The 46,197-nt window shown below is 68.8% G+C and carries 45 protein-coding genes, 1 tRNA gene and 1 riboswitch; of the genes, 25 read left to right on the forward strand and 21 right to left on the reverse strand.

All coding sequences use genetic code 11. From position 1 onward, the window contains the following. Positions 1–357 precede the first annotated feature (357 nt). From H0B54_RS14400 to H0B54_RS14410, 3 genes are all read right to left on the reverse strand, one after another. The gene (locus tag H0B54_RS14400) at positions 358–1,107 is read right to left on the reverse strand and encodes a substrate-binding periplasmic protein (protein ID WP_188260901.1); all 750 of its coding nucleotides are present in this window, start codon (positions 1,105–1,107) and stop codon (positions 358–360) included. Positions 1,108–1,352: 245 nt separating this feature from the next. After that, positions 1,353–2,039, reverse strand: coding sequence for a 3,4-dihydroxy-2-butanone-4-phosphate synthase (ribB, locus tag H0B54_RS14405; protein ID WP_188260902.1), 687 nt, complete (start codon positions 2,037–2,039; stop codon positions 1,353–1,355). Between the two features lie 150 nt (positions 2,040–2,189). Then, positions 2,190–2,342, reverse strand: a riboswitch (FMN riboswitch). Between the two features lie 63 nt (positions 2,343–2,405). Beyond that, a complete protein-coding gene (locus H0B54_RS14410) occupies positions 2,406–4,094 on the reverse strand; it encodes an alpha-amylase family protein (protein ID WP_188260903.1) in 1,689 nt (562 codons plus the stop codon). Positions 4,095–4,290: 196 nt separating this feature from the next. Between H0B54_RS14410 and H0B54_RS30230 the strand changes: the two genes are divergently transcribed. Continuing rightward, positions 4,291–5,481 (forward strand): calcium-binding protein, encoded by a 1,191-nt coding sequence (locus H0B54_RS30230; protein ID WP_188260904.1) that lies wholly within the window; start codon positions 4,291–4,293, stop codon positions 5,479–5,481. Here the strand turns inward: H0B54_RS30230 and rsmD are convergent. From rsmD to H0B54_RS14430, 3 genes are read right to left on the reverse strand one after another with little or no spacing between them, the layout of a single operon-like run. Then, positions 5,472–6,065: a 16S rRNA (guanine(966)-N(2))-methyltransferase RsmD gene (gene rsmD / locus H0B54_RS14420; RefSeq protein WP_343068943.1), complete on the reverse strand. Its 594-nt coding sequence runs from the start codon at positions 6,063–6,065 to the stop codon at positions 5,472–5,474. The two genes, H0B54_RS30230 and rsmD, sit on opposite strands and share 10 nt — an antisense overlap. Then, a complete protein-coding gene (locus H0B54_RS14425) occupies positions 6,046–7,233 on the reverse strand; it encodes a pseudouridine synthase (protein ID WP_246472526.1) in 1,188 nt (395 codons plus the stop codon). Before H0B54_RS14425 ends, rsmD begins: the two co-directional genes overlap by 20 nt. Positions 7,234–7,293: 60 nt before the next feature. Further along, positions 7,294–7,503: a dodecin gene (locus H0B54_RS14430; RefSeq protein WP_014239544.1), complete on the reverse strand. Its 210-nt coding sequence runs from the start codon at positions 7,501–7,503 to the stop codon at positions 7,294–7,296. Positions 7,504–7,616: 113 nt separating this feature from the next. Between H0B54_RS14430 and H0B54_RS14435 the strand changes: the two genes are divergently transcribed. Continuing rightward, entirely contained in the window at positions 7,617–8,051 is a 435-nt protein-coding gene (locus H0B54_RS14435; RefSeq protein ID WP_188260937.1) for a nucleoside deaminase, read from the forward strand. Here H0B54_RS14435 and H0B54_RS14440 read toward each other — a convergent pair. From H0B54_RS14440 to purD, 3 genes are read right to left on the reverse strand one after another with little or no spacing between them, the layout of a single operon-like run. Then, positions 8,035–8,391, reverse strand: a complete 357-nt coding sequence (locus H0B54_RS14440; RefSeq protein WP_188260906.1) for a HepT-like ribonuclease domain-containing protein — start codon at positions 8,389–8,391, stop codon at positions 8,035–8,037. The genes H0B54_RS14435 and H0B54_RS14440 overlap by 17 nt on opposite strands. Further along, a complete protein-coding gene (locus H0B54_RS14445) occupies positions 8,388–8,684 on the reverse strand; it encodes a nucleotidyltransferase family protein (protein WP_188260907.1) in 297 nt (98 codons plus the stop codon). The genes H0B54_RS14440 and H0B54_RS14445 overlap by 4 nt, the downstream gene beginning before the upstream one ends. Before the next feature lie 31 nt (positions 8,685–8,715). Next, positions 8,716–10,002 (reverse strand): phosphoribosylamine--glycine ligase, encoded by a 1,287-nt coding sequence (purD, locus tag H0B54_RS14450; protein ID WP_188260908.1) that lies wholly within the window; start codon positions 10,000–10,002, stop codon positions 8,716–8,718. Between the two features lie 57 nt (positions 10,003–10,059). On the opposite strand from purD, the gene xseA reads away from it, so the two are divergent. Continuing rightward, complete coding sequence (gene xseA, locus H0B54_RS14455) at positions 10,060–11,691, forward strand: exodeoxyribonuclease VII large subunit (RefSeq protein WP_246472527.1); 1,632 nt, start codon at positions 10,060–10,062, stop codon at positions 11,689–11,691. 204 nt (positions 11,692–11,895) lie between these two features. Here xseA and pyrC read toward each other — a convergent pair whose 3' ends face one another. After that, positions 11,896–12,951: a dihydroorotase gene (gene pyrC, locus H0B54_RS14460; protein WP_188260910.1), complete on the reverse strand. Its 1,056-nt coding sequence runs from the start codon at positions 12,949–12,951 to the stop codon at positions 11,896–11,898. Positions 12,952–13,120: 169 nt separating this feature from the next. Here pyrC and hisS point away from each other — a divergent pair, with 169 nt between their 5' ends. The 3 genes from hisS (at position 13,121) to H0B54_RS14475 (ending at position 19,664) form a co-directional block, all read left to right on the forward strand. Then, positions 13,121–14,470 carry a histidine--tRNA ligase gene (gene hisS, locus H0B54_RS14465; protein WP_188260911.1) on the forward strand — a complete coding sequence of 450 codons (1,350 nt, stop codon included), beginning with the start codon at positions 13,121–13,123 and terminating at the stop codon, positions 14,468–14,470. A gap of 24 nt (positions 14,471–14,494) precedes the next feature. Beyond that, on the forward strand, positions 14,495–16,420 hold the full coding sequence (locus tag H0B54_RS30235; RefSeq protein ID WP_188260912.1) for a tetratricopeptide repeat protein: 1,926 nt from the start codon (positions 14,495–14,497) through the stop codon (positions 16,418–16,420). Between the two features lie 217 nt (positions 16,421–16,637). Then, the gene (locus tag H0B54_RS14475) at positions 16,638–19,664 is read left to right on the forward strand and encodes a transglycosylase domain-containing protein (protein WP_188260913.1); all 3,027 of its coding nucleotides are present in this window, start codon (positions 16,638–16,640) and stop codon (positions 19,662–19,664) included. A 99-nt stretch (positions 19,665–19,763) separates the two neighbouring features. Here the strand turns inward: H0B54_RS14475 and H0B54_RS14480 are convergent, their stop codons facing one another. From H0B54_RS14480 to H0B54_RS14495, 4 genes are all read right to left on the reverse strand, one after another. Continuing rightward, a complete protein-coding gene (locus H0B54_RS14480; protein WP_188260914.1) occupies positions 19,764–20,021 on the reverse strand; it encodes a hypothetical protein in 258 nt (85 codons plus the stop codon). Positions 20,022–20,185: 164 nt separating this feature from the next. After that, the gene (bfr, locus tag H0B54_RS14485; RefSeq protein WP_038529301.1) at positions 20,186–20,662 is read right to left on the reverse strand and encodes a bacterioferritin; all 477 of its coding nucleotides are present in this window, start codon (positions 20,660–20,662) and stop codon (positions 20,186–20,188) included. Between the two features lie 490 nt (positions 20,663–21,152). After that, on the reverse strand, positions 21,153–21,773 hold the full coding sequence (locus H0B54_RS14490) for a hypothetical protein (protein ID WP_188260915.1): 621 nt from the start codon (positions 21,771–21,773) through the stop codon (positions 21,153–21,155). 156 nt (positions 21,774–21,929) lie between these two features. Continuing rightward, a tRNA-Leu gene (locus H0B54_RS14495) sits at positions 21,930–22,013 on the reverse strand. A gap of 187 nt (positions 22,014–22,200) precedes the next feature. On the opposite strand from H0B54_RS14495, the gene H0B54_RS14500 reads away from it, so the two are divergent. Beyond that, positions 22,201–22,368 carry a hypothetical protein gene (locus tag H0B54_RS14500; RefSeq protein ID WP_188260916.1) on the forward strand — a complete coding sequence of 56 codons (168 nt, stop codon included), beginning with the start codon at positions 22,201–22,203 and terminating at the stop codon, positions 22,366–22,368. A gap of 52 nt (positions 22,369–22,420) precedes the next feature. Here the strand turns inward: H0B54_RS14500 and H0B54_RS14505 are convergent, their stop codons facing one another. Continuing rightward, positions 22,421–22,666 (reverse strand): hypothetical protein, encoded by a 246-nt coding sequence (locus H0B54_RS14505; protein ID WP_094303180.1) that lies wholly within the window; start codon positions 22,664–22,666, stop codon positions 22,421–22,423. A 100-nt stretch (positions 22,667–22,766) separates the two neighbouring features. Continuing rightward, positions 22,767–23,543, reverse strand: coding sequence for a competence/damage-inducible protein A (locus H0B54_RS14510; RefSeq protein WP_188260917.1), 777 nt, complete (start codon positions 23,541–23,543; stop codon positions 22,767–22,769). Positions 23,544–23,634: 91 nt separating this feature from the next. On the opposite strand from H0B54_RS14510, the gene sfsA reads away from it, so the two are divergent. From sfsA to H0B54_RS14530, 4 genes are all read left to right on the forward strand, one after another. Further along, positions 23,635–24,363, forward strand: a complete 729-nt coding sequence (sfsA, locus tag H0B54_RS14515; RefSeq protein WP_188260918.1) for a DNA/RNA nuclease SfsA — start codon at positions 23,635–23,637, stop codon at positions 24,361–24,363. A 71-nt stretch (positions 24,364–24,434) separates the two neighbouring features. Beyond that, positions 24,435–25,268, forward strand: coding sequence for a type I methionyl aminopeptidase (map, locus tag H0B54_RS14520; RefSeq protein WP_188260919.1), 834 nt, complete (start codon positions 24,435–24,437; stop codon positions 25,266–25,268). Positions 25,269–25,340: 72 nt separating this feature from the next. Beyond that, the gene (gene radC, locus H0B54_RS14525) at positions 25,341–26,135 is read left to right on the forward strand and encodes a RadC family protein (RefSeq protein ID WP_188260920.1); all 795 of its coding nucleotides are present in this window, start codon (positions 25,341–25,343) and stop codon (positions 26,133–26,135) included. 84 nt (positions 26,136–26,219) lie between these two features. Beyond that, positions 26,220–26,645: a tellurite resistance TerB family protein gene (locus tag H0B54_RS14530; protein WP_188260921.1), complete on the forward strand. Its 426-nt coding sequence runs from the start codon at positions 26,220–26,222 to the stop codon at positions 26,643–26,645. 25 nt (positions 26,646–26,670) lie between these two features. Here the strand turns inward: H0B54_RS14530 and H0B54_RS14535 are convergent, their stop codons facing one another. Continuing rightward, positions 26,671–29,925, reverse strand: a complete 3,255-nt coding sequence (locus H0B54_RS14535; protein WP_188260922.1) for a bifunctional diguanylate cyclase/phosphodiesterase — start codon at positions 29,923–29,925, stop codon at positions 26,671–26,673. 336 nt (positions 29,926–30,261) lie between these two features. Here H0B54_RS14535 and purB point away from each other — a divergent pair, with 336 nt between their 5' ends. Beyond that, positions 30,262–31,557 carry an adenylosuccinate lyase gene (purB, locus tag H0B54_RS14540; protein WP_188260923.1) on the forward strand — a complete coding sequence of 432 codons (1,296 nt, stop codon included), beginning with the start codon at positions 30,262–30,264 and terminating at the stop codon, positions 31,555–31,557. Positions 31,558–31,662: 105 nt separating this feature from the next. On the opposite strand, the gene H0B54_RS14545 is transcribed toward purB, so the two are convergent. After that, complete coding sequence (locus tag H0B54_RS14545; RefSeq protein WP_188260924.1) at positions 31,663–31,983, reverse strand: DUF1476 domain-containing protein; 321 nt, start codon at positions 31,981–31,983, stop codon at positions 31,663–31,665. 152 nt (positions 31,984–32,135) lie between these two features. Between H0B54_RS14545 and H0B54_RS14550 the strand changes: the two genes are divergently transcribed. The 5 genes from H0B54_RS14550 (at position 32,136) to H0B54_RS14570 (ending at position 35,513) form a co-directional block, all read left to right on the forward strand. Continuing rightward, on the forward strand, positions 32,136–32,912 hold the full coding sequence (locus H0B54_RS14550) for an NRDE family protein (protein ID WP_188260925.1): 777 nt from the start codon (positions 32,136–32,138) through the stop codon (positions 32,910–32,912). Between the two features lie 116 nt (positions 32,913–33,028). After that, positions 33,029–33,793 carry a phosphoribosylaminoimidazolesuccinocarboxamide synthase gene (purC, locus tag H0B54_RS14555; protein ID WP_014239519.1) on the forward strand — a complete coding sequence of 255 codons (765 nt, stop codon included), beginning with the start codon at positions 33,029–33,031 and terminating at the stop codon, positions 33,791–33,793. Between the two features lie 45 nt (positions 33,794–33,838). Beyond that, on the forward strand, positions 33,839–34,081 hold the full coding sequence (purS, locus tag H0B54_RS14560) for a phosphoribosylformylglycinamidine synthase subunit PurS (RefSeq protein WP_188260926.1): 243 nt from the start codon (positions 33,839–33,841) through the stop codon (positions 34,079–34,081). A 77-nt stretch (positions 34,082–34,158) separates the two neighbouring features. Continuing rightward, positions 34,159–34,827 carry a DNA-3-methyladenine glycosylase family protein gene (locus H0B54_RS14565; RefSeq protein ID WP_188260927.1) on the forward strand — a complete coding sequence of 223 codons (669 nt, stop codon included), beginning with the start codon at positions 34,159–34,161 and terminating at the stop codon, positions 34,825–34,827. Further along, a complete protein-coding gene (locus tag H0B54_RS14570) occupies positions 34,824–35,513 on the forward strand; it encodes an MOSC domain-containing protein (RefSeq protein ID WP_188260928.1) in 690 nt (229 codons plus the stop codon). Before H0B54_RS14565 ends, H0B54_RS14570 begins: the two co-directional genes overlap by 4 nt. Positions 35,514–35,517: 4 nt before the next feature. On the opposite strand, the gene H0B54_RS14575 is transcribed toward H0B54_RS14570, so the two are convergent. Beyond that, positions 35,518–36,690: an MFS transporter gene (locus H0B54_RS14575; RefSeq protein WP_188260929.1), complete on the reverse strand. Its 1,173-nt coding sequence runs from the start codon at positions 36,688–36,690 to the stop codon at positions 35,518–35,520. A gap of 101 nt (positions 36,691–36,791) precedes the next feature. On the opposite strand from H0B54_RS14575, the gene H0B54_RS14580 reads away from it, so the two are divergent. The 7 genes from H0B54_RS14580 (at position 36,792) to rarD (ending at position 43,381) form a co-directional block, all read left to right on the forward strand. Next, on the forward strand, positions 36,792–37,688 hold the full coding sequence (locus tag H0B54_RS14580) for a LysR substrate-binding domain-containing protein (RefSeq protein WP_188260930.1): 897 nt from the start codon (positions 36,792–36,794) through the stop codon (positions 37,686–37,688). 99 nt (positions 37,689–37,787) lie between these two features. After that, the gene (gene purQ / locus H0B54_RS14585; protein ID WP_014239512.1) at positions 37,788–38,492 is read left to right on the forward strand and encodes a phosphoribosylformylglycinamidine synthase subunit PurQ; all 705 of its coding nucleotides are present in this window, start codon (positions 37,788–37,790) and stop codon (positions 38,490–38,492) included. A 32-nt stretch (positions 38,493–38,524) separates the two neighbouring features. Further along, a complete protein-coding gene (purL, locus tag H0B54_RS14590) occupies positions 38,525–40,705 on the forward strand; it encodes a phosphoribosylformylglycinamidine synthase subunit PurL (RefSeq protein ID WP_188260938.1) in 2,181 nt (726 codons plus the stop codon). 330 nt (positions 40,706–41,035) lie between these two features. After that, positions 41,036–41,275 (forward strand): BolA family protein, encoded by a 240-nt coding sequence (locus H0B54_RS14595; protein ID WP_188260931.1) that lies wholly within the window; start codon positions 41,036–41,038, stop codon positions 41,273–41,275. A 59-nt stretch (positions 41,276–41,334) separates the two neighbouring features. Then, positions 41,335–41,676 (forward strand): Grx4 family monothiol glutaredoxin, encoded by a 342-nt coding sequence (gene grxD / locus H0B54_RS14600; protein ID WP_014239508.1) that lies wholly within the window; start codon positions 41,335–41,337, stop codon positions 41,674–41,676. Between the two features lie 180 nt (positions 41,677–41,856). Next, positions 41,857–42,291 (forward strand): hypothetical protein, encoded by a 435-nt coding sequence (locus H0B54_RS14605; protein WP_188260932.1) that lies wholly within the window; start codon positions 41,857–41,859, stop codon positions 42,289–42,291. A 100-nt stretch (positions 42,292–42,391) separates the two neighbouring features. Beyond that, positions 42,392–43,381, forward strand: coding sequence for an EamA family transporter RarD (rarD, locus tag H0B54_RS14610; RefSeq protein WP_188260933.1), 990 nt, complete (start codon positions 42,392–42,394; stop codon positions 43,379–43,381). A gap of 17 nt (positions 43,382–43,398) precedes the next feature. On the opposite strand, the gene H0B54_RS14615 is transcribed toward rarD, so the two are convergent. Continuing rightward, positions 43,399–44,097, reverse strand: a complete 699-nt coding sequence (locus H0B54_RS14615) for a TetR/AcrR family transcriptional regulator (RefSeq protein WP_211109381.1) — start codon at positions 44,095–44,097, stop codon at positions 43,399–43,401. 190 nt (positions 44,098–44,287) lie between these two features. Between H0B54_RS14615 and H0B54_RS14620 the strand changes: the two genes are divergently transcribed. Continuing rightward, positions 44,288–45,391 (forward strand): alkene reductase, encoded by a 1,104-nt coding sequence (locus tag H0B54_RS14620; RefSeq protein ID WP_188260935.1) that lies wholly within the window; start codon positions 44,288–44,290, stop codon positions 45,389–45,391. 418 nt (positions 45,392–45,809) lie between these two features. Here the strand turns inward: H0B54_RS14620 and H0B54_RS29785 are convergent. Next, a partial coding sequence (locus tag H0B54_RS29785; protein WP_246472529.1) for an AbrB/MazE/SpoVT family DNA-binding domain-containing protein occupies positions 45,810–46,197 on the reverse strand: 388 nt, incomplete at its 5' end.

Here is a 46,197-nt window from a genome sequence, read left to right on the forward strand (position 1 = left end):
GCTCGCAGGGCACCGGCGCGCTGTCCCTGTGGGCCATGAACGGAACCTCCGTCCAGTCCGCTCAGACGCTGACGGTCTCCCCGCAAACCGATTGGAAGCTCCTGTGAAGCCTGAGGCTTTGCATGCAGCCTCGAACCGAGCGGGAGTCATACAGGCGAGCGCCGAATGGCGGACCTGCTCGGCCTTGAGCCTGCTCGGTCTTGAGCCTGCTCGGTCTTGAGGATGTGAGACCAGTTTCCGGTCGAGGCATTGTTCCAGCAGTCGCTTAGCGCTTCCGCCATGTCCATGCGGCGCTGTTCCGTTCCCGCGATGGACGCGAACTCAGGGCGGAGGGGTTTCAGGGGAGCCGGTCACTCCTTACCGCTCCCAGGCGCGGACGATGGCGTCGATGGTGCCGTCCCGCTTGAGCTTTTCGTAGGCTGCCTGCAATCGCTCGGCCTTCTCCGCCCGCAACCTGGGAACGGACATGTAGCGCGGCACCATGGCCAGCGGCTTGGGCAGGATCTTGACGGAACTCGACCGGCCCTCGCTCTCGGCAAGGTATTTGAGCACCTGCAGGTCGCCGGCGATGGCATCGACGCGGCCCAGAAGCAGGCGCCGGAAGGACACGACGTTGCTGCTGCTGCGAACCTTCTCAAAAAGGGGCGATTTGTCGAACTCGGGCGTGTACTCGAAGCCTTCGACGACGCCGATCCGCAGACCCTGCAAGTCGTCGATGCGCGTGTAGGCGATCTCCGAGTTGCTGCGGACCATGAGCACGGTCGCTCCGACACGATAGGGACCAATCAGATGGCCACGCTCCAATCGGCGGGCTGACGTGAAGAACTGGAAGGCGACATCCACTTCATTCTCGTCGTGCGCACGCACCACCTCGGGCCATGCCATGGGGCGATGAACCGGATAGACGCCGATTTCCTTCATCATGGCATCGACGATCTCCGTGTCCATTCCCGTTCGCTTGCCGCGCTCGGTGAAGTTGTACGGCGGGAAATAGTCTTCGGAAGCAACGGTCCAGTTCTCCGCGCGCACCGGGGCCGAGGCCAGAATCAAGGCGGCGACCAGCAATCGCGCCACAATCGCCAAACACACGCGCAGCCTCGTCCTCATCAACCGTCTCCGCTCAAATCCTGAATTTGCGTGCACGACCATCCACGCAGCGGCGCGGCAGGGATGGCCGCCGCGCATCGCCGGGCACCGCGTACAGGGCAATCCGATTGTCCTCAATGGGAAAAGAGCGGGCGGGTGTGATAACGCTCCGGCGGCGGATGTCGATGTCGGCCGTTCCAGCGGACCGATGGGACCGGCCCCGCCCGCGAACGGGAGAGCCGGTCCCACTCATTCACCCAGGCCGGTCACGCCGCGGAGCGCAAACGCATCGCCCCGACCAGATCCTCGATGCTCACCATCGGCATGCCGTTGCGCTCGGCGAAGGCCACCAGTTCGGGCAGGCGGGCCATGGTGCCGTCCGGGTTCATCACCTCGCACAGCACCCCCGCCGGACGGCGCCCGGCCAGCGTGGTCAGCTCGATGGTCGCCTCGGTGTGGCCGCGCCGGGCCGCCAAGCCCCCGGCGTGCGCGCGGATCGGGAAGACATGGCCGGGCCGGGCGAGGTCCTCCGGCCGGCAGCCGTCGGCGATGGCGGTGCGGATGGTGGTCACCCGGTCCGCCGCCGACACCCCCGTCGTCACGCCCTCCCGCGCCTCGATGGAGACGGTGAAGGCGGTGCCGAAGCGCGCCGTGTTGCTGCCGACCATGGGCGGCAGGTCGAGGCGGCGCGTGTCCGCGTCGGTCAGGATCAGGCAGACGATCCCCGACCCTTCGCGGATCAGCAGGGCCATCTGTTCGGCGGTGATGGTTTCGGCGGCGTAGATCACGTCGCCTTCGTTCTCGCGGTCTTCGTCATCCACAACGACGACCCCGCCCCCTTGACGGATGGCGTCCACGGCGCGGATCACCCGCTCCTCGGCGGTGCCAAAGCGGTCGAGAAGGCCGGTGGAGGACGTGGTGGAAAGCTGGTTGCTGGCAAAGGTCTGATTCACGGTTCTCACTCCGGTTGGGGCGAGCCTGAATCAGGGCGCAAAGAGACATTCGGCGGCGCGCGGGATGCCCCACGCGGACCACCGTCGCAGGCCACCGCACGCGCCCCACGCCCAACGCCATGCGCTGCGGGCGGACCACGGCGATGACCGGCTCGTCCTCTTCCATCCGGACTGTCACCGTCGGCTCCGGCCTTGAACCGGATCTGCTGACCTCCCGGCCTGACGGCCGGGAGCGCTCGCGGGCTCCCCCTCGTGCGAGGGGCTACCGCCGGTCGGGATTTTCACCCTGCCCTGAGAACAAGCGTCTGATGCGCCGCCCCCGGCTGGGGACGACGCAACCAGCGTCCCCCAGCGGGCCGGACAAAGTCAAGACCGCTTTGCCCCGCCGACCGGCCCCTCCGTCCGGCGCAGCAGGTAGTCCAGCCCGCCCAGCCGGTACCAGCGGTAGCCGTAGGGCTCCAGCACCAGGCGGTGCCGCCCGTCCTCCTCGGGGTCGTTGTGGTCCTCGGCCAGCAGATTGACCAGGCGCGGCGATTTTCCCTCGCCATCGACCGCCAGCGCGACCTCGTGGGGACGGTCGTCGAGGTTGTGAACGACGAGCACCGAGTTGTTCCGCCAGTCGTAGCGGATCGCCAGCACCGCGTTCGATCCGGTGGGAAGCACCTGATAATCGCCCCAGCCGATCTCCGGGCATTCCTTGCGCATGCGGATGATGCGTTCGGTCCAGTTCAGCAGGGCGGTCGGTTCGCGGCGCTGGTGGGCGGCGTTGATCCTTTCATAGCCGTAGGCGCCGCCGCTGATGACCGGCAGCACGGGATTGTCCGCCTTGGTGAAGCCGCCCTGCGGCTCGTCCGACCACTGCATGGGGGTGCGGGCGCAGTCGCGCTCCGGCAGGGACAGGTCATCGCCCATGCCGATCTCGTCGCCGTATCGCAGCACCGGCGTGCCCGGCAGCGTGAACAGCAGGCTGTAGGCCAGCTCCAGCCACCGGCGGTCGCCGCGCAGCATCGGGGCCAGCCGCCGCCGGATGCCGCGGTCATAGAGCTGCATGTTCTTGTCCGGCCCGAAGGCATCGAACACGCGCTTGCGCTGCGCCTCGGTCAGGCGCCCGAGGTCCAGCTCGTCGTGGTTGCGCAGGAACAGTCCCCATTGGTTGGTGCTGGGCCGCGGCACCCGGGTGACATCCAGGGCCTTGGCCAGCGGCCGCGTGTCCGCCGTGGCCAGGGCGTAAAACAGGGTCTGGTTGACCTGGAAATTGAAAACCATCTGCATGCGGTCGCCGTCGTCGCCGAAATACTCCTGGTCGACGGTCGGCAGCACGTTGGCTTCAGCCAGCAGAACGGCGTCGCCGCACCGCCACTGCACGAACTCCCGAAAGGTGCGGAGCATGTCGAACTGCTGCTTGGACTTCTTCACCTCCGGCCCCTTGGTCGCGATGACGAAGGGCACGGCGTCCATGCGGAAACCCGACACGCCCAGCTCGATCCAGAAGCCCATCACCTTCAGCAGTTCGGCCTGCACCTCCGGGTTGGCGGTGTTCAGGTCCGGCTGGAACTCGTAGAAGCGGTGGAAGTAATAGGCGCGGGCCTCCTTGTCCCAACTCCAGGTCGTCTTCTGCACGCCGGGAAAGACGACGCCCTCGTCGGCGTCGGACGGCTTCTCGTCCGACCAGACGTACCAGTTCCGGTAGGGGGACTCCGGGTCCTTGCGCGCCGCCTGGAACCAGGGGTGCTGGTCCGAGGTGTGGTTGACCACGAGGTCGATGATGACGCGGATGCCGCGTTGCTTGCAGGCGTGGCTGAACTCCACGAAGTCGCCCAGCGTGCCGTAGCGCGGATCGACGTTGTAGTAGTCGGCCACGTCATAGCCGTGGTCCCGCATCGGCGACGGCTGGAACGGCCCCAGCCAGAGGCAGGTCACGCCCAGCCCCTGCAGATAGTCCAGCCGACGCTGCAAGCCCTGGAAATCACCGGTCCCGTCTCCGTTGGCGTCCATGAAGGTGCCGACCGACAGGTTGTAGATGACCGCGTTCTTGTACCAGAGATCCTTGATCATGGCCCGCCCCCGCATAAAACTGCCTAGGCCATAACAGGACCGACCGGCCGAGGTCCCTCCGCCCCGCCGATCCAACCGTAAGGGGGTGTCCTACGCCCCTAGGAAAATGGTTAATGTATAGTTAAGGTCACAAGAAAGCCTGCAATCCTGCCCGCATGATGTCCCCCAAGACGCACAGAACCAGGGGAACCGTGCCATGAAGCGTGCCATGCGCCAGACCGCCGCCCAGAACAACGCCAGCCAGAGCGGCGGCGCCCAGACCACCACGACGCAGGCCGTCAGCTACACCTACGGGAACAACGCCGGCACCCTGGCGGCGGCTCCCGCGGCGCCGGCTCCCACCAGCTTCGCCCCGGTGACCGTCAACTACGCGGAAACGCGGGCGGACGGCGGGTTCGGCTGGGATGTGAAGTACGATCTCTCCTTCGACGGCACGGCCTTCACCGTGCAGACGCGCATCCACCTGACCGGCGACGACGCCGGATCCCTGAAGCAGGTCTGGGAGCAGGGGATCGAGGGGATCTGGAGCGACAAGTACAGCCTGTCGGACGGCACCAGCAGTTACGCCATCCGCTTCGACGTGCAGTTCGTGGGGGCCGGCAGCCAGCATTACAACGTGAACGTCAGCAACAGCTACGGGCGCTGCGACATGCTGAACTGGTGCACCCAGACCGACTGGGGTCCCGACTACCAGGACGAGCTGGCGGCCCACGAGTTCGGGCACATGATCGGCGCCTTCGATGAGTATGCGGGCGGGGCCACCTACGGCAACTTCGCCGCCACCGGCACCATCATGTCGGACCTGACCCCGACGCTGCGGCCCAACTACATGAACTCCATCGACTATTACGCCGAACAGTTCACCGGCAAGAGCTTCCAGATCGCAGAGGTCCCGAAGAACCTGACGCTGACCGGCAACAGCTGGGCCGACAGCCTCTATGGCGGGGCGGGCAACGACACGCTGAGCGGGCTGAGCGCCAACGACCAACTGTTCGGTGGTGCGGGCAACGACCTGCTGTGGGGCGATGCCGGAAACGACACGCTGCGCGGGCAGGCCGGGAACGACGCGTTGCACGGCGGTTCGGGCGCCGACCTGCTGATGGGGGACGAGGGGAACGACACGTTGTGGGGCGATGCCGGCAATGACACGCTGTGGGGCGGCGCCGGGACGGACCTGTACGTCTTCACGCGCGGCGGCGGGCAGGACCGCATCGCCGACTTCGGCCCCACGCAGAACGACCGCATCCAGATTGCATCCAACATGACCTACCGCCTGGGATCGGACGGCAACGGCGGCGCTCTGCTCGACTTCGGCGGGGGCGACCGGCTGATCCTGGCCGGGGTCACCCCGATCCAGGTCACCTCGTCCTTCTTCACCTACGGCTGAGGCGGTTTTACCTCCGGAGGCGGCCCGTAGCGCAGGAACTGGACACGGGTGTCGCCGTAGCGGCGCTCGTCCAGGTCCGCGAAGCCGGGCGGCAGGGGCAGCGGGTCGCGTCCGGCGACCTCCACCACCAGGACGGCGCCGGGAGCCAGCCAGCCGGCCTTGACCAGCCCGGCCAGCGCCCGCGGCGCCAGATCCTGGCCGTAGGGGGGGTCGAGGAAGGCCAGCGTGCAGGGACGGAGCGGTGGCGGCGGGCGGGTGGCGTCGGCGCGCAGGACCGCGGCGTTCGCCCCCTCCCCCAGCGCCGCGACGTTCGCCCGCACGGCGTCCAGGGCGGCGCGGCCCAGGTCGAGGAAGCTGGCGTGGGCGGCCCCGCGGGACAGCGCCTCCAGCCCCAGGGCGCCGGTTCCGCAGAAGGCGTCCACGACGACGGCGCCCTCCAGCAGGTCGGCGCCGTCCGGCCCCCAGTCGGCGTGGGACAGGATGTTGAACAGGGATTCGCGGGTGCGGTCGGTGGTCGGCCGCGTGTCGCTCCCCCCCGGGGCGGCCAGCCGCCGCCCGCGGTGCTTACCGCCGACGATCCGCACGGGTCCGCTCCGGCCCGCGGCCACCCTCGGAGGCGCCTCCGCCACCGCGCGGCTTCGGCCCCGGCTTCCCACCGCCGCCGGGCTTGCCGCCCTTCAGCGTCAGCGTGCCGGGCTTGCCCGCCGGCTTGCCATCCGTCCTGGCGGAGGCCGGCTTGCCGGACGCGAAACCGCCCGCTGCCGGCTTGGCCGGGCCACGCCGGTCGGACGCGGCCTTCGGCTCCGCCTTGGCCCAGCCGGCCTTGGCGTCGCGCGGCTTGGACGCCTTCGCCGGAGCGGCGGAACGGCCCTTGGCGCCTTCGGCACCGGCGCTCTCACTCTTGACAGCCTTGGTGGAAGAGGTCTTGCCCTTGGCCTTGCCCTCCTCCGCCGGATCGGCGCCGGTGAAGAATCGGGACACCTGCTCGCGCACCACGCGCTTCGGCACCTCCTCGACGGCGCTCTCCTCCAGCTTGCCGAGCTGGAAGGGGCCGTAGGCGACGCGGATCAGCCGGTTCACCTGGAGGTCCAGCGCCTCCATCACCTTGCGGATCTCGCGGTTCTTGCCTTCCTTCAGGCTGACGGTCAGCCAGGCGTTGCGGCCCTGGATGCGGTCCAGAACGGCTTCGATGGGACCGTACTTCACCCCGTCGATGGTCGGTCCCTTCGCCAGCTCGGCCAGCTTCACCTCGTTCACTTCGCCGAAGACGCGCACGCGGTAGCGGCGGGTCCAGCCGGTGGCCGGCAGTTCCAGGAAGCGGGCCAGCTCGCCGTCGTTGGTCAGCAGCAGCAACCCTTCGGTCGTCAGGTCGAGCCGACCGACCGAGATGACACGCGGCATGTCCGGCGGCAGCCGTTCGAAGACGGTGGTGCGGCCCTTCTCGTCGCGGGCGGTGGTGACCAGCCCGGACGGCTTGTAATAGCGCCACAGCCGCGCCGGTTCCGGCTCGGGGATGACCTTGCCGTCCACCTGCACGACGTCGCCGGACCGCACGACGCAGGCCGGGCTGTCCAGGGTCGTGCCGTTGACGGCCACGCGGCCGTCGGTGATCCAGCGCTCGGCGTCGCGGCGCGAGCACAGGCCCGCGCGCGCCAGCCGCTTGGCGATGCGCTCGCCGGCATCGGGCTCGCCCGCGTCCGCATCGGCGGCGCCGGGCATGGCTTTGGAATGGTCGAAATCGGGGGTGTCCATGGGCACGGACCATAGGGCTTGCAAGCCCCGCCCGCAACCCACGGCACGGGGTCCCCGCCGTTATTCTTCGAGGCGGAAGCCGACCTTCATCACCACTTGGAAGTGGGCGACCTTTCCACCGCTGACGTGGCCGCGGATTTCGCCCACCTCGAACCAGTCGACGTTCTTCAGCGTCTTGGACGCCCGCTCGATGCCGTTGCGGATGGCGTCGTCGATGGTGGTCTCGGCGGTGCCGACGATTTCCACCTTCTTGTAGACATGGTTGCTCATGACTGTCCTCCCTGTTTCGTCCGATGCTTAACAACGCCGAAGGGCGTTCCGCGGCTTGACGAAAACAGGGACCGCCGGGCAGGGTGCCCCGCATGAGCCGCCCCCCCTCCCCCATGGACATCGCCTTCGACGAGGCCGAAGCCGCCGCATCCCGCGGGGAGGTGCCGGTGGGTGCCGTGGTGGTCGATCCGGCGACCGGCGCCGTGCTCGCCCGCGCCGGCAACCGGACCGAGGAGTTGAACGACCCCACCGCCCACGCCGAGGTGCTGGCGATCCGCGCCGCCTGCACAGCGCTCGGCGAGCCGCGCCTGCCCGGTCTGGACCTCTATGTGACGCTGGAGCCCTGCGCGCTCTGCGCCGCGGCGATCAGCTTCGCCCGGCTGCGGCGGGTCTATTTCGGCGCCTACGACCCCAAGGGCGGCGGGGTGGAGCATGGCCCCCGCTTCTACCACCAACCCACCTGCCACCACGCCCCGGACGTCTACGGCGGCATCGACGAGACGCGGGCGGGGGACATGCTGAGGGAGTTCTTCAGGGGGCGGCGCTAGGGTCTTCCATACTCTCGTTCAGGATGGCTGCGATCCGGTGATCCACATCGGGAAGCCGGTGCACGACCACGTCCCATACGATGGCCAGATCGACGCCCAGGTAATTGTGGATCAGCACGTCGCGAAGCGCCGCCATGTTCTTCCATGGAAGGTCGGAATGTTGTGATCGCAGCTCCGGCGAAAGCTTCTTCGTTGCTTCGCCGATAATCTCCAGATTGCGGATGACGCCGTCCTGAAGGAGCGTGCGGGTGAAAAAGTCGTCGCGCCCGGTGGCCGTATACTCCATCACACGGCGGATGGCCTCGCGGATGTGTTCCAGATAAGCACGGTCAGCGGTCACAGGGATCGCGCCGACCGAAGAATTCCGTCGCGCATGTAAGGCGACAGGCCACGCTCTGTCACCACATCAACGGCAGCGCCGGTTCGTTCCTCCAAAGCGTGCTTCAATTCGATCAGGTCGAACAAATCCCGCCCTGGCTCCAACTCCACGAGAAGGTCCAGGTCGCTGTCGGGCCGTGCCCTCCCCGTGGCACGGGAGCCGAAGACGCGCAGGTTGCTGGCTCCGTAACGGGAAGCCAGAGCCTTGATGTCTTCGGCTGACACGCCAGCCGGCAGTTGGAGCGCCGTCGCCATGCCCCTATTATAGCGTCAAAGCGGGGCGCCGTCAGCGCCCCACCGCCCGCCAGCCAATGTCGCGGCGGCAGAAGCCGTCCGGCCAGTCCAGCGCGTCGACGCCCTGATAGGCACGCTTCTGCGCCTCGGCCACGGTCGGGGCCTTGGCGGTCACGCCCAGGACGCGCCCGCCGGTGGACAGCACCCGCCCATCGACCCGCTTCGTGCCGGCGTGGAAGACGGTGACGCCCTCCACCGCGTTGGCGGCGTCGAAGCCCTTGATCTCCGTGTTCTTCACGTAATCGCCAGGGTAGCCGTTCGCCGCCATGACGACGCACAGCGCCGTCTCGTCGTGCCAGCGCAGGTCGATGTTCTTCAACTGGCCGTCCGCCGCCGCGATCAGGGCGGCCAGCGCGTCGGACTTCAGGCGCATCATCAGCGTCTGGCATTCCGGGTCGCCGAAGCGGACGTTGAACTCCAGCGTCTTCGGCACCGGGTTGCCGTCGGCGTCCTTGCCGATCATCAGGCCGGCGAACAGCACGCCCTTGAAGGGGCGCCCCTCCGCCGCCATGCCCTTGACGGTCGGCTCGACGATCTCGCGCATCACGCGGGCCTGGAGGTCCGGGGTCAGCGCCGGGGCCGGGGAGTAGGCGCCCATGCCGCCGGTGTTCGGGCCGGTGTCGCCGTCGCCCACCGCCTTGTGGTCCTGGGCCGAGGCCAGCGGCAGGGCCGATTCACCGTCGCACAGCGCGAAGAAGCTGACCTCCTCGCCGTCCAGGAACTCCTCGACCACCACCTCGGCCCCGGCGGCGCCGAAGCGGCCCTCGACCAGGGCCTCGTCGATGGCGGCGAAGGCCTCCTCCTCGGTGCGGGCGACGGTCACGCCCTTGCCGGCGGCCAGACCGTCGGCCTTGACCACGATGGGGGCGCCGTTCTTGCGCACGAAGTCCTTGGCGGCCTCGACGTCCTTGAAGCGGCCATAGGCGGCGGTCGGCACGCCGTACTTGGCCAGGATGTCCTTCATGAAACCCTTGGAGCCCTCAAGCTCCGCCGCCGCGGCGCTGGGGCCGAAGGCCTTGATGCCGATGGCGGTCAGCTTGTCGACGAGGCCCAGCACCAGCGGCCCTTCCGGCCCGACGACCACGAAGTCGACGGCCTTGTCCTGGGCGAAGCGGACCAGGGCGTCCACGTCCTCGGCGCCGATGGCGACGCATTCGGCCACGTCCGCGATGCCGGCGTTGCCCGGCGCGCAGTAGAGCGTGTCGCACAGCGGCGAGTTCTGAATGGCCCAGCACAGCGCATGCTCGCGCCCACCCGACCCGACCACCAGGACTTTCATGGCACCTCGTCCTTCCACGCTTGTTGCCGACACCGCGCCTTGTATCATGGTGCCGCCATGACTCAAGACCTTGATATGACCTCTCCGCTGATCGCCCCCGAGCCGCGCCCCGGCTCGAACCTGCCGGAATTCTCGGTGGGCGACCTCGCCCGGCGCCTGAAGCGCAGCATCGAGGAGGAGTTCGGCTTCGTCCGCGTGCGCGGCGAGATCTCCCAGCCCAAGCGGCACAGCTCCGGCCACTGCTACCTCCGCCTGAAGGACGACACGGCGGTGATCGAGGCGGTGTGCTGGCGCGGCACCGCGTCGAAGCTGGCCGTCCAGCCGGCGGAGGGGCTGGAGGTCATCGTCACCGGGCGCATGACGACCTACCCCGGACGCTCGCAATACCAGCTCATCATCGAGTCGATGGAGCTGGCCGGCGAGGGCGCTCTTCTGAAGATGCTGGAGGAGCGCAAGAAGCGCCTCGCGGCGGAGGGGCTGTTCGACGCCGGGCGCAAGAAGCCCATCCCCTTCCTGCCCGACGTGATCGGCGTCGTCACCTCCCCCACCGGGGCGGTCATCCGCGACATCCTGCACCGGCTGCACGACCGTTTCCCGCGCCGGGTCCTGCTCTGGCCGGTCGCCGTCCAGGGCGAGCGGGCGGCGGCGGAGGTCACCGCGGCGATCGAGGGCTTCAACCGCATCGTCCCCGGCGGGCCGGTGCCGCGCCCGGACCTGCTGATCGTGGCGCGCGGCGGCGGCTCGCTGGAGGACCTGATGGCCTTCAACGAGGAGAACGTCGTCCGCGCGGCGGCGGCCAGCCGCATCCCGCTGATCTCCGCGGTCGGGCACGAGACGGACACCACCCTGATCGACTTCGCGTCCGACCGCCGCGCCCCCACCCCCACGGCGGCGGCGGAGATGGCCGTTCCGGTGCGGGCGGAGCTGCTCGCCCAGGTGCTGGACGACGAGCGGCGCATGGTCGGGGCCGCCACCCGGATGCTGGCCGAGCGGCGGACGCGGGTGGAGGGGCTGGCCCGCGGCCTCGGCGACCCGCGCGCCCTGCTGGAAAGCCACGCCCAGCGGCTGGACGACCGGGCGGAGCGGCTGGCGCTGGCCGCCGCCGCCCTGCTCGACCGCCGCCGCACCCGCCTGAACGAGCTGGGTGCGGCGCTGCGCCACCCGCGCGAGAAGCTGGCCGAGGCCGGGCAGCGGCTGGCGTCGGAATCCCGCGCGCTCGATGGCGCGCTGCGCCACGCCGTCGTCGCGGCGCGCGGCCAGTATGAGCGGGTGAGCGGACGGCTGACGCTCGGCCCGATCCGCGTGAAGTTCGGCGACGGCAGCCGGCGGATGTCCGACCTGACGCCCCGGCTGGACCGCAGCTACGGCAAGGCGGTGGAGGAGCGCGCGGCGAAGCTGGCGGCGGTGGGGCAGCTTCTGGAAAGCTATTCCTACAAGGGCGTCCTGGAGCGCGGCTTCGCTCTGGTGCAATCCGGCGACGGCAAGCCGCTGACCAGGGCCGCCCAGGCCACGCCGGGTCTGGCGGTGTCGCTGGTCTTCGCCGATGGCCAAGCCGCCGCGACGGTGGACGGTGGGCCGCGGGTGGATGTTCCGCCCGCCGCTGCGCCAGAGCCGAAGCCCAAGGCGGCCAAGGCCAAGCCAGAGCCAAAGAAGCCGCAGCGCCCGCCGGTTCAGGGGAGTCTTTTCTGAGGGTGACCCTGCCCCCACCCTAACCCTCCCCCGCTATCGCAGGGGAGGGAACTGCCGCCGCTTCGCAGAAGGCACCCTCCCCTGCACAGCTCTCGCGCAAACCAAAGGTTTGCGCTGACGCGGCAGGCGGACCGAAGGTCCGCCGAGAGCGGGGGAGGGTCGGGGTGGGGGCAACCGCAGCAGCAACGCCCGCCCCGCAGCCCCTCAAGCCGCGCCGACGAAGCTCCAGCGCGTCGTCTCGCCGCTGCGGAAGGGCAGCACGGCCTCGCCGTCGGCGGTCAGCACGATGTCCGGCGTCGTGGACGGCGTGCGCTCCAGCACCACCTTGTCCTCGTTGACCGGCAGGCCGTAGAAGCGCGGGCCGTTCAGGCTGGCGAAGGCCTCCAGCTTGTCCAGCGCGCCCGCCTCGTCGAAGGCTTCGGCGTAAAGTTCCAGGGCGTTGGCCGCGGTGAAGCAGCCGGCGCAGCCGCAGGCGCTCTCCTTCGCGGTCACCGTGTGCGGGGCGGTGTCGGTGCCCAGGAAGAACGGCCCCTCGCCCGAGGTCGCCGCCTCGACCAGCGCCACGCGGTGCGTCTCGCGCTTGGCGATGGGCAGGCAGTAGAGGTGCGGGCGGATGCCGCCGGCGAACAGGTGGCTGCGGTTGATCAGCAGGTGGTGCGCCGTGATCGTCGCCCCCACCCGGCCCGAGGCGGCGTGCTCGCGCACGAAGGCCACGGCCTCCGCGGTGGTCGCGTGCTCCAGCACCACGCGCAGCGCCGTGTAACGCTCCAGCAGCGGGCCGAGGGTGCGCTCCAGGAACACCGCCTCGCGGTCGAAGATGTCGACATGGGCGTCGGTCACCTCGCCATGGATCAACAGCGGCATGCCGATCTCCGCCATGCGCTCCAGCACCGGCGCGATCTTGCCGAGGTCGGTCACGCCGTGGGCGCTGTTGGTGGTGGCGTTGGCCGGGTAGAGCTTGGCGGCGGCGAACACGCCGTCTTCGAAGCCCTGGGCCAGATCCTCGGCGTCGGTGCCGTCGGTCAGATAGGCGGTCATCAGCGGCGTGAAGGACTGGTCCGCCGGCAGGGCCGCCAGGATGCGCTCCCGATAGGCGACGGCGTCGGCGGCCTTGGTCACCGGCGGCTTCAGGTTCGGCATGATGATGGCGCGGCCGAACTGGCGGGCGGTGAAGGGCAGCACCGCCTTCAGCATGGCGCCGTCGCGCAGGTGCACATGCCAGTCGTCGGGACGGCGGAGGACGAGACGGTCGGTGGGCATGGCGGCTCCGGCACGGATGTGTGGGGGTTTGCCGGAGTTCTAGCCCCTTACGGCCCCCCGCTCAACGGTATCGGGGCGGTATCCGGCCACTGCGCTGGTGACGGGACCGGCGAAAGCCGCTAGAACCCTAGCCGAATCCCTAGGGACATTCGAAGCCGGACCCGCGCCGATGAGCCTGATCACCCCCCGCACCCCGCCCGGAACGATGGAGCTGCTGCCGCGCCAGCAAGTGGCCTTCCAGCGTCTTCTCGACACCATCCGCCGCGGCTACGAGCGGTTCGGCTTCGTGCCGGTGGAAACCCCGGTGTTCGAGACGGTGGACACCCTGCTGACCAAGTCCGGCGGCGAGACCGAGAAGCAGGTCTATTTCGTTCAGTCCACCGGCGCCCTCCAGCAGGGGAACAAGCCGGACATCGCGCTGCGCTTCGACCTGACGGTGCCGCTCGCCCGCTACGTGGCGGAGCATGAGCGCGACCTCGCCTTCCCCTTCCGCCGCTACCAGATCCAGCGCGTCTACCGCGGGGAACGGGCGCAGCGCGGGCGCTTCCGCGAATTCTACCAGTGCGACATCGACGTGATCGGCAAGGACAGCCTGTCCGCCCATTACGACGCGGAGATCCCGGCGGTCATCTACCACGTCTTCAGCGAACTGGACTTCGGCGGCTTCACCATCAACGTGAACAACCGCAAGGTCCTGCTCGGCCTGCTCGACGGGCTGGGCGTGGACGACGCGGAGAAGCGCGTCCTGGTCCTGCGTGAGATCGACAAGCTGGACAAGATCGGCCGCGACAAGGTGCGCGACAGCCTGACCGGCCTCGGCATGACCGCCGACGCGGCGGAAACGATCCTGTCCCTGATCGACGCCAAGGGCACGAACGAGGAGACGCTCGCCGCGCTGGGCGCGCTGGGCATCGAGAACGAGACCTTCCGCCAGGGCGTTTCGGAGCTGACCACCGTCGTCCAGGGGCTGAAGGCCCTCCAGGTGCCGGACGGCGTGGTGCGCATCAACCTCGCCATCGCGCGCGGGCTCGACTACTACACCGGCACCGTCTACGAGACCTTCCTGAACGACCATCCGGGGATCGGCAGCGTGTGCTCCGGCGGGCGCTACGACAACCTCGCCAGCCACTACACCAAGTCGAAGCTGCCGGGTGTCGGCATCTCCATCGGCGCGACGCGGCTGTTCTACCAGCTCATGGAGGCCGGCATCATCAAGGACGGCGGCGCCACCGCCCAGGTCCTGGTGACGCAGATGGACCCGGCCCTGTCCGCCGACTATTACAGCCTCGCGACGGCGCTGCGTGCGGCGGGCATCAACACGGAAATCCAGCTCGACGGCGGCAAGCTCGCCAAGCAGATGAAATATGCCGACAAGGCGGGCATCCCGCTGGTCGTCCTGATGGGCTCCGACGAGAAGGCCCGCGGCACGGCGACGCTGAAGCATCTGGTGAAGGGCGAGCAGGTTGAAGTCCCGCTGGCCGACCTCGCCGCCAAGGCGAAGGAACTGCTGGGGGCATAGTCCCCACCACAGAAGGCCCCGCCCATGGCCACCGTCGCCGAAGCCCTGAACCTTGCGCTCGACCATCATCTGTCCGGGCGGCTGGAGGAGGCGCGGCTGCTCTACGGCCGCATCCTGGCGGTGGACCCGGACAACCCCCACGCCCTGCATTTCGCCGGGCTGCTGGCGGCCCAGACCGGCGCGGTGACGGACGGGGTGGCGATGATCCGCAAGGCGGCGGCGCGGCTGCCGCTCGCCGCCGACATCCACGGCAACCTCGGCAAGGCGCTGATGGCGCTGGGAACGCCGGACGGAGCGGCGCAGGCCGCGAGCGCCTTCCGCAGCGTCCTCGCTCTGCAACCCGACGGCGCCGGTGACTGGTTCGCCCTGGGCGGCGCCCTGATCGAGGCCGGCGACGGACTCGCCGCCCAGCGTGCCCTGACCCGCGCCCTGACGGCCAGCGCCGCCACCGACAGCGAGCCTCTGGCCGAAGCGTTCGAGCGGGCCGGTATGCTGCTCTACGCCGCCGCCGATTGGGCGGGCGCCGCCGACGCCTTCCGCAAGGCGCGCAGCCTCGCCCCGCAGCGGGCCGAGGCGCACCGCAAGCTCGGCGCCGCGCTGGCCCAGACGGGCGACCCGGAGGGCGCCGTGGAGGCGCTGGACGCGGCGCTGCGGCTCGATCCCACCTTGGCCGAGGCGCAGACCAACCTCGTCCATCTCCTGGTCACGCTGGGCCGTTTCGACGAGGCGGAACGGGCCGGCCGCCGGGCGGTGGCGCTGGACCCCGGCAACGCCGACGCCTACGGCAACATGGTGCCGCTGCTGGAACAGACCGTCCGCGTCGCTGAGGCGCTGCGCCAGTGCCGGCGCGCGGCGCGCATCGCCCCGGAGCGGGCCGCCTTCCACCGCAACCGCCTGTCCCTTCTGCTGCACGAGGGCCGCCGCGACGAGGCCGTCGCCGCCGGGCGGGAGGCCATCCGCCTCGCCCCCGCCGACGCCGACGCCCATTTGGCGCTCGCCGTCGCCCTGCTCGCTTCCGGGCAAATGCGCGAGGGTTGGGAGGAGTTCGAGTGGCGCTGGGAGACCCGGCAGCTCAACCCCGTGCACCGCGGCTTCCCCCAGCCGCAATGGACGGGGGCGGAGGATGTGGCGGGCCGGACCATCCTGCTCTACGCCGAACAGGGACTCGGCGACACCCTGCAGTTCGTCCGCTACGCGCCGCGGCTGGCCGAGCGGGGGGCGCGGGTGATCGTCGGCTGCTCCCCCGCCCTGGTCCGGCTGATGGAGCGGGTGGACGGCGTGTCGGCCGCCGTCGCCTGGGGCGGGGAGCTTCCCGCCTTCGACCTGCACATCCCGATGATGAGCCTGCCCCGCGCCTTCGGGACGGATCTGGACAGCATCCCGGCCGCGGTGCCCTATCTTCGCGCCGACCCCGCCGACGTCGCGGTCTGGCGTGAGCGCGTGCCGGCGGACGGGCGTCCGCGAGTCGGGCTGGTCTGGGCCGGCTCGCCGCGCACGGTGCGTGGGGTGGCGAGCCCGATCGACCGGCGGCGCAGCCTGCCGCTGGCCGCCCTGGCTCCCCTGGCCGATGTGGCGGGGGTGCGCTTCGTCAGCCTTCAGATGGGGCCGGGCGCGGCGCAGCTGGCCGAGCCTCCAGCGGGAATGGACATCGTCGACCCAATGGGCAGCGTCCGCGACTTCGCCGACACGGCGGCGCTGGCCGAGACGCTGGACCTCGTCATCACGGTGGACACCTCCGTCTGCCACCTCGCGGGCGGGCTGGGACGGCCGACCTGGACGCTCTCGCGCGCCGACGCCTGCTGGCGCTGGCTGGGCAACCGGGAGGTCAACCCCTGGTACCCGACCATGCGGGTGTTCGGCCAGGACCGCTCCGGCGACTGGTCGGGCGTGGTCACCCGCCTGCGCGCGGCGTTAACGGATTTCGTGGCAACACACAGTCACACTTCTTAACCACACAACCAATGGGCGCATTCGTGGCGCCGACGCAACGGTCCGCTACGAATTTGAGTTACACCGATTTCGAGGCGGACTCGCACTCTCGAAGGGCGAGGGATTACACCGGTTGTTAACCAAGGCGCCTCTACATTCCGGCCATATCGCTCGGCCAATTTGCCGAGCATTTTAACCAATTCGCGGGCGTCGCTCGCGGTCATGGCTGGAGCCGGACATGACACGGTTGTGGGTGCGGCGTGCGATCTGGGGTGTGACGCTGGCGGCGACGCTGGGCGGCGGCGCCCTCCTGGCGCAGGAGGAGATGCGCACGTCGCGATTGCAGGCCCGCCTGCTCGCCGGCTACGCCAAGGACATGACCTACACGCTGCGCGAGGGGCCGAACCCCGCCGCGCGCCACCCCACCCAGGGTCCCTACAACGAGCGGATGGGCTATGTCGGTCTGCCCGGCTATCTGCGCTCGCTGACCACGGACATGTACGCGGTGGAGATGCAGGCGCATTTGTCGCCGACGCTCGACCAGTTCATGGCCGCCGGCGGCTTCCCGATCTACCACGAGAAGACGCGCGCCGGCCTGACCCTGCTCGACCGCAACGGCACCGCGCTGTTCTCCGCCCGCTACCCGGAGCGGGTCTTCGCCAAGTTCGATGACGTGCCGCCGCTGGTCGCCGCAACGCTGCTGTTCATCGAGAACCGCGAGCTGCTGAACACCGACGAGCCGCGCCGCAACCCCGCCGTGGAGTGGGACCGCTTCGCCGGCGCCGTGGCGATGCTGCCGGTGCAGTGGGTCAAGCCCGGCCAGCGCTCCCCCGGCGGCTCGACCCTGGCGACCCAGATCGAGAAGTACCGCCACTCCCCCGACGGCCAGACGAACGGCGCCATGGAGAAGCTGCGCCAGATGATCTCGGCCAGCACCCGCGCCTATCTGGACGGCGAGGACACCGGCGCCCACCGCCGGCGCATCCTGATCGACTATCTGAACTCCACCCCGCTGACCGGGCGTCCCGGCTTCGGCGAGGTGAACGGGCTGGGCGACGGGTTGTGGGCCTGGTTCGGCACCGACCTCGCCATCGCCGAGAAGGTGCTGTCGGAGGAACCCGCCGACGCCCGCGCCCTGCAGGTGAAGGCGCTGGCCTACAAGCAGGTGCTGAGCCTCCTGCTCGCCCAGCGCCGCCCCTCCTATTACCTGATCCAGGACCGTCCGGCGCTGGAGCGGCTGGCCGACAGCCACCTGCGCGTGCTGCACAGCGCGGGTGTGATCGACACCGCGCTGCGCGACGCGGCGCTCGGCCTGACGCTGAAGTTCCGCGAGGACCCGCCGCAGGCCCAGACCGCCAATTTCGTGGAGCAGAAAGCCCCCAACGCCATCCGCGCACGGCTTCTCTCCATGCTCGGCGTGTCCAGCCTCTACCAGCTCGACCGCATCGACCTGACCGCCGAATCGACGCTGGACGCCCCGGCGCAGCAGCGCGTGGTGGAGGTGCTGGCGAAGCTGGGCGACCCGGCCTTCGCCGCGCAGATGGGGCTGACCGGCGAACGACTGCTCGACACCAAGGGCAGCGACCTGTCCAAGATCATCTATTCGGTCACGCTCTACGAACGGGGATCGGACGCCAACTACCTGCGCGTCCAGGCCGACAATCTCGACCAGCCGCTGGACATCAACGAGGGCGCCAAGCTCGACCTCGGCTCCACGGCGAAGCTGCGCACGCTGGCGACCTACCTGGAGATCGTGGCGGAGCTGCACACCCGCTACGCCCATCTGCCCAAGGACTTCCTCGCCGACGTTGAGGAGGAGGCGTCCGACAACCTGACGCGCTGGGCCGCCAACTGGCTGGCGACCTCCGGCAACCGCGGGCTGAGCGCCATGCTCGACGCCGCCATGGAGCGCCGCTATTCGGCGAACCCCGGCGAGGCCTTCTTCACCGGCGGCGGGCTGCACAGCTTCGTGAACTTCAACGCCAAGGACAACGGCAGCATCCTGACCGTGACCGAGTCGCTGCGCAATTCGGTCAACCTGCCCTTCATCCGCATGATGCGCGACATCGTGCAGTTCTATCTGTCCGAAGGCGGCGACGACAGCACCGACATCCTGCACAACCCCGACCACCCCGCCCGCCAAGCCTATCTCGCCCGCTTCGCCGACAAGGAAGGCAGCGACTTCCTGAACCGCTTCTACAACAGCTACCGGAAGCACACGCCGGACGCGATGCTGAACATGCTGGCCAGCCGGTCGCGCCCGATGCCGCACCGCCTGTCGGTCATCTTCCGCACCGTGCGCCCGCAGGCCGGGGTCAAGGAGTTCGGCGCCTTCCTGCGCGCCCGCCTGCCTGACGCCAAGCTGGACGACGGCGACATCGCGTCGCTCTACGGCAAGTACGGGCCGGACAAGTTCCCGCTGAACGACCTCGGCTATCTGGCGCGCGTCCATCCGCTGGAGCTGTGGCTGGTCTCCTACCTGCAGAAGCGCCCCGACGCCAAGCGGCAGGAGGTGCTGGAGGCCAGCGTCCAGGAGCGCCAGGAAAGCTACCGCTGGCTGTTCAAGAAGGGCCAGTCGGCCCAGAACACCCGCATCCGCATCGGGCTGGAGGAGGAAGCCTTCCAGCGCATCACCGAGCAGTGGCGCAAGCTGGGCTACCCTTTCGAAACGCTCGTCCCGTCCTTCGCCACGGCCATCGGCAGTTCCGCCGACCGCCCGGCGGCCCTGGCCGAGCTGGTGGGCATCATCCAGAACGATGGGGTGCGCCAGCCGACCGTGCGCGTGCGCAAGCTGCATTTCGCCGCCGGCACGCCCTACGAGGCCGTTGTCGGCCTGGGCGAGCTGCGCGGCCAGCGCGTGATGAAGGCGGAGGTCGCGGCCACCCTGCGCAAGGCGCTGATGGACGTGGCGCAGAACGGCACGGCCAAGCGCGTCTGGGGCTCCTTCAAGGACTCGGCGGGGGCGGTCATTCCGATCGGCGGCAAGACCGGCACGGGCGACCACCGGCTGGACCGCTACGGCCCCGGCGGGCACCTGATCGAATCGCGGGCGGTGAACCGGACGGCGACCTTCGCCTTCTACATCGGCGACCGCTTCTTCGGCACCATGACCGCCTTCGTCCATGGGCCGGAGGCCGACAACTACCGCTTCACCAGCGCCCTGCCCGCCCAGCTTCTGAAGAGCATCGCCCCGGCGCTGCAGCCCCTCATCGATCCCGGCGTGACCAAGACGGCCGACACCGGCAAGCCGCAGACGGGGCTATGATGTCGGGGCTGTGACCCACACTCGGAACTGGAAAGGCCCGCTCCGGGAAACCGGAGGGGGCCTTTTTCGTGAACCGAGGAGAAGACGGCCGGGCGCGCCTTACGCCAGGGCGGGCTCCTGCGCGGTGGAGACGGCAGCCGGCAGGGAGACCAGCAGCAGTTCCAGCTCCGCCGCGGCGACGTTCAGCGGCAGGCCGGGACGGTAACCGCGCAGGGTCTCCAGCGCCCGGTCGAAGGCGCTCTCATGATCGCCCTGATCCAGGTCGCTTTCATCCAGCGCCGCCAGATAGGCGTGCGCGACGGCGGCGGTCTCCTCCGGCGTCAGGTCGTCAACCTGCAAGGACGTGATGGGGAGCATGATGGCGGTTCCCGTACAAACTGAAGCGGAAACCCGCAAGCTACGACAACATGGTTAACAAGGCGTTGCTCACTCCACCTTGCCGCTCCGCGCAAAAGGGGGGGCGACGGGGGGCGCAGTCGCGGCCGCGCCCGTCCGAACAGCCTTGGGCGGCTCCGAGCGGATCAGCTCTCGCCGTAGATCTGCTCCTGTTGGTAGGCGACGATGCCCACACGCTGGATCAGGTCGAGCTGCGTCTCGATCCAGTCGATGTGCTCTTCGGTGTCGTCCAACAGTTCGGTGAGCTGCGCGCGGGTCTCGTAATCGCGGACCTGCTCGCACAGGGTGATGGCGTCGATCAGGTCGGTGCGGGCCTTATGCTCCACCTTCAGATCGTTGCCGAGCATTTCCGGTACGTCCTCACCGATCATCAGCTTGCCCAGATCCTGGAGGTTGGGAAGACCTTCCAGGAACAGGATGCGCTCGATCATCTTGTCGGCGTGCTTCATCTCGTCGATGGATTCTACGTAGATCTTGTGCGCAATGCGCTTCAGACCCCAATTCTTCAGCATGCGGGCATGCAGGAAGTACTGGTTGATCGCCGTCAGCTCGTTGGTCAGGATCTTGTTCAAATGGGTGATGACCTGCGGATCGCCCTTCACGTCCTGCCTCCTGCGGTTCGTTTGTCGGTTTGTCGGGTTTCGGAAAAGACCATGCCCGAATTATGGACCCCTGGCAACCGCTTGAACACCGAAATTTGGAGAAATCGCGGCCTATCGCATCACGCGATGCCCTGTTGTTGCGAGTGAATATCAGACGCAACCGCCGGATGACCGCGACAGCATCGGCCGGCATTGGCTTGGAGCATTACTTTTCAAACGTTTTTCTTATAAGCAACATTGGGGACCGAAGCCGTCACTTGCGCCTCCGGAGTGGCAGCCTGATCCCTGGCCGCCGATACAAGTCCGGACGGCGTAGAAACTTCCCTGCGGAGAATTTGTTGGCGATTGACTCGGCTCACGTTCCCCCCTGACACGACCGCGATCGAGGGGCCGTGCCATCCGCCCGCGCGAAACGGGTTGATGCTGACCGCCCGCGTGGTCTGGGGGGGGCGGTGACGGGCGGCTTGGCCGCCGCCCTGATGAGGAACGCTCAGTTCCGCTTCGCCGGCGTCGGGGGAATCGGTTTCACCGGAGCGTTTTCCGCACGGGCGACATCATAGCTGAAGGACGGCAAAAGCCGCTCCACCAGCTCCCGGTCCAGCCGGTTGGCGCAGGCGTAGCCGTAGGTTGCGCTTCGGTAGCCGGGCAGGGTGGCCGCCGGGGCGGCCCTGACGCGAAAGGCCATGCAGGACTTGCCGCTCAGGAGGAACGTCTGCGTTTCGTACTCCTGGCCGCCCATGGTCTCGTTCCGCGGCTCCCCCCAGTCCGTGCCGTTCGCCGCCACGTTGTTGTAGGTGCGGACGGCGCTTCGCAGATCGCCCTGGGTGATGAAGGTGTTGTGCCCGGCCACATGATGGACGACGTCGGCGTGCCCGCCGGGAATCTGGAAATGACGATGATGAACCGTGCTCATAACCTCCGCCCGCTCGGACGTCACGCGGTAGCATTTCCCCCAGGTCGGCGTGTAGACGTTGCTCCAACTGGATTGGATCGGCGAACGGTCGCAGTCGATCTGCACCCGCTCCCCTGTGTTGTATCCCGCCGTCTGGCAGGACGCCGACAGCAGCACCAGCCCCGCAAGCACCGTCCCACGAACCACGCCCCGACTCATAACCCCTCTCCCCTGATGAGTGTGCAAGCGTCACCGCTTGCGACCTCGGCGAGCGTACAGGATGGTCGGGGCCGGACGAACAGGGGGGTTGGTTCCGGGACAATCTGTCTCACGCCCCAGGCGAGGGCGGCGGCCTGCGCTCCGTCCTTGGAGGCATGGTGCGGGCGGCGGGACTCGAACCCGCATGCCGTTGGCGAAGGATTTTAAGTCCTTTGCGTCTACCGATTCCGCCACGCCCGCGCACCGTCGCGGATCGGCTCGGAGAACAGGTTGCCCCCGCCCGCCGGAGTTGCATATCACTGTATGCAGCCCACCGTTCCGCTGGATTGACTTAGACAATCAGCGGGCGTTTGGTCAAGGATTGAGCGCGTTTCGGACGCCGGACACGCAAAAATCCCCGCAACCCTGGCGTTCAAGGGAGGTGAGTTTGGAGTCGATCAACTGGCTGGGCGTGGTGAGCGTGCTGATGGTCGCCGTGCTGGTCGTGCCGGCGACCTTGCGGCGCAACCGCAACACCTGGCTGCCCTACGCGGCGGTCTGGGTCGCCGCCATCGTGGCGCTGGTCTGGGCGTACGACAGCTTCGGGCCGTTCTGAGCGGCCCAGGTCCGGCCGGGTTTCATCCGGGCGGGTGTCCGTCCGGCGCCGGTCAGGGCCGCGTGTCCTCGTTCAGGGTCATGATGCCGATGCCCATCGCCACGCTGCCGAAGGTGAGGATGAGGCTGGCATACAGCATGATCGCGGCAATGATACCGTGATCGCTGCTTCCCATCAGCGTCGCCAGATTGGCGACGTCGAGAACCAAAAGCCCCGTCGCCAAGACAACAGCCCCGGCCACGCCGGATGCCAGATGCTTCAGCAAGAACAGGATCGCCGCTTTTTCGAAGGGTTTCATGGCACGACTTTTCATAACCGTCACTTCCCAGTCCTCAACATAGAATTACCTATGGCGGCGACAATATGACCAAGGATGGCTTGGCGTCGTAGGGACCGTTCTAGCCTTTGGTCCCCACCGTGACGTTCGGCGTACCGCCCAAGCGCAGGACGATGCCCGCCAGTTCCTCCGTGGCCGCCACCAAGCGGGCCTCGTCCGTGCCGCGCAGCACGAGGCTGACGCCGAAGAAGCCGTTGCGGAAATAGGGATAGCTGCCGATTTCCAAATCCTGATAGCGATCCTGCAGGGCGCCGAGATCCGCGGCGATCTGCCCCTCGGCCAGTTCGCAGGCGACGGTGCGGGCGTGCAGGTCCGGCCCGCCCTCCAGCTGCGGCAGGACGCCGTCCAGCATCGCCTGCATGATGTTGGGCACGCCCGCCATGACGAAGACGTTGCCGATGCGGAAGCCCGGCGCGGCGCTGATCGGGTTGTCGATCAACGACGCCCCCGCCGGGATGTTGGCCATGCGCAGCCGCGCCTCGTTCAGCTTCGACGGATCGCCGTAATGGCGCTCCAGCCGGGCCACGGCCTCGGCGTTGCGTTCCAGCGGCACGCCGAAGGCCTTGGCGACGCAGGCCGACGTGATGTCGTCGTGGGTCGGTCCGATGCCGCCCGTGGTGAAGACGTAACCGTAGCGGCCGCGCAGGGCGTCCAGCGCCGCGATGATCTCCTCCTCCACATCCGGGACGACGCGCGCCTCGCGCAGGCGGACGCCGATGCCCACCAGCTTCTCCGCGATGTGCGGCAGGTTGGCGTCCTTGGTGCGGCCCGACAGGATCTCGTTGCCGATGACCAGGACGGCGGCGGTCGGGTTGGGCGTGGCGGAGGAAGAGGACATGCGGAGTCGGCTCCGTTCTCGGTTGAGGCGGGGATGACGGGACCGGCGGGCTTGCCGGACGGCGGGGGCGCGCTTTAACCTAGGGCCCAAGATGCGCTTCCCCACCCCCCTCCTGCAAGGCCGCCTCGTCCGCCGCTACAAGCGGTTCCTCGCCGACGTGGACCTCGACGGCGCGCTGGTCACCGCCCATGTGCCGAATTCGGGCAGCATGATCGGGCTGGACGCCCCCGGCTCCGCCGTCTGGCTGTCGCGGTCGGACAACCCCAAGCGCAAACTCGCCCACACGCTGGAGCTGGTCGAGGCGCTGGACGATCCGGACGCGCCCTGCCTCGTCGGCGTCAACACCTCGCATCCCAACGGGCTGGTCGCCGCCGCCATCGCCGCCGGCACCGTCCCGGAGCTGGCCGGCTACGCCCGGCTGCGCCGCGAGGTGAAGTACGGGCGCAACTCCCGCATCGACATCCTGCTGGAGGACGAGGCCCGGCCGCCGGCCTATGTCGAGGTCAAGAACGTCCATCTGCGCCGTCCCGCCCAGGGCGACGGGCGGGCTGCGGAGTTCCCGGACTGCGTGACCGCCCGCGGGGCCAAGCATCTGGTGGAGATGGCGGAGATGGTCCGCCAGGGCGCGCGGGCTGTCATGGTCTACCTTGTGCAGCGCGCCGACTGCGCTTACTTCCGAGTCGCCGCCGACATCGACCCCGCCTACGCCGCCGGATTGCGCCTCGCGCTCGAATCGGGGGTGGAAGCCGTGTGCTGGTCCTGTAGGATCACCCCGCAGGCGATCGAGCTGGAACGGCCGCTGCCGATCCGCACGGATTGACCGCAATCTCTGTTCGCCGCCGGGCCTGCCGGCGCGTTTTCTTGGGACCTGATCTGTAAGGGACGACTCTCTTGGACCACGACGACCTCGATTCCCATCGCATCCGGATTCATGGGCCGGAGGATTTCGAGGGCATGCGCAAGGCCGGACGGCTGGCCGCGGCCACGCTCGATTTCATCACGCCTTACGTCCAGCCCGGCGTCACCACCGGCGAGCTGGACCGGTTGCTGGAACAGCACATCCGCGACCATGGCGGCGTCCCGGCCCCGCTCGGCTACCGCGGCTTTCCGAAGGCCAACTGCATCTCCGTCAACCATGTGGTCTGCCACGGCATTCCCGGCGACAAGCGGCTGCAGAACGGCGACATCCTGAACATCGACGTCACCCCCATCCTGGACGGCTGGTACGGCGACAGCAGTCGCATGTATCTGTGCGGCGACGTCGGCGTGAAGGCGAAGAAGCTGGTGGACGTCACCTACGACGCGCTGATGATCGGCATCGCTCAGGTGAAGCCGGGCGCCACGCTGGGCGACATCGGCCACGCCATCCAGACCTTCGCGGAAAGCCAGCGCTATTCGGTGGTCCGCGACTTCTGCGGCCACGGGCTGGGCCGCGTCTTCCACGAGCCGCCGTCGGTCCTGCATTTCGGCAACCCCGGCACCGGCGCCGTTCTGCGCGAAGGCATGATCTTCACCATCGAGCCGATGATCAACGCCGGACGCTACGACGTGAAGATCCTCGGCGACGGCTGGACCGCCGTGACCAAGGACAAGTCGCTGTCCGCCCAGTTCGAGCATTCCATCGGCGTGACCAAGGACGGCTGCGAGATCTTCACCCTGTCCCCTGCCGGCTTCCACAAGCCCCCCTACGCCGTCCCGGCCGAGGAAGCGACCGCAGCCGTATGATATTCCCGCGGATGTGATTTTCGCGCGGAAGAGGTATAGTCCCGACGCACACATTCGTATGGTGGCGTCGGGATGGCGGGACGGAAGAGCGCGAAGCGAGCGGGGGATGCGGAGGAGGCTCAGGAGCTTCCCGGGCTGGAGCCGTCCGCAACCTCCCCCCTGGCCGTTCCCGACCTGGAGGAACCCCATCACAAGGGTCACCGTCAGCGGCTCTACACCCGCTTTCTCGACGGCGGGCCGGACGCGCTCCAGGATTATGAGCTGCTGGAGATGATCCTCTTCGCGGTCAACCCGCGCCGCGATGTGAAGCCGCTGGCCAAGGCGCTGATCCGCGATTTCGGCGACATCTGGAGCGTCGTCAACGCCCCGCCGCCCCGCCTGCGCGGCTATTGCGTGGGGGAGGTCTCGCTGGCCTCCGACAAGGCCGTCGCGACGCTGCGGGCGGTCGGGGCGGCGGCGCTGCGCGGAATGCGGCAACAGGTGATGGACCGGCCCGTGCTGGCCAACTGGCAGTCGCTGCTGGACTACTGCACCGCCGCCATGGCGCACCAGCCGATGGAGCAGTTCCGCCTGCTTTTCCTCGACCGCAAGAACAAGCTGATCGCCGACGAGGTGCAGCAGACCGGCACGGTGGACCACACCCCGGTCTACCCGCGCGAGGTGGTCAGGCGCGCGCTGGAGCTGTCGGCCAGCGCCATCATCCTGGTGCACAACCACCCCTCCGGCGACCCCACCCCCAGCCGCGCCGATGTGGAGATGACCAAGGAGATCCTGCGCGCCGCCCACAGCCTGGGCATCGCGGTCCACGACCATGTCATCGTCGGCAGGGGCAAGCACGTCAGCTTCAAAGCCCAAGGGTTGATGTAGCCGCAACCCTGTTCTGCGGGTCCATCTTGTCGCCCGGACCAGCGCCCCCATATGTGCGGCGTTCGTCACCATAGAGGTAGCACCATGGGCCTTTTCGACATGTTCAAGGGATCGGCGCCGCTGGATCTCACCCCCCGCCGGTCGCTGGTCGTTTCGCTGATCTACTGCATGGGCTCGGACGGGGAGCTGGACCCGGAGGAGGTCGGCCACCTGCTGTCCGTGATGGGACGCAGCGCCACGCGGGAGGAACTGGACCGCTGCTTCAAATACGCGCGCAGCACCCCGCCCGACGCCTTCCTGGCCGCCGCCACGCCGAACCTGAACGAGCAGCAGCGGCTGTGCATCCTGCTGAACATGATCGACAGCGCCATGGCCGATGGCCAGGCCGAACAGGGCGAGCGTGACCTGATCGCGCGCTTCCAGCAGGCCTTCGGCCTCGACGACGCCAAGCTCGGCCCCTATTTCCAGGCGCTGGTCGCCAAGAACGACCGCAGCGTGCTGGGGGCGTAAGGCCGCCCTCGCGGCACATCGCCCGTCAGCCAACCGCCTCCCCGACCGCTTCAGGGGCGGCGGCGTGACGGGCGATGAAGGCCACGAACTCGTCGTAGGGCATGGGGCGGCCCAGCAGATAGCCCTGGATCTGGTCGCAGCCCAGCCGGGCGAGCCCGCCGAACTGCTCCTCCGTCTCCACCCCTTCGGCCAGGGTCTGCATGCGCAGCGAGCGCGCCATGCCGATGATCGCCTCGGCGATGGCCCCGCCGTCGGAGCCGTCGGTCAGGCTGGTCACGAAGGAGCGGTCGATCTTCAGCTTGTCGACGCGGAAGCGCTTCAGATAGCTGAGGCTGGAATAGCCGGTGCCGAAATCGTCGATGGCCAGCGCCACCCCCATCTCCCGCAGCCGGGCGAAGGTCCCGGTGACCATGTCGGACTCGTCCATCAGGACGCTTTCCGTCACCTCCAGCTCCAGGCAGCGGGCCGGCACCTTGTAGGCGTCCAGCCAGAAGGCCACGCGGTCGGCCAGACCGGGACGGCGCAGTTGCACCGCCGACAGGTTGATGGCGATGAGCAGCGGATGGCCGTGGGCGAGCAGGTCGGCGGCGCGGCGGCAGGCCTCGCCCAGCACCCAGTCGCCGATCGGCTGGATCAGGCCGGTGTCCTCGGCCACGGGAATGAACTGGTCGGGCGGGATCATCGTGCCGTCGCGGCGGCGCCAGCGCAGCAGGCCCTCCGCCCCGACGAGGCGGCGGCCGTCCACCGCGAACTGCGGCTGGAAATGCAGTTCCAGCTCGTTGTCGGCCAGGGCGTGGCGCAGGTTGCTTTCCAGCCACATCCGCTCCGACGCCCGCTTGTTCAGCTCCGGCGTGAAGAACTGGTGGTTGGCGCGCCCCGCCTCCTTGGCGGCGTACATCGCCATGTCCGCGCATTTCAGAAGCGCGTCGATGGACGGCGCGTCGTCGGGATAGAGCGCGATGCCGATGGACGGGGAGATTTGCAGCTCGTGCCCGTCCACTGGGAAAGATTCCGTCATCACGCGCAGCACCTTGCGGGCCACCGAGCAGGCCGCGTCCGGACCGTCCAGGTCGTTGAGGAGGATGACGAACTCGTCGCCGCCCTGGCGGCTGACGGTGTCGCTGGCCCGCACCGTCTCCAGGAGCCGCGCCCCCACCGCGCGCAGCAGCCGGTCGCCGACGCCGTGCCCCAGGCTGTCGTTGATGGTCTTGAAGCGGTCGAGATCGACGAACAGCAGGCCCACCTTGGTGCCGTGCCGGTCGGCGGCGAGCATCGCGCGCTCCAGCCGGTCGCGCAGCAGGAAGCGGTTGGGCAGGTCGGTCAGGAAGTCGTACTGCGCCAGATGCCGGATGCGCTCCTCCTGGGCGCGCTTCTCGGTGATGTCGGAGAAGGCGGCGATGTAGTTGACGGCCTCCCCCGCCTCGTTGCGCACCATCTGGATGCTGAGCCACTCCGGATAGACCTCTCCGGATTTGCGCTTGTTCCAGATCTCGCCGGACCAGTGGCCCTCCCCCTTCAACTTCACCCACATCTCAGCGTAGAAGGCGCCGTCCTGCCGGCCCGAGGCGAGCATGGCCGGATCGCCGCCGATCACCTCCTCGCGGCTGTAGCCGGTGATGCGGCAGAAGGCGTCGTTCACCGCGACGATGCGGTTCCTCTCGTTGGTGACGACCATGCCTTCGGCGGCGTTGTCGAACACCTTGGCGGACAACCGAAGCTCCCACTCCGCGCGCTTGCGCTCCGAGATGTCGCGGGCGATGGCGCAGTAATAGGCGTCGCCGTCGTAGGTGACGCGACTGGCCGTCACCTCCAGCTCCAGCGCGCGCCCGTCGCGCGTGTGGTAGAGAGTCTCGTAATGGGCCGACGCCTCGGCCGCCTCGTCGCGGAAGCGCTCCAGCAGGTCGGCGTGGCTGCCGGCCAGCCCGGCCAGCGGGGCGCCCAGCGCGGCGCAGCCGAAGGGGTTGACGTAGGCGATGCGCAGCTCCGCATCCGCCAGCACGACGATCTCGGACACATGGTCCACGAAGAAATTGGCGAGGTAGAGCTGCCGCGCCCGCTCGCGCAGCATGCTGTCGCTCTCCCGCATGTTGGACTGGTAGCCGCGGACGATGCGGCGGACCCAGCCGGTGACCAGCCAGGACACCCAGGCCGACGCGCCCAGCGCCAGCGCCAGCACCGCCACTGTGGTCAGGATCCGCTTCTTCATGCCGGCGCTGATCTCGGCCCGCCGCTGCGCCAGCACGGCGTCGATGTCGTCGGTGTAGAATCCGGCGACCAGCACCCACCCCCAGACGTCCGGTGCCGTGGCGTAGGACAGTTTCGGCGCCGGGCGCCCCGTCACCGGATGCACCCAGTCGAAGCGCAGCTCCCCGCCGCCCTGCCGGCCGGCCTCCAGCAGACGGGTGACCAGATCCCGCTCCGTCTCCCAGGGCAGGTCGCGGGCGTTTTTGCCCTCCGCCGCCGGGGAAGTCGGGGAGAGCAGCACCTCGCCATCCTCCCGCAGAACGGCGATGAAACCGGAATCCCCGAAACGCCGGGCGCGCAGCCGCTCCAGGGTCTCGCGCTGGAGCTTCTCCTCCACCGCACCGATGTAATCGCCGGTGCCGATCAGCCAGTTGAACGGCTCGAACCGGCGGACATAGGCGAACTTGTCGGACATGCTGTGCGGGTTGCCCGGCGCGTACCAGCGGTAGCGGGTGAAGCCCTGCATCTCCGGATCGTCCACGGCGCGGATCAGGTTGCGCATGATCGGGCGCCCCTGGTCGTCGCGGTTGTCGAGCAGCGAGCTGCCCTCCCGCTGCGGGTCGGTGGGCAGAAGCACGCAGGTGCCCTGCAGGTCGTCGATGAAGTAGTAGCCGCGCCCGGCGAAGAAACGCAGGGGCCGCAGGGTCTCCTTGATCGACTGCCGGATCGACTCCTCGGGCAGATACTCCTTCTCGCGCTCGTAGATGGTCCAGGCGATGCCGTAGGCCTCGTCGACCTTGGCGCGCAGCTCGGCGCGCAGCAGCGGTTCGGTGCGCGACCGCATGTAGGCGAGGTAGGAACGCGCGTTCTCCAGCTCCTCCTGCAGGGTCTGGCGCTGCACTTCCAGGTAGCGCGCTTCGGTCTGCTTCAGGTCGGCTTCGAAGTCCAACCGGTGCTGCCAGATGAAATAGGCGCCCAAGCCCACCACCACCGCCGCAACCAGAAACAGGGAGGTCAGGAACTGCAGACGGTAAAGGCGCCTTTCGTCCGAAGTCCGGGACGGCTCGCGCATCAACTCGGCGATCGGATCGGACAACGAAAGCCCTCCTGGAACCACGCCCGGCGTTGCCCGTCCGCGGCGCATATGCCACATCATTAGTGCGCGTGGGCGGGACTCGGCAAGGTCAAGGTGAGGAAGTCGGCGCGACGAATTGCCAGTCTTTGCGATTTTTCCGGGAAGACAAGCCTGTCCTTGGAAACCTTATGACGCGTACATCGCGCCCAAAGGGGCTGCGAAGGGGCTTTGCAGCGCCGTCCGGCGCGGTTATGGTCCCGCGCGCGAGCAACAGGGGGCGGTTTCCGCCGCTGCAAAGTCCCGATGCGCCCCCCGCCCGCCCCCGAGCGTTCAGGTCCGCCATCCCCGGAGAGTCCGATGATCCCCCGCTACACCCGCCCCGAAATGGCCCGCATCTGGGAGCCGGAGAACCGGTTCCGCATCTGGTTCGAGATCGAGGCGCACGCCTGCGACGCGCAGGCGGAGCTGGGGGTCATCCCGAAGGAGGCCGCCGCCGCCGTGTGGGAGCGCGGCAAGTGGGAGATCGATCGCATCGACGAGATCGAGCGGGAGACCCGCCACGACGTCATCGCCTTCCTGACCAACCTCGCCGAACATGTCGGGCCGGAGGCGCGCTTCGTTCACCAGGGCATGACCTCGTCGGACGTGCTGGACACCTGCCTCGCCGTGCAGATGACCCAGGCCGCCGACCTGCTGCTCGATGACCTGGACAAGCTGCTGGCCGTTCTGAAGCGCCGCGCCTACGAGCACAAGGACACCGTCACCATCGGGCGCAGCCACGGCATCCACGCCGAGCCGACGACCTTCGGCCTGAAGCTGGCCGGCCATTACGCCGCCTTCGCCCGCGGGCGCGAGCGTCTGGTCCAGGCGCGCGCCGACATCGCCACCTGCGCCATCTCCGGCGCGGTCGGCACCTTCGCCAACATCGACCCGCGGGTGGAACAGCACGTCGCCGCCAAGATGGGGCTGACGCCGGAACCGGTGTCCACCCAGGTCATCCCGCGCGACCGCCACGCCTTCTACTTCTCGGTTCTGGGCGTCATCGCCTCGTCGATCGAGAATCTGGCCGTGGAGATCCGCCACCTGCAGCGCACCGAGGTGCGCGAGGCGGAGGAGTATTTCCATCCGGGCCAGAAGGGCTCCTCGGCGATGCCGCACAAGCGCAACCCGGTGCTGTCGGAGAACCTGACGGGTCTGGCGCGCATCGTGCGCGCCGCCGTCGTCCCGGCGCTGGAGAACGTCGCCCTGTGGCACGAGCGCGACATCTCCCACAGCTCGGTCGAGCGCATGTTCGGCCCCGACGCCACGGTGACGCTGGACTTCGCGCTGGCCCGCCTGACCGGCATGATGGACAAGCTGGTGGTCTATCCGGAGCGCATGCAGAAGAACCTGGACGACCTGGGCGGCCTGGTCTTCTCGCAGCGCGTCCTGCTGGCCCTGACCCAGGCCGGGATGAGCCGCGAGGACAGCTACAAGGCGGTGCAGCGCAACGCCATGCAGGTGTGGGAGAAGGGCGGCAACTTCCTGGACCTGCTGTCGTCGGACGCGGACGTCGCGAAGCACATCTCCCGCGAGACGCTGGCCCCGATGTTCGACATGACCTACCACACGAAGAACGTCGACATGGTGTTCAAGCGCGTGTTCGGCGAGTGATCGGTCGGGGGCTTCGCTGATCCTCGGAGCCCCCACCCTTCCCGCTTCGCGGGCCCCTTCCCTCCCCTGCGAGAGCGGGGGAGGGTCAGGGAGGGGGCAAGACCCTTACTCCGCGTGCACCTGCTGGCGGGCGACGTCCAGCAGACGGGCCAGTTCCTTCTCCACGCGGTGGTCGGAGATGTCGACGCCCCTGGCGTGCAGGTCGGCCGCCAGACGGTCACGGACGTCGTGCGGGCCGGTGGCCGAAATGTCGGCGTCGATGATCTGGCGGACGTAGGCGTCGGCCTCGCCACCCGTCAGGCCCAGCAGGCTCGCGGCCCACAGCCCCGCCAGCCGGTCGCGGCGCGCGCGAATCCTGAAGAGCAGGTCCTGGTCGTGCTGGAACTTGTTCTCGAAGGCCCTCTCGCGCTCGTCGAAGATCGTCATGGGACCCGGCTCCTTGGATTGGTTTTGCGCTCCCAGATACAAGACTATATAGCCGGTGGATCGGGCGTCGTCATCGCCCCCACCCACCGGCCAATCGGCGAATCCGGCGTGCGGCGACATACCCAAGAGGGAAGCGGAAGGCAAGATTCCCCATGTGCAGCGTGATCCTCCTGCGACGACCGGACGCAACATGGCCCCTGATCCTGGGCGCCAACCGCGACGAGATGGCCGGACGGCCCTGGAAGGCGCCCGGCCGCCACTGGCCCGACCGTCCCAACGTCGTCGCCGGACTGGACGAGCTGGCCGGCGGCTCCTGGCTGGGCCTGAACGACGAAGGGGTCGTCGCCGCCGTGCTGAACCGCATGGGCACGCTGGGGCCGGAGGCCGGCAAGCGGTCGCGCGGGGAACTGGTGCTCGACGCGCTGGATTTCGCCGACGCGGCGGAGGCGGCGCTGGCCATGGCGCAGCTCGACACGCGGGCCTACCGCCCCTTCAACCTGCTGATCGCCGACAACCGGGACGCCCGTCTGCTGGTGCATCGTGGCCCCTCCCCGCGCAACCGCCCGGAGGTGATCGAGATCCCCGAAGGCGCGCACATGATCACCGCCAGCGATCTGGACGACGTGGCGGAGGACCCGCGGCAGGCCCAGTATCTGCCCCTCTTCCAGCACGCAGCACCGCCCGACCCGGAGCGGGGCGAGGACGGGAACCTGTGGGGTGGCTGGCCGGAACTGCTGGCGAGCCGCATCTGGGACGGCGAGCGGGGCGAGCGCGGGGCGATGAACTTCCTGCTGCCGACCGGCTTCGGCACGGTGTCGAGCGCGCTGATCGCCCTGCCCGCCGTGGAGCGCCCGGACCTGGACCCCGTTTGGCACTTCGCCGCCGGCCGCCCTCACGAGGCGCCGTGGCAGCCCGTCTCGTTGGGGTAGGGGCCGCCGCGGACCCCGCGCATTGTGTTCCCTGGGCCAGCTTGCTATATCACTCGTGCATATCCCCTGGACCGGTCACCCGCCGGTCCAGGCTACACGTTTTTGGACGATCTCTCATGACACGACGTCGGCGCATCTACGAAGGCAAGGCGAAGGTCCTGTTCGAAGGTCCGGAGCCGGGCACGCTGGTGCAGTACTTCAAGGACGACGCGACCGCCTTCAACAACCAGAAGAAGGGCATCATCACCGGCAAGGGGGTGCTGAACAACCGCATCTCCGAATACCTGATGAGCCGTTTGTCGGAAATCGGCGTACCGACGCACTTCGTGCGCCGTCTGAACATGCGCGAGCAGCTGGTTCGCGAGGTCGAGATCATCCCCATCGAGCTGGTCGTGCGCAACACCGCCGCCGGCTCGCTGTCCAAGCGCTTCGGCATCCCCGAGGGGACCCCGCTGCCGCGCTCGATCATCGAGTATTATTACAAGTCCGACGAGCTGAACAATCCCATGGTCACCGAGGAGCACATCACGGCCTTCGGCTGGGCGGCTCCGCAGGACCTCGACGACATGGTGGCGCTGTCGCTCCGCGTGAACGATTATCTGTCGGGCCTCTTCCTCGGCATCGGCCTGCGGCTGGTGGACTTCAAGCTGGAGTTCGGCCGGCTGTGGGAGAACGAGGAGATGCGCATCGTCCTGGCCGACGAGATCAGCCCCGACAACTGCCGCCTGTGGGACATCAAGACCAACGAGAAGCTGGACAAGGACCGTTTCCGCCAGGATCTCGGTCAGGTCGAGGAAGCCTACCAGGAGGTCGCCCGGCGCCTCGGCATTCTGCCCGAAGGCGGCCCGGTGGACGTCAAGGGTCCCAAGACCGTTCAGTAATCAGTTTTCCCAACCCATCAGCACCATCAAGCGAGCGGACATCCGATGAAGGCGAAGGTTCACGTCACCCTCAAGCGCGGCGTTCTCGACCCCCAGGGCAAGGCCATCGCGCACGCGCTGCACACGCTGGGCTTCGACGGCGTCGAGGACGTCCGCGCCGGCAAGGTCATCGAGCTTCAGCTGAAGAGCACCGACGAGGCCACCGCCCGCAAGGAGGTCGAGGCCATGTGCACCAAGCTGCTGGCCAACACCGTGATCGAGGACTACGCGATCGAGCTGGTGGCCTGAGGCGGCCTCCGCTCAATCCTGCCTGTCGGAAAATGGGGGATGCGCAACCGCCGCGCATCCCCCATTTTCGTTCGATCATGTCCATCGACCATCTCTCCGCGCTCGATCCCATCTTCGCCGAGTCCCTGCGCGTCGGCGGTCCGACGGTGCGCGACTTCCGCCGCCCGGACGGCTTCTCCGGCCTGCTCTGCCTGATCATCGAGCAGCAGTTGTCCACCACGGTCGCCGCGGCGCTGTGGGCCAAGCTCCAGGCCATGGTCGGGGTGGTGACCCCCGACGCCATCCTGGCCCTGCCCGACGAGGATCTGCGGGCCTGCGGCCTGTCGCGCCAGAAGATCGGCTACGCCCGCGGGCTGGCCCAGACCGTCGCGGACGGCCGGCTCGACTTCGACGCCATTCACCAAATGGACGACGAGGAGGCCATTGCCGCCCTGATCGCGCTGAAGGGCATCGGGCGCTGGACCGCCGAGATCTACCTGATGATGGCACTCGGCCGGCCGGATATCTGGCCGGTCGGCGACCTCGCCATCCAGCTCGGCGTGCAGCGGCTGAAGGGCTGGGCGGAGAAGCCGACCCAGGCGCAGCTCCTCGCCGTCGCCGAGCCCTGGCGCCCGCACCGCAGCCTCGCCGCCCAGCTCGTCTGGCACCATTATGTGGCCCTGCAGGAGCAGGCCAGAGCCATGAAGGCGACCAGACCGAAACCGGCCAAAGACAAGAAGACGCCCAAAGGAAAGACGACACCGTGACCGAGACCACCATCACCGCCGTCCTCGTCGGCAAGGCCGCTCCCTTCGGCCCGCCGGGACGGACCAGCGCCATCGCCAAGTTCCCGGTGGACGGCCCGCGCGCCGTCGGCCCCGAAGGCTTCCTGGACGACGAGCAGGCCGACCGCCGCGTCCATGGCGGGCCGGACAAGGCCATCCATCATTACCCGCTGGACCACCACCCGGCGTGGCGGGACGAGCTGGGCGCAGAGGTGCCGCTGCTCGGCCAGCCCGGCGCCTTCGGCGAGAACATCGCGACGCTGGGCCTGACCGAGGCCGACGTCTGCGTCGGCGACCGCTTCCGCGCCGGCACCGCGCTGCTGGAAGTCGCCCAGGCCCGCCAGCCCTGCTGGAAGCTGAACCACCGCTTCACCGTGCCCGACATGGCCAAGCGCGTCCAGACCACCGGGCGCACCGGCTGGTACTATCGCGTGCCGGAACCCGGCGCGATCGGCCCCGGCGACCGGCTGACCCTGGTCGAGCGCCCCTACCCGCAATGGACGCTCGCCCGGTTGCTGCACGTCCTCTATGTGGACACGCAGAATCGTGACGCCCTGGCGGAGATGGCCTCCCTGCCCGTCTTGGCCCAGACGTGGCGGACGCTGGCCGAACGCCGGCTGACCCAGGGCGTCGAGGATTGGAGCAAACGCCTGAACGGCGGAGACTGATTTCTCAGCGGCGGGCGGCCGCCCACAGCACCCCCGCCGCCCCCACCGCCACCAGCGCCAGGACGGCGGAGAGCAGAAGCGCCGCCGTCTCCCCCGCCCGCTCGATGATGACCGCGTAGCCCATCGGCGCCAGGGCGGCGGCGTAGAAGCTGGGCACCAGCAGCCGCCCGACCGTCCGGCCGTAGCTCTGCGGGTCGAACAGCACCAGCGGCAGCGTGCCGCGCACGATGGTCGCCAGCCCGGCCCCCGCCCCGAACAGCAGGGAGAAGGCGACGCCGGCCGCCAGCACCTCGCCGCTCCACAAGCCGATCAGGAAGCCGGGCAGCAGCAGGCCGCAGGCGAGCAGCGCCAGGGCGGTGGGGTGCAGGCGGGACCCGGACAGCACCTCGCACAGCCGGGCCGAGGACTGGCCGACGCCGCGCACCGTGGAGATCCACACCGCCGCCGCGGGCGCCGCCCCCAGCCCGACCAGGATGCCGATCATGTGCGCCGACATCGCCGAGGTCAGCACCCCCACCGCCGTGGTCATCACCATGTAGAACAGCGGCGCCACCCAGCTCCGCCGCGGGCCAACGGGTCCGGCGGGTTCCGTCCCGGCGGGCGGCGCCGGGCGCACGTAGCGGTCGGACGGGATGGCCGCGTGCAGCGGGATCGTCAGAAGCGCGATCACGGCGTAGGCGACCAGGGCGCCGCGCCAGCCCCAGGCGTCGGCCATCGCCTGCCCCACCGGCCAGAGCACGGTGGAGGCCAGCCCGCCCAGCAGCGTGATCTGCGAGATCGGCACCCGCGCCAGCGGGCCGCCCAGCCGGGCCAGGGCGGCGAAGGCCGCCTCGTACAGGCTCGCCCGCATCGCCAGACCCAGCACCAGCCAGGAGGCGTAATAGCTCACCAGCCCGGTGGAGGTGGCCAGCCCCAGGCACCCCGCCGCCGTCAGCAGCGAGCCGATGACCATCACCGGGCGCCCGCCCCAACGGTCGATGGCCCGCCCGACGCTGCCCGACACCACCCCCATGACCAGAAGCGCCGCCGTGAAGCCGCCGAAGGCCACCGGCAGGCTCAGGCCCAGGTCCGCAGCCATGGGGTTTCCGAAAATGGCGATCAGGTAATAGGAGATCCCCCAGCACAGCAGCTGCGAGACGCCGAGGAACCAGACCAGCCGGCGGGTGATGTGAGACATGACGGACCAGGGGACGACGGAAAGCGGCAGGCACCCTAGCCAGCCGGTAGGAAACCGACAAACGACTTGTCTTCCGCCGACCGGTGAGAAAAGCTCAACGGATGTCCTCCCGCTTCCCACCGCTGAACGCCCTGCGCGCCTTCGTCGCCGCCGCCCGCCATTCCAGCTTCCGCCTCGCCGCGGAGGAGCTGAACGTCACCCCCGGCGCGGTCAGCCGCCAGATCCGCAGCCTGGAACTCTTTCTCGGCGTTCCCCTGTTCGATCGCAGCCAGCGGCAGGTCCGGCTGACCGAGGCCGGGGCGCGCTACTTCACCCGCATCGCCGACCTGTTCACCGAGATCCAGCAGGCGACCGACACGCTGCTCGACGGCGACGGGCGGCGGACGCTGCGGGTGGACTGCATCCCGACCTTCGCCATGCACTGGCTGCTGCCGCGCCTCCCCCTGTTCCAGCAGCGCTTCCCCGAGCTGGCGGTGTCGCTGTCCACCGCCCCCGGCCCGATCGACATCGGCCGTCCCTTCGACTACGCCATCCGCCGCGACCCCGCCCATTTCGCCGGGCTGAAGCCGCTGCCGCTGATGCGCGAGCATTGCGTGCCGGTGTGCAGCCCGTCCCTGCCGGGGCTGGAGACGCTGCGCAGCCCCGCCGACCTGACCCGCCGGACGGTCATCACCATCCGCGCCCGCGCCGACCTGCTGCCGGCCTGGAGCACGGCGCACGGGCTGGAGCTGGACGCCTTCCGCAACCGGATGGAGGTCGACCACACCTACTTCGCCATCCAGGCGGCCGAGGACGGGCTGGGCGTCGCCATCGTGCCGCGGCTGTTCGTGGAACGCCCGCTGGAAACCGGGCGGCTGACCGCGCCGCTGGGGTCCGAAGGGGTGGTGTCCGGCCACTATTACCTGCTGGAAAGCCGCCAGCGCGGCCACACCGAGGCGCCCGCCTTCCCCGATTGGCTGCGAGAACAGGCCGCCGGCGCGTCAACGCAGGGCCGATAAGGGAGAATGGCGGGGTCCTTGCCCTTGCTTTGACGGGGCGGGGCCTTTAGTGTCCGGCCTCGAACCGTTCCCCCCACGACGCCGGATTTTCCAAGCCCCATGAAGGCCGCCGTCATCGTTTTCCCCGGCTCCAACCGCGAACGCGACGCCGTCGCCGCGCTGGAGGCCGCCAGCGGAACCAAGCCGCATCTGGTCTGGCACCGCGACACCGAACTGCCCAAGGTCGATCTCATCCTCGTGCCGGGCGGCTTCTCCTATGGCGACTATCTGCGCTCCGGCGCCATGGCGGCGCACTCGCCGATCATGCGCGAGGTCAAGGCGCGGGCCGATCAGGGCGTGCGGGTGCTCGGCATCTGCAACGGCTTCCAGATCATCACCGAGGCGGGGCTGCTGCCCGGCGCGCTGATGCGCAACGCCAAGCTGAAGTTCATCTGCCGCACGGTGCATCTGCGGGTGGAGAACACGGACAGCCCCTTCACGGCCAAGTACCGCAAGGGCCAGATCGTCCGCTACCCGGTGGCGCACGGCGACGGCAACTACTGGACCGACGCCGAGACGGTGAAGCGGCTGGACGGCGAGGGCCAGGTGGCCTTCCGCTACGTCAGCGACGAGGGCGACGCCGCCCCGCGCTGGAACCGGAACGACTGGAACCCGAACGGTTCGCTGGACAACATCGCCGGCATCTTCAACGCCAAGCGCACCGTGCTCGGCCTGATGCCGCACCCCGAGGACGCGGTGTCCGCCTTCCACGGCAACACCGACGGCAAGCCCATGTTCGATGGTCTGGTGGAGGCCCTGTCGTGACCACCGCGCAGCAGCCCGAAGTCTCCCTGGAGATGGCCCGCGAGTTCGGCCTGTCCGAAGGGGAATACAACAACGCCCTGGAGATCCTGGGGCGCCAGCCGACCTACACGGAGCTGGGCATCATCTCGGTAATGTGGTCGGAGCACTGCTCCTACAAGTCGTCGAAGAAGTGGCTGATGACGCTGCCGACCACCGGCCCGCAGGTCATCTGCGGCCCCGGCGAGAACGCCGGCGTGGTCGATGCCGGCGACGGCGACGCCATCATCTTCAAGATGGAGAGCCACAACCACCCGTCCTACATCGAGCCCTTCCAGGGTGCGGCGACGGGCGTGGGCGGCATCCTGCGCGACGTGTTCACCATGGGCGCCCGGCCCATCGCGAACATGAACGCGCTGCGCTTCGGCGCGCCCGAGCATCCCAAGACCCGCCATCTGGTGTCGGGCGTGGTGGCCGGCATCGCCCATTACGGCAACTGCGTCGGCGTGCCGACGATTGGTGGCGAGACCAACTTCCACCCGGCCTACAACGGCAACATCCTGGTCAACGCGATGACCGTGGGCGTGGCCAAGGCCGACCGGATCTTCTATTCCGCCGCCGCGGGCGTCGGCAACCCGGTGGTCTATGTGGGCTCCAAGACGGGCCGCGACGGCATCCACGGCGCCACCATGGCGTCGGCCGAGTTCAGCGAGGATTCGGAGGAGAAGCGCCCGACCGTGCAGGTCGGCGACCCCTTCACCGAGAAGCTGCTGATCGAGGCCTGCCTGGAGCTGATGGAGACGGACGCCATCGTCGCCATCCAGGACATGGGTGCGGCCGGCCTCACCTCCTCCTCGGTCGAGATGGCCGGCAAGGGCGGGCTCGGCATCGAGCTGGTGCTCGACGACGTGCCGATGCGCGAGGAGGGGATGACCCCCTACGAGATCATGCTCTCCGAAAGCCAGGAGCGCATGCTGATCATCCTGAAGCCCGGCCGCGAGGAGGTCGCCAAGGCGATCTTCGACAAGTGGGAGCTGGACTTCGCCGTGATCGGCACGCTGACCGACACCGGCAAGCTGGTCATCAAGATGCACGGCCAGACCTGGTGCGACATGCCGATCGCGCCGGTGTCCAACGCCTCGCCGCTCTACGACCGTCCGTGGGAGCCGACCCCGGCCGCCGCGGAGCTGGAGGACGCCGTGCGCGCCCTGCCGGCGGACAAGTCGCTGGGCGACATCCTGGAAAAAATCATGTCCTGCCCCGATCAGGCGTCCAAGCGCTGGATCTGGGAGCAGTATGACAGCCTCGTGAACGGCGACACCCGCTTCATGTCCGGTCAGGCCGACGCGGGCGTGGTGCGGCTGCCCGGCCAGAGCAAGGGCATCGCCGTCACCACCGACTGCACCCCGCGCTACTGCCTCGCCGACCCGGTGCGCGGCGGCGCCCAGGCGGTGGCCGAGGCGTACCGCAACCTGTCCGCCGTCGGCGCCCTGCCGCTGGCCGTCACCGACAACATGAACTTCGGCAACCCCGAGAAGCCGCGGATCATGGGCCAGTTCGTCGGCGCCATCCAGGGCATGGCCGATGCCTGCCGCGCGCTGGACTTCCCAGTCGTGTCGGGCAACGTGTCGCTCTACAACGAGACCAACGGCGAGGCGATCCTGCCGACCCCGGCCATCGGCGCCGTCGGCCTGCTGCCGGACGCCATGATCGCCGTCGGCATCGCCTTCAGGAACGAGGGCGACACGATCCTGCTCGTCGGCGAGGGCACCGGCCATCTCGGCCAGTCGCTCTACCTGCGGGAGATCCTGGGCCGCGAGGACGGCCCGCCGCCGCCGGTCGATCTGGCGGTGGAGCGCCGCAACGGCGAGTTCGTCCGCGGCCTGATCGCCGAGGGTCTGGTGGTGTCGAGCCACGACATCCAGGACGGCGGCCTGCTGGTCACCGTGGCCGAGATGGCCATGGCCGGCGGCGTCGGCGCCAACCTGTCGGGCCTCGACGGCGCCGATGCCGGCACCCTGTTCGGCGAGGACCAGGGCCGCTACGTCCTGGCCGTCCGTCCGGAGAAGGCCGCCGCGGTGCAGGAAAAGGCGAAGGCGGCCGGCGTGCCGGTGAGCGTGCTCGGCAAGACCAACGGCACGGCCTTGACCGGCCGTGGCGGCGAGGCGATCACCATCGCCCGCCTGAAGAAGGCCAACGAGGCCTGGCTGCCCGGTTACATGGCCGCCGCCGAGTGATCGGACGCGGTTGAGGGTTCGAAGAACGGAAGGCCGGGCCATCGCCCGGCCTTTTCGTTTCGGGGCGGAGTCTTGCCCCCACCCTTCCCACGGCTTCGCCGCGGGCCCCTTCCCTCCCCCGCTGGGCGGGAGAGGGAGAACAGTCCCCTCCCCTGCGAAGCGGGGGAGGGTTAGGGAGGGGGCAAGGCTTGAGGGGGCAGGAGCTTCGGCACCACCAAACCCTTCGCACCGCGGAATGTCGTCGCTTCTCCGGTGACAAACCCGGCCGCTCCGCCTAATTATACGGGCAGCGCCCGCATGGGCAGGGATTGACGGAACAGGATGACGGCCATGGCGATGGAAGCCGCGGTGATCGAGAAGCTCATCAGGGAAGGCATCCCGGACGCGACGGTGGAGATCGCCGACCTGCGCGGCGACGGCGACCATTACGCCGCGCTGGTCACCTCCGCCGCCTTCAAGGGCAAGTCGCGCGTGCAGCAGCACCAGATGGTCTACGCCGCCCTCCAGGGCAAGATGGGCGGGGAGCTGCACGCCCTCGCCCTGACGACCGCCGTGCCGGAAGGCGCGTAGGACGGCATCCCGCAAGACACCCCGCAAGTCACGATGACATCGTAAGAAGGCCGAGAGACATGGTTGACCAGAACGTCAAGGATCGCATCGAGCAGGACATCAAGGGCAACGATGTCGTGCTGTACATGAAGGGCACGCCCGTCTTCCCGCAGTGCGGCTTCTCCGCCGCCGTCGTCCAGGTGCTCAGCACCGTCGGCGTGAAGTTCAAGGGCATCAACATCCTTGAGGACCCGGGCCTGCGCCAGGGGCTGAAGGACTATTCGAACTGGCCGACCTTCCCGCAGCTCTACGTCAAGGGCGAGCTGGTCGGCGGCTGCGACATCGTGCGCGAGATGTACGAGTCGGGCGAGCTGCAGTCGCTGCTGGCCGACAAGGGCGTCGCGACGGGCGCCAACGCCTGATCGGCCATCCGCGCCGCAGACGTGTGACAGCAGACGTGTGACAAAGGGCTCCGCCACCGCGGGGCCCTTTTCCTTTGGCGGAACAGGCCCCGGCCCATCCTTGTTTTTCCATCGACGAATCCGCGGAGGTGTCGGCACGGACTCGGCACGAACGAGGGGCACGGACAAGGAGGCCCGGTCATGGACAGGCGCGTGTTTCCAGCGGCGGCGCTGCTGGCACTGATGGCTCTTCCCGCTCTGGCGCAGGGCCAGGATGGAACGGTCCCCAAGCAGGAGCGGCTGACCGCCTGCCGGGACGAGGTGTCCCGCTTCTCCGACCTGTTTCTGGGCGACAAGGTGGTGGCCGGCGGGCGCAATCACACCGCCCTGACCGGTGAGCAGAAGGACCGGCTGCGCGGCCTGCTGGGCGAGGCGCGATCCGCCGCCGGCAAGGGCGATCCGGACGGCTGCGTGGACCGGCTGCGCGAGGCCCGCGCGCTGGTCCGCAATGAGGGCGTCGGCACCAACGTGCCGATCGGCCGGGGCTCGTCGGGGTCGTCCGGTTCGATGCCCCGTAGCGGCGGGCCAACCGGCAGTGGAAGCGGAAGCGGCACCACAGGCGGCGGAGGGGGCTGAGCGGGAAAACCCCTGCGGGAAATGCGGCATTCCCGGCGCGCAGTGCGGGCATGAGGGGGCGTTTCTATCGCCCATTTCTTGGGCATGGTAAAGGGGAGTCATGGCCCAGACTCCCTCCCCCTCATCGCCGCAGGCCGACGGGCGCAACCCCGCCACCCTGGGCTTCGCCGCCGCCTTGACCGCCTTCCTGATCTGGGGTGGGCTAGCGCCGATCTTCTTCAAGCAGCTCGGCAACGTCGGGGCGGTGGAGGTCGTCGCCCACCGGGTGCTGTGGACCGTGGTGCTGGTCGGCTTGTGGCTGGTGCCGACGCGCGGCCTGTCCGGCATCCTGCGCGGGGTTGGAAGCTGGCGGCGGCTGGGCATCTTCCTGGTGACGACGGCGTTGATCGGCAGCAACTGGACCATCTTCATCTGGGCCGTGAACAACGGCCATTTGGTGCAGTCCAGCCTCGGCTACTACATCAACCCGATCATCAACGTGCTGCTGGGCATGGCCTTCCTTCAGGAGCGGCTGTCGAAGCGGCAGGGCGTGGCGGTCGTGATCGCGGCGGCGGGCGTGCTGAGCCTCGTCCTGTCCTATGGCGAGGTTCCCTGGGTGGCGCTGTCGCTGGCCTTGACCTTCGGCGTCTACGCGCTGGTCCGCAAGAAGGCGGCCATCGACCCGGTGATCGGGCTGCTGGTGGAAACGGTGCTGCTGGTGCCGCCGGCCATCGCTTATCTGCTGTGGCTCGGCGCCCATGGGCTGGGGAACTTCGGCGTCCACGGGCTGGGCACCGACCTGCTGATCATCCTGACCGGCCCTGTGACGGCCATCCCGCTGGTGCTGTTCATGGTCGGCGCCGCCCGGCTGAAGCTGTCGACCATCGGCATCCTGCAGTACATCAGCCCGACCGGCCAGCTCCTGCTGGGCGTCGCGGTCTATGGCGAGGCCTTCACCTCCTCCCACCTGCTGGCCTTCGTGTGCATCTGGGTGGCGCTGGCGCTCTATTCGGCGGACGCGCTGTTCACCCACCGGGCGGCCCGCGCCGAGGCCAGGGCCGAACAGAACCGGGCGGAACAGGCCCGCGCCGCCGCCTGCCGCGCCGATTGATGGCCGATTGAGGCCGGTCAGGCCCGCGGCGCGAGGCCGTGGGCCATGGTGTGGGCGAGCGTCTTCACCACCTCGTTGACCCGGTCCGGGCAACGCCCGAACACCACCTGATCGAGGAAGCCCAGCCCGAAGCTGAGCGTGGCGATGCCCGCCGCGACATGGGCGAGGTCGGCGTCCGCCGCGATCGCCCCGCGCTCGCGGAAAATCTCCAGCCGGCTGAGCAGGCAGGGGATGCGGCTTTCCGACAGGGTACGGGCCATCTCGTTTGCGATGTCCGGATCGACCAGCGCGCGCGCCAGCATCACCCGCGTGAAGTCGCGGCACTTCCAGGCGTGGCGGAGCTGGTGCAGCAGAAACGCCGCCAGATCCTCCTCCAGATCGTCGCCCGGCGGCGGCATGGCGCAGCCGCTCCCCTCCTCGCGCCCGTAGCGTTCCACGACGGCCAGCAGCAGTCCGGCTTTCCCTGAAAAGTAGCGCTGGATCAACTGCTCGTTCACACCCGCGCGGCCCGCGATGTCGCGCGTGGTCGCGGCGTCGAAGCCACGCTCGGCGAACACCATCTTGGCCGCGTCCAGCAGGACTCCCTTGGTCGCCTCGCGATCGCGCTTGCGCGCGGGCGCGTCGGTCCCGGCGGCGCAACAGCCGTTGTCAGTCGCCGGGCCAATCGCCGGGTCGATGGCCGGGGTGTCGGTCTTGTCCACGATGCAGGCCCTCATACTGGCCGCCGATCCCTGCGGCGGCTGAATGATAATAGGTATGCACGTGCATACTTGACAAGCCCGGATGGCGCTGGCAAGTATGTACGCACATACATACCGGGCGCCGCCCAACCCGCGGACCCCCGGACCCCACTTTGGGACACCCCAACGTGGGACCCGATTTTTGAATCGAGAGGGCAACCGCATCATGACCACCGCCGATCTGTTCACGCCGCTGCGTCTTGGCTCCATGGAGTTGCCGAACCGCGTCATCATGGCGCCGATGACCCGCAGCCGCGCGGGCGAGGGCAACGTTCCCACCCCACTGATGGCCGAATATTACGGCCAGCGCGCCTCCGCCGGCCTCATCATCACCGAGGCGACGCAGGTCTCGGCCACCGCCCAGGGCTATCCCAGCACGCCGGGCATCCACACCGACGCGCAGACGCTCGCCTGGCGCCGCATCGCGGAGGAGGTCCACGCCAAGGGCGGGCTGATCGCCGCGCAGCTCTGGCACGTCGGCCGCATCTCCCACACGGAATTCCAGCCGAACGGCGCCCTGCCGGTCGCCCCCTCGGCGATCGCCGCCGCCGGCGAGTCCTACACCAGCAAGGGCTTGGCGCCCTTCCCCACCCCGCGCGCCCTGGAGACCGACGAGATTCCCGGTCTGGTCAAGGCTTTCGCCGACGCCGCCAAGCGCGCGGTCTTCGACGCCGGGCTGGACGGGGTGGAGATCCACGGCGCCAACGGCTATTTGATCGACCAGTTCCTGCGCGACCGCACCAACAAGCGCACCGACCGCTACGGCGGCGCCGTGGCGAACCGGGCCCGCTTCCTGCTGGAGATCGTGGACGCGGTGACCACCGCCGTCGGCCCCGGCCGGGTCGGTGTCCGGCTGTCGCCGACCGGCACATTCAACGACATGGCCGACAGCGACCCGCGGGCGCTCTACACCCATGTCACCGAGGCGCTGAACCCCTACGGCCTCGCCTTCCTGCACGTGATCGAAGGCCAGCCGGGCCACCACATGGCCCCGCCGGAAGGCGCCCCGCACCTCGCGGCGGAGCTGCGCCGGATCTTCAAGGGCCCCTTCATCATCAACGGCGGCTACAGCAAGGAGCAGGCCGAAGCGGCAATCGCCGCCGGCGCGGCGGACGCGGTGAGCTTCGGCGAACCCTTCATCGCCAACCCGGACCTGCCGGAACGCTTCCGTCGCGACGCGGCGCTGAACACGCCGGACAAGGCCAGCTATCACGGCGGCGACGCCCGCGGCTACACCGACTATCCGGCGCTGGAAACGGCTGACGCCTGATCCCTCTCCCCCGCGGGGATTGCCCCCGATCCCCGCACCTCAAGGCCGGGACCCGCAAGGGTTCCGGCTTTTTTTTAATGAAAGCCGGCAGCTCTATCGCGGCAGAAGTCCGGAGGTCACCGCGGTCACGGCCAGCCGGTCGGCCTCGGCTAGCATGCCGAGCCCATAGAGCACCAGATCATCTTGAAGCGTAAAAAGCTTGCAGCGGAACTTGCAGGGTTTCTTCAGACCAGCCTCGGCATAAGCGGTCAGTTCGACATCCGAAGGCCACGCGCTGTGCGCAGCACTCGTGACCATGCCGCACAGGATGTGGCCATGAGCCTGCTGAAAGTCCGCCTACGAGAGAACCAGCGCGGGCCGCCGCTTGGCTGTACCGAGGTCCGTGAAGGGAAAGGGAAGGACCACCACGGACCAGCGGTCAAAGATCATCGAACGCCTCGTCGTCCTCGGGCGAGGCCCATTTCGACAGACTGCCTTCCAGCGCTTTCAGATAAGCGGTATCGACGCTGGGCGCCTTGAGGGGCGCCTTGCGGATCACCGCCTGCCCGTCCTTCACGGAAAACAGGATCGGGTCGCCTTCCTTCAAGCCCAAGGCATCGCAGACGTCCTGGGGAATCAGCGCCCTGTTGTCGGCGGCCAGCCGCGAGATGTGCATTGCCGTCTCCATCACCCGGTGCTCCACGACAGTAGCACCGGCGGCCACGACCGCCCATCCCCAAACGAAAAAGGGCGCGCCCCGGGGGGCGGCCTTTCGCGGGTCGGCGGGGGCGCCCCGGGAGCGCGGGGTGGACTCCGCGACCCGGGGC

This window comes from Azospirillum tabaci, assembly GCF_014596085.1.
Classification (GTDB): domain Bacteria; phylum Pseudomonadota; class Alphaproteobacteria; order Azospirillales; family Azospirillaceae; genus Azospirillum; species Azospirillum tabaci.

Bases quoted from the DNA above. Each gene is read 5' to 3' on its own strand.
- H0B54_RS14595 (WP_188260931.1), top strand. From the start codon at position 41,036: ATGGCGATGGAAGCCGCGGTGATCGAGAAGCTCATCAGGGAAGGCATC.
- H0B54_RS14490 (WP_188260915.1), bottom strand. From the start codon at position 21,773: ATGAGTCGGGGCGTGGTTCGTGGGACGGTGCTTGCGGGGCTGGTGCTG.
- purD (WP_188260908.1), bottom strand. From the start codon at position 10,002: ATGAAAGTCCTGGTGGTCGGGTCGGGTGGGCGCGAGCATGCGCTGTGC.
- grxD (WP_014239508.1), top strand. From the start codon at position 41,335: ATGGTTGACCAGAACGTCAAGGATCGCATCGAGCAGGACATCAAGGGC.
- H0B54_RS14580 (WP_188260930.1), top strand. From the start codon at position 36,792: ATGTCCTCCCGCTTCCCACCGCTGAACGCCCTGCGCGCCTTCGTCGCC.
- H0B54_RS14410 (WP_188260903.1), bottom strand. From the start codon at position 4,094: ATGATCAAGGATCTCTGGTACAAGAACGCGGTCATCTACAACCTGTCG.
- H0B54_RS14510 (WP_188260917.1), bottom strand. From the start codon at position 23,543: ATGTCCTCTTCCTCCGCCACGCCCAACCCGACCGCCGCCGTCCTGGTC.
- H0B54_RS30235 (WP_188260912.1), top strand. From the start codon at position 14,495: ATGGCCACCGTCGCCGAAGCCCTGAACCTTGCGCTCGACCATCATCTG.
- sfsA (WP_188260918.1), top strand. From the start codon at position 23,635: ATGCGCTTCCCCACCCCCCTCCTGCAAGGCCGCCTCGTCCGCCGCTAC.
- H0B54_RS14565 (WP_188260927.1), top strand. From the start codon at position 34,159: ATGTCCATCGACCATCTCTCCGCGCTCGATCCCATCTTCGCCGAGTCC.
- rarD (WP_188260933.1), top strand. From the start codon at position 42,392: ATGGCCCAGACTCCCTCCCCCTCATCGCCGCAGGCCGACGGGCGCAAC.
- H0B54_RS14480 (WP_188260914.1), bottom strand. From the start codon at position 20,021: ATGCTCCCCATCACGTCCTTGCAGGTTGACGACCTGACGCCGGAGGAG.
- H0B54_RS14505 (WP_094303180.1), bottom strand. From the start codon at position 22,666: ATGAAACCCTTCGAAAAAGCGGCGATCCTGTTCTTGCTGAAGCATCTG.
- xseA (WP_246472527.1), top strand. From the start codon at position 10,060: ATGACTCAAGACCTTGATATGACCTCTCCGCTGATCGCCCCCGAGCCG.
- radC (WP_188260920.1), top strand. From the start codon at position 25,341: ATGGCGGGACGGAAGAGCGCGAAGCGAGCGGGGGATGCGGAGGAGGCT.
- H0B54_RS14445 (WP_188260907.1), bottom strand. From the start codon at position 8,684: ATGGCGACGGCGCTCCAACTGCCGGCTGGCGTGTCAGCCGAAGACATC.
- hisS (WP_188260911.1), top strand. From the start codon at position 13,121: ATGAGCCTGATCACCCCCCGCACCCCGCCCGGAACGATGGAGCTGCTG.
- H0B54_RS14425 (WP_246472526.1), bottom strand. From the start codon at position 7,233: ATGGACACCCCCGATTTCGACCATTCCAAAGCCATGCCCGGCGCCGCC.
- H0B54_RS14430 (WP_014239544.1), bottom strand. From the start codon at position 7,503: ATGAGCAACCATGTCTACAAGAAGGTGGAAATCGTCGGCACCGCCGAG.
- purL (WP_188260938.1), top strand. From the start codon at position 38,525: ATGGCCCGCGAGTTCGGCCTGTCCGAAGGGGAATACAACAACGCCCTG.
- H0B54_RS14620 (WP_188260935.1), top strand. From the start codon at position 44,288: ATGACCACCGCCGATCTGTTCACGCCGCTGCGTCTTGGCTCCATGGAG.
- purQ (WP_014239512.1), top strand. From the start codon at position 37,788: ATGAAGGCCGCCGTCATCGTTTTCCCCGGCTCCAACCGCGAACGCGAC.
- H0B54_RS14400 (WP_188260901.1), bottom strand. From the start codon at position 1,107: ATGAGGACGAGGCTGCGCGTGTGTTTGGCGATTGTGGCGCGATTGCTG.
- H0B54_RS14575 (WP_188260929.1), bottom strand. From the start codon at position 36,690: ATGTCTCACATCACCCGCCGGCTGGTCTGGTTCCTCGGCGTCTCGCAG.
- pyrC (WP_188260910.1), bottom strand. From the start codon at position 12,951: ATGCCCACCGACCGTCTCGTCCTCCGCCGTCCCGACGACTGGCATGTG.
- H0B54_RS14615 (WP_211109381.1), bottom strand. From the start codon at position 44,097: ATGAGGGCCTGCATCGTGGACAAGACCGACACCCCGGCCATCGACCCG.
- H0B54_RS14530 (WP_188260921.1), top strand. From the start codon at position 26,220: ATGGGCCTTTTCGACATGTTCAAGGGATCGGCGCCGCTGGATCTCACC.
- H0B54_RS14475 (WP_188260913.1), top strand. From the start codon at position 16,638: ATGACACGGTTGTGGGTGCGGCGTGCGATCTGGGGTGTGACGCTGGCG.
- purB (WP_188260923.1), top strand. From the start codon at position 30,262: ATGATCCCCCGCTACACCCGCCCCGAAATGGCCCGCATCTGGGAGCCG.
- H0B54_RS30230 (WP_188260904.1), top strand. From the start codon at position 4,291: ATGAAGCGTGCCATGCGCCAGACCGCCGCCCAGAACAACGCCAGCCAG.
- purS (WP_188260926.1), top strand. From the start codon at position 33,839: ATGAAGGCGAAGGTTCACGTCACCCTCAAGCGCGGCGTTCTCGACCCC.
- purC (WP_014239519.1), top strand. From the start codon at position 33,029: ATGACACGACGTCGGCGCATCTACGAAGGCAAGGCGAAGGTCCTGTTC.
- H0B54_RS14550 (WP_188260925.1), top strand. From the start codon at position 32,136: ATGTGCAGCGTGATCCTCCTGCGACGACCGGACGCAACATGGCCCCTG.
- H0B54_RS14605 (WP_188260932.1), top strand. From the start codon at position 41,857: ATGGACAGGCGCGTGTTTCCAGCGGCGGCGCTGCTGGCACTGATGGCT.
- H0B54_RS14435 (WP_188260937.1), top strand. From the start codon at position 7,617: ATGGACATCGCCTTCGACGAGGCCGAAGCCGCCGCATCCCGCGGGGAG.
- H0B54_RS14545 (WP_188260924.1), bottom strand. From the start codon at position 31,983: ATGACGATCTTCGACGAGCGCGAGAGGGCCTTCGAGAACAAGTTCCAG.